Origin of the sequence: Hyalangium gracile, from assembly GCF_020103725.1 — a bacterium.
In the GTDB taxonomy this organism is placed as follows: domain Bacteria; phylum Myxococcota; class Myxococcia; order Myxococcales; family Myxococcaceae; genus Hyalangium; species Hyalangium gracile.
In genome coordinates this window covers 55,860-113,530 of sequence record NZ_JAHXBG010000006.1, presented here as the reverse complement: position 1 = coordinate 113,530, position 57,671 = coordinate 55,860, and the positions used below count along the sequence as shown (strand labels likewise).

Here is a 57,671-nt window from a genome sequence, read left to right as displayed (position 1 = left end):
GCCGCTACTACGTCCTCGTCGAAGCGAAGCACACGCCCATCACCGGCATGCGCATCGGCGTGAACTACACGGACTATTACAACTAGTTCATCCAGAACATGCAGGACGCGGCCTTCGTGAGCATGTAGGTGCCCTCCACGGTCCAGAAGGGGACCTACTTCACGGCCGTGGTGACGATGAAGAACACGGGCGGCTCCACGTGGACGGACACGGCCGGATACAGGCTCGGTTCGCAGAACCCCCAGGACAACACCACCTGGGGCCGCGGGCGCGTCTACCTGGACTCGGCCGACGCCACCGGCCCGGGCGCCACGAAGACCTTCATCGCCACCTTCAAGGCGCCGACCACCACGGGGAACTACGTGTTCCAGTGGAAGATGGTCCAGGATGGCGTCTCCTGGTTCGGCGCGTCCACCCCGGTGACCAGGATCCTGGTCGTGAACTCCCCTTGTTACTGCCCTCCCGGCCAGACGTGCCCGGATAGCTGCACCGACCCGAACCTGTAGGGCGCTCGTCTCGAGACGCCCGCCCGGGCGCTCGAAACGGTTCGAGAACTGCACGGACGCGGCGTACCACATCCTCACGGCCTACGGCTGTGTGCTGCAGCCCCCGTCGAAGAACTGGCTCCCCAAGCTATGACGTGCGAGGGAAGGCTCCTCGCATATGACCGTCTACAGCTCCCGCGCCTGCAGCACTTGCGGTCATGCTCTACCGTCTGGAGCCACGGCGTGTCCCCGTGATGGAACAGCCGCACCTGTGGCGAAGCCTGACCAGCCGACAGAAACCCTCCTGCCCAGGGAGCCCTCCGCGACTCCCCCTCCTGCTCCAGCGTCAAATACCGCCCGTCTCAGCGGATCGACCCAGGGTGACCGAGACACGCCCTCGGCCACAGGCGAACACCTCGAGCGCGAAGCTCCTGCCCAGCCGCCCGCCACACTCCAGCGAGGCCGCCTCCTCAACGCTGAGATGCGAGGTGCGCTTCGAGCCGCGCGAGGGTCTGGATTCCACCCTCGATTGCGTACTTCGCCGCCTGCTCGCGAGCTTCGACGGTCGGCAAGGTGTGCTGGAGCGTGACACGCGTCTTGCCGCCTTCGTCCTTGAAGGTGACGACGGCTTTGAACAACACCTCCCCTTCCTTCGTGCCGTGGTCCCACTCGAGCCGCTCGTCGGGGACCACCTTCGTGTAGAGGATGTGGTTCGAGTAGTCGGTGCCGTCGGGACCGTGCATCGTGAAGCGCCACGCGCCGCCGGGCCGCACGTCCTTGCTGTAGGTCGTCGTCCGAAACCCGTTCGGCCCCCACCAGTTCGAGATCATCTTCGCGTCCGTGAACGCCTGAAAGACCAGCGCGCGTGGCGCGTTGATCAGCCGGGTCAATTCGAGCTGCCGCTTCGCGAGTTCATTTGGATCGAGCGCTGCGTTCATGTCTTCTCTCCTGTTCGGGACTTCTTCGGGGGTGTCACCCTGCGGGTGCGTTTCGGACGCGGCTGCCCCTGCAGGTCAGCGAGGTAGTCCTCGAGCCTGTCGAAGCTGCCTTCCCAGAACTGTCGGTAGTCCTCGAGCCAGTCGTTGGCGGTCTTCAGCGGCGCTGGCGCCAGACGACACGGTCTCCACTGAGCCGTGCGGCTCCGCGTGATCAGCCCGGCGCGCTCGAGCACCTTGAGGTGCTTCGTCACTGCCGGGAGGCTCATCTCGAACGGCTGTGCGAGCTCGGTGACGGAGGTCTCGCCCTTTGCCAGCCGAGCGAGGATCGCCCGCCGAGTGGGGTCTGCAAGGGCCGCGAAGGTGGCGCTGAGGGGATCGATCATGTTCAGGTAATTAACCGATCGGCAAACTAACCATTTGGTTAAATGCCGTCAAGCACTCGATCCATAGGAGATGCCGCGGGTCTTGACTCGCCGCGCATTGACAGTGACGAAATGCCGGTGCTACGCGGCCCCCGAAACCTGAATCAACTTTCAACTTGAAGCGCAGCCGGCGGAGGGCCATCGTCCGCGCCCGAAGCCTACGGAGGGGGTTCTCATGAAGCTCATGACGCAGTGGGTCATAGTCGTCTCGCTATGCCTGGGCGCAGCGGCCTGGGCCCAGGAGGGCGGGACGGTTCGGGGCACGGTCTACGTCGAGGGCAACGAGCCGCTCCCCGAGGCCCAGGTGACGGTGGTGGGCACCGAGCTGACGGCCACCACCAACGCCGAAGGCCAGTTCGAGCTGCGCAACGTCCCTCCCTCCAAGCGCGAGCTGAAGATCTCCTTCCCCGGCTACGCGGACGTCACCCAGTCCGTGGACGTCGTCGCCGGCAAGGTCGTCTCCATCGAGGCGGACCTGAAGCTCGATGAGCAGTTCGGCGAGGAGATCGTCGTCACCGGCTCGAAGTTCGGCGAGAAGCGCCTCGAGTCCCCCGTCACCGTCGAGTCCGTCAACGCCAAGACCATCCAGATGAGCGGCGGCACCTCGTACATGGCCGCCCTCTCGTCGGTGAAGGGCATCGACTACGCGGACACCGGCATCAACGAGAAGCGCATCTCCACCCGCGGCTTCAACACCCAGTTCAACTCGCGGATGATCACCATGATGGACGGCCGGCTGGCCCAGCTCCCCGGCAGCGGCCTGCCGCTGGGCCCCCAGCTGCCCACCCCCAACCTCGACATCAAGTCCGTGGAGGTGGTCGTCGGCCCCGCCTCCGCCCTCTATGGCGCCAACGCCCACGCCGGCGTCATCAACGTCCTCACCAAGACGCCGTGGGATGAGTCCGGCGTCTCCGCGGCGCTGCGCGGCGGCACCCAGCAGCTCATCGACGGCTCCGCGCGCGTGGCGGGCACCGTCAACAAGGACTTCGGCTACAAGTTCAACGGCCAGCTGCTGCGCGGCCGCGACTTCGCTCCCAGCCGCGAGCTGCAGTCCCACTACTACGGCAGCACCGCCCGCCCGCTCGTCTTCGAGGGGGATCTGCTGAAGAACTACGACGTCCTCTCCGCCAAGGCCGAGGGCTTCCTCTACTACCGGCTGGGAGACTGGAACTTCAAGGGAGGCTACGGCTTCTCGCTCACCGACGGCGTGACGCTCACCAACTCCGGCCGCAACCACCTGCGCGGCTGGCAGGTGCACCAGCAGACGGTGTCCGCCAGCCACCCCAACTGGTTCGTCCAGGTGTCCCGCACCTACAGCAACGCGGGCGGCACCTACCAGCTGGACCGGCTCGCCAGCGTGGTGCAGCCCGATGGCGGCCCCCCGGAGGACCCCTCCACCCTGGATCCGGTGAGGGATCAGATCCGCTTCATCGACAAGAGCCAGCTGCTCGACTCGGAGGTGCAGTACCAGAACCAGCTGGGCGGCTTGAAGTTCATCACCGGCCTCCAGCTGCGCCTCTACAACCCCAGCTCCGAGGGCTCCTACCTGGCCGACGTGAACGGCAAGAAGCTCAGCGCCCGGGAGATCGGCGGCTACCTGCAGGGCGACTACTCGCTGCTGCGTGACAAGCTCCGCCTGGTGGCCGCCGCGCGGCTCGACACCCACTCCGACTACTCGGCGCAGTTCAGCCCCAAGGCCGCCGTCGTCTACAGCCCCACCCGCAACCAGCACCTGCGGCTCGGCTACAACCGCGCCTTCAAGAGCCCCACCATCCTGGAGAACTACCTGCTCATCAGCAACGTCCTGCTGGGCAACAAGACCGGCTTCACCATCAAGGACGCGGAGGGCAACGTGCTCTCGGAGATCCCCTCCCTGGTGCCCGAGAGCGTGGACTCGGTCGAGGTCGGCTACAAGGCGACCTTCTCCGAGAAGCTCCTGGTGGACATCGTCGCCTACCACTCGTGGTACGAGAACTTCATCAGCGCGCTGACCTCGCGGGCCAACCCCGCCAACGGCACCTTCGCCTTCTACCCGGATGGCACGCCCGTGGCGGAGGGCACCCCGCAGCAGGGCACCCTCTCCACCTACTCCAACTTCGGCCGCTCCCGCGTGGCCGGAGCCGACCTGGGCGCCGAGTACAAGCTCTCCCCCGAGATCAGCCTCAACGGCAGCATCTCGTACATCAAGCTGCTGCGCTTCCGCAGCGGCGACCCGACCCAGCCTCCGCTCCTGCTGAACGTGCCGGACCTGAAGCTCAAGGCCTCCGTCACCGTGCAGAACCTGCTGGTGCGGAACTCCTTCGTGCGCGTCTTCGGCCGGTACCAGACGCCCTACCAGTTCCGCTCGGGTCGGTGGGACAGCGCGGTGTTCTTCGAGGAAGGCAAGGTCCCCGCTCGCTTCGTGGCGGACGTCGCCCTCGGCTACACCTTCGACAGCGGGCTGGCCCTGAGCGCCAACGTCCTCAACGTCTTCAACAACCGGGGCGTGGACCAGCTCGGCTCCCCGCCGGGCGGCGTCATGGCCTACCTGCAGCTCGCCTACAAGTACGAGGGGCTCGACTTCTAGCGGCGGTCCTTCCCAGAGGGAGCGCCATGCGCCGAGCGTGTGCATGGCGCCCCCCAGGCGGACCGAGGGACACTCAGGCTAGGATCCGCTCCGGCCTGGAGATCCGCGTGAACGAGCCCTCGAGACAGCCCCTCCCCGTCGAACCGCCTTCCCAACCGCCGGTGAAGCTGCACACCTTCCCGGCCAAGGAAGAGCCCAAGTGGTCGACGTTCGGGACGGCCTGCATGTGCCTGTTCGGCATCATCGTGCCCGCGGCGACGCTCACCATCGAGCTGGCCTGGGCATGGTGCGCCAGCGAGTTCTTCGATCCGGTGCCCACCCACGTGCACTCGCTGCTCGTGGCCAGCGTACCGCTGGGCAACGCCGTGGCGCTGATCTACTCGCACACGCGCAACCCCCGCCTGCTGCGCGCCGCCATCCTCCTCAACGGCATGGCGCTGGCGGTGAGCACCATCTACTCCCTCATCTTCCTGCCGTTCGCGCCCCTGGGTTTCATCGGCGTGATCATCTACGGGCTGGGCCTGCTGCCGCTCTCGCCCCACCTGTCCTTCATCACGGCCCTGGTGCTGCGGCGCCGGCTGAAGAAGCTCCATGCGGTACACCACGCCTCTCCCCTGCGCCCGTTGCACGGGGCCTTGGTTGCCCTGCTCGCGCTGTCCACCGTGGAGGTGACGGGCGCGGTGACCCAGGTGGCGCTGCAAGCCGCAACGCACGGCACCCGGCCGGAGACCCGCCGCGCGGGGCTGCAGTGGCTGCGCTCGGTGGGAGACGAGGAGACGCTGCTCGCCTCGAGCTACCTCGGCGTGAAGCGCTCCAGCCTCGTGGCCTTCCTGCTGTCCTTCGATTCGCAGATCAGCGCCGAGGACGCGCGGGACACCTACTACCGGGTGACAGGGCGCACGTTCAATTCCGTCCCCAAGCCGGACAACCTCCGCCGGGGCAAGGGCTTCCGCTCCTCCAGCTGGGACTCGGAGCTGGGCGGTGAGCATGTCGGAGGCCGCGTCCCCGGGCTGTCCCTCGTCAGCTCGGAGATGAAGGGCGCGGTGGATGGCGACGCTGCGCTCGCGTACCTGGAGTGGACGATGAGCTTCGAGATGACGGCCACCGGCCAGGCCGAAGCTCGCACCCAGGTGGCCCTCCCGCCAGGCGCGGTGGTGTCCCGGGTGACGCTCTACATCGACGGCCAGGAGCGCGAGGCCGCCTTCTCCAGCACCAAGCAGGTGCGCGCCGCCTACCAGAAGGTCGTCCATGCCCGGAGGGATCCGCTGCTCATTACCCAGAAGGGCAAGGATCGCATCCAGGTCCAGTGCTTCCCGATCGTCAAGGGGCCGCCGATGAAGATCAAAATCGGCATCACCGCGCCGCTCGCGCCCCGGGACGAGGGCCGCTTCGCCTCCCTGCCGCTGCCCACCCTGGCCGAGCGCAACTTCCACATCGCCGAGGACTTCCGGCACGTGGTGCGCGTCGAGTCCCTGCGTCCCCTCACCACGCCGGCCGGTGGCAACCTGGAGCAGCGCAAGGATGGGGTGAGCGAGTGGCTGGCCGCGCTGAGCGACGAGGCGCTCGTCCCGCCCCAGGCCGTGCTCACCGTCCAGCGCAAGGGCGCCGCGGACATCGCCTGGGCGGAGGACATGTTCGACCCGGCCTATGTGGTGCGCCAGCAGGTGCGCAACACCGTGGCGGAGGTGCCCGAGCGGGTTCTGCTCATCCTGGATGCCTCGGCGGGAATGAAGGACGCCCTGCCGCAGGTCGCCGCCGCCCTGTCCGCCTTCCCCCAGGGCACGGAGCTGGCCGTCCTGGCCGCCTGGGATGGCGTGGAGGAGCTGCTGCCCCTGGGCAAGGCGGATGCAGCGGCGCTCCAGCGCGCGGCGGAGCGGGTGAGGGAGCTGTCCCCCGTCGGCGGGCAGGATGCCAACGCCGCGCTCGCCCGCGCGTGGTCACTGGCGGCTCCCCAGGGGCGCACCGTCGCGGTGTGGGTCCACGGGCCTCAGCCGCTGGGAACCCCGCGCCTCTCGGGCGACACCACCTCGCGCGAGTACGCCGCCAGCAGGTGGCCCACGCCCGCGCCTCTCGCCGAGCTCCTCGACGTGATGGTGGGACAGGGCCCGAACAAGATGGCGGTGGACCTCGCGCCCTACGCCTCGTTCCGCACCGTGCCGCGACTGGGCACGCTGGAGGAGGACCTGAAGAACCTGTTCTCCTCCTGGGGCCACGCCACTCCCCAGGTCCACCGCGAGCGCATGCTCCGCGCGGGGCTGGAGCTTCCGGAGTCCGCGTGGAAGACGTCTCCGCACCTGGCGCGCCTGTGGGCCCGCGAGGAGGTCTCCCGGCTGATTGCCACGAATGAGCCGGAGCCGCGCGCCCAGGCCGTCCAGCTGGCCTCCCGCCATCAGCTCGTCACGGAGGTGACGGGGGCCGTCGTCCTCGAGCGCCAGGAGCAGTATGACGAGGCGGGCCTGAAGCCCGTGGATCCGGACTCCGTGCCCAGCGTGCCGGAGCCGGAGACGTGGATGCTCCTGGGTGTCGCCTGCGCGCTGGTGATCGCCTTCCGCCTGCGCCGCCGGCAGGCTTGATGGGGCCGTCGCACCTCATCCTCCTGCTGCAATTGCTCGCCGGCTGGCACGCCTGGAGCTGGTATGTCCAGCGCGTGCTGGACGGCTCGCAGGAGCCGTGGGGCCTGCTCGCCCTGCTCGCGCTGGCGCTGGTGCTGCCTCGAGGGGCACGTCACCCGCTGCGGCCCCTGGATGTCGGCGTGCTGGCGGGCGTCAACCTCGCGCTCGTGCTGACCTGGGCCTGGGTGCCGCCCCTGGTCCGCGCGGCGGTGTGCCTGCTGTGCGTCACCGCCATCGTCTCGCGGATGGCCTCCGGCCATGCCTTCCACCTGGGCACCTGGCTGCTGGCGCTGCTGTCCATGCCCGTGCTCGCCACGGTGCAGTTCTACCTGGGCTACCCGCTGCGCCTGGTGTCCGCCGTGCTGGCCACGCCCATGCTTCGCGGCATCGGGCTACCCGCCGTCCGCGAGGGCCTCCACCTGGTCATCGGCTCCAAGGTCACCCTCGTGGATGCGCCGTGCAGCGGCGCGCGCATGCTCTGGGTGGGGCTGTTCCTGGCTGTCACCCTGGCGTGCCTGATGAAGCTCGGCGCGCTGAGGACGATGGTGGCCTGCGTGCTGGCCACGGGCGCCATCCTCCTCGGCAACGCGGTGCGGGTGAGCTCGCTCACCCTCCTCGATCAGCAGGGCGGATGGGACATCTCCTGGCTCCATGATGCCGTGGGAGTGAGCGCCTTCATTCCGGTCAGCCTATGCATCACCGCCATCTGTCTGTGGCAGCGCTCGCGACAGCGGGCAGCGGAGGCGCGCGCATGAGCCGGGGTGCATGGGTGGCGTTCGCGCTCTCGAGCGCGCTGCTGGCGACCGCTCCCCTGTGGCGCGTGCCTCGCGAGCCCGAGCCCGTGGCGACGGCGTTCCCAGGCTGGCCGTCGACCTTCGAGGGACGGGCGCTGATGGCGCTGCCCCTGACGGAGCTGGAAGAGCGGTTCAACGCGGGCTTCCCCGGGCGCATCGCTCGCTTCACGGATGGACAGCGCGTGCTGGTCATCCGGTGGGTGGCGGTCCCCACGCGCCAGCTCCACTCCACGGAGGACTGCTTCCGGGGGCTCGGGTACTCCATTACTCCAGCCACGCTCTGGCGTCGGGAGGATGGCCAGCCCTGGCAGCGGTTCATCGCCGCCCGAGGCGACTCGCGCCTCGTGGTGCGCGAGGCCATCACCGCCGAGCCGGGCGGGCGGTGGACGGATGTGACGGAGTGGTACTGGAGCGCGCTCTTCGGCCAATCCCAGGGGCCCTGGTGGGCCATCACCGTGGCGGAGCACGCGGCGCGCTGAAGCCGCCGCGTCACGGCCGGTATTCCCAGTGCCACGCCTCGCTCGCCAACGGCTGGAAGTGGTATTGCGAGGCGTGCGCCACGAGCCAGGCGTGGAACCAGGAGGCCCTCCATAGCTCGTTCTGGGACGTGTTCGCCCCCAGCGCGGCCCCTCCCTGGGTGGTGGTGAAGTCCACCGCGATGCCGTTGGTGTGATTGCCGAACCCGGGGGCGGCCTTGCGCGTCGTGTAGTGGGCCACCATGACCCGCACCGCAGCCGCCCCGTGCTCGCCCCCCTCCGCGGTGGCACGGTCCCCCGCCGTGGCCGCGTAGTACTGGGGGAAGAGGTCCTCCCAGATGGTGAGCTCCTGCGTGGCGCTGCGATAGGCCGAGCCCACTCCGATGCTCGTCGCCCCCAGGGCGAGCGCTTCGTTGGCGGTCCGCGCCGCCTGGAGATCGGCCCGCGCCGCCGCGAGCATCTGCGTCAGGAAGGGTGCCGCATCCCGGTGCAGCCGGCCTCCCCCCTCGATGGGCGCGAGCTGATCCTCCGCGAGGTCCATGTTGAACACGCGTCCCCGCGCGCGAGCCGCCGCGACGTGGGCGTTGTACACCTGTCGCTTGAAGGCTGTCTGTTCGGCGGTGCCGAAGGCCCGAAGCTGGGTATCGGGGAAGGGCGTGCCTCCCGTCCCTCCCGAGGGCGTGGGGAGGCCGAACGTGGGCGCCTCCCGCGCCACGATGCCGGAGACGAGCCCGAGCATGGTCTGGGCTCGCGACAGGCTCTCCTGCTGCCGCGGCGAGAGCTCCGCGGGTGGGGAGGAGAGCGCGGTGTTGATCGCGCCGAGCACGGCCGCGCCGTCCCGCTGGGAGGCCAGCAGCGAGATGCGCGTGTTGACCGAGGCATCCATGAACGCCAGCGCGACGTCGAACCTTCCGGCCCCGAGCTGGTTGAAGACCTCGAGCACGAAGGGGCGCGCCTCGACCGGGTTGGTGACGGTGCGCGAGGCGAGTGCCATCCCCCGGCTGTCGGTGTCCGGGGTGGCGGTCAGGAACTCCGTGACGGAGCGCTGGAGGTCTGCCGCTGGTGGCGTGGCGACCGCCGCGGCGGGCCGCTCGATCAGCGGAGCCCAGGCCGCATCGAACCCCGAGGCCATCTGCTGGAGCAGGTCCTTGTTCACGGTGGCCACACCGGTGTCGTCGATCTCGACGGGCAGCGGGAAGCGCAGCCCGCCCGTCCATCCGGTCATCGACGGCGTCGGCTCCGAGAGCACACGAAGGTAGTAGCGGTTGTAGACCAGCAGCCCGCGCGCGAGCTCCTCGGCGGTGATAGGCCCGGTGACGAGGGGGGCGGTGGCGCCTGGCGGCGTGAACGGCTCCGCGGAGTTCCACAGCGGCAGGAGGAGCGTGGCGATGCTCTTCAGCGTCATCGTCGGAGCGACGATGACCGACAGCCGGTTGCGCCTGTCATTGAGCAGGCCCCCCTGGCCCGAGACGGGACCGATCCGCGTGCTGGTCACCTGGAGCGGCCAGAACTGCAGGCCAGAGCCCCGCACCGTGCCGGTGCGCATGACGGCCGTCGTCTCGCGGGTGTTGTCGCGTCCGATGAAGGGAGCAGCCGAATGCCGCCGGATGGCCACCGAGGCATCCGACGAAGCCGGCCGTGCTGCGGGCTGCTCCGGAGCTCCGCCCTGCTGCACCACGTGAGTGAGCTCGTGCGCCAGGAGCCGACGTCCCCCCTCGGTGTCCGGCTGGTACTGGCCAGAGCCGAAGACGATGTCGCGGCCGACCGTATACGCGCGAGCCTGCACCGCGCGCGCCGCCTCCGCCGCCTGGCTGCCGACATGCACTCGCACCTGGCTGAAGTCCTGCCCGAAGCGCGGCTCGAACTGGGACCGCACCGTGCCCGGCAGCGGCGCTCCGCCGTGCTCCGCCGCGCGGACGGCGGTCTCCACGTTCCGCGCCGTCTCGACTCCCGGCGTGCCCTCCCGCTTGGGGTGAATCATATGCTCCTCGTCATCCGCCTCCGAGCAGAGGCGCTGGATGGCCAGTGGCGCCGATCCGATGGGCGCCGGCTCCGCCATCCGCATCACCTGCTCGGCCACCTCGTCCGCCTCGCGCTCGAGCGGGCTCCCGGGAGAGCTGACGGTCGGCTTGCGTTGGACCACAGGTGCGGCCGTCCCGCCCGGAGCGTCGGCCCTGGAGCGGCTCAGCAGGGCGAGCTGGAGCGACACCGGATCCACGAGGGGAGCCTTCGCGGGACTCGGCGAAGCGGCCTTCGGTGAAGGAGGAGCCGAGTTCGACGCGGGTGGCTTTCGATCCGAAGAGAACATGCAGGGCCTCCACCGAAGGTGGAGCCCTAGCGTACCTCTCAGGGGTGACGCGAACACCTCTGTGGGACTCGAGCTTCCAGTGGAGGATGACCGCCGACGTGGGATGGGACCGTCGCTCTTCAGTCAGACCCGAGCGAAGGAAAACCCGCGCGTGCGCGCACGGCGTACGACTGGAGGAGCCGCTTCTCGCCGCGCCGCAGCAGGATGCAGTTGCGTGCGTTGGGCGAGAGCGCCTCTTCCCGGAGGAGTCGCTCATCCTCCTCCAGCGAGGTGGCGTAGCCGGCCAGCCGCTTCTCGCAGCCGGCGGCGAAGGCGGCGTGGAGCTTCTCCTCGTTGCGCGGGCTCAGCGGCGCCCGGGCGAGGGCGAGCGCATCGGGTGCGGCCTCGAGCACGGAGAGCTCCCCGGCCTCCGCCTGGGCTATCCGCAGGAAGGCGAACAGCTCGGCCATCGCCTCGGCGTCATAGGTGCGCGACAGCTTGAAGGAGCGCTGCTCGTCCGGCGAGGAGAGCCCCAGCAGCCGCTGCTTCTCCGCGGTGAAGGCATCGCCCGGAGGAATGCCCAGCAGCAGCAGCACCTCGTCGTGCGCGTTGTCCTCGTGCACGTAGCCGTACTGGAGCAGGAGGCTCAGGTTGCTCTTGTTGCCGTAGGTGGTGTGCAGCTCCTGGCCCGCCGCCACGGCGCCCAGGCTCTTCACCTGGAAGCACTGCTCCTCCTCCAGCCAGGCCCAGGGGCTGTCCCACGGCCTGCCGTCGTTGATCATGTCCACCAGCGGCACCAGGCACGAGGCGTGGGAGCCGCTCCGCGTCATGGTGAAGGTGCGCGTCACCACCGCGAAGTGCGCCCAGACGAACGCGTCGAAGGTGAACCGGTTGAACCCGGGGACGTGCTGGCTCAGGTGCACGTACCGCTCCGCGACGATCCGCTGCTGAATCCCGACCATCCCCGCCAGGAAGGAGCCCTGCAGCAGCGCCAGCTCGTGCTCCTCGAAGAAGAACGGGTGCGAGGGGAAGGCCTTCGGCAGCATGTCCAGGAAGGGCTTCCAGAAGGAGTCCTCCCCCCGCTCCCGCTCCTGGAGGAGGAAGGCGGACAGGTAGGTCCGCTCCTCGTCGAGCTGGGCGTGGGCATCGAGGAGCTGGCCCATCTCGGAGGCTCGGACGTCCTCCACCGTCAGCACGTGCCGGCGGGGAATGCGCAGGAGCGTCTCTCCCGGAGCGATGTCGTCCAGGGCCAGAACGCCCCGCTCGCCTCCCTCCGGGGTGACGATGTGGACCTTGGAGATCTGGGATCCGCCCTGCTCGAGCCAGCGGAGGAACCTGGCGACCGCCGGGTCCACTTCTGGATGCGCGCCCATGGGAGCACCTCATTCTAGCCCGCGCCGGACGGCCCTGGGTGTCCTATGGTTCGCGCCGTTCAACCCCTCTCCTGGAGGAGCGCCCATGGCACAGATGCATGAAGTGGACTTCGAGATCCACGGCGACGACATGCAGTTCGTCGAGGTGGAGCTGGACCCGAATGAGGCCGCCGTCGGCGAGGCCGGCGCGATGATGTACATGGACGACGGCATCGAGATGGAGACGCTCTTCGGCGATGGCTCGGAGAAGAAGAGCGGCTTCCTGGGCTCGCTGCTGGGCGCGGGCAAGCGGCTGCTGACCGGCGAGTCGCTCTTCACCACCGTGTTCCTCAACCGAGCCTCCGGCAAGCGCAAGGTGGCCTTCGCCGCGCCGTACCCGGGGCGCATCATCCCGGTGAACCTGGGGAAGATGGGAGGCGAGCTGATCGCGCAGAAGGACAGCTTCCTGGCGGCGGCCAAGGGCGTCTCGCTGGGCATCGCCTTCCAGAAGAAGCTGGGCGCGGGCCTGTTTGGCGGCGAGGGCTTCATCATGCAGCGGCTGCAGGGAGACGGGCTGGCGTTCATCCACGCGGGCGGCACGCTGCTGGAGCGCACACTGGCGCCCGGCCAGGTGCTGCGCGTGGACACCGGCTGCATCGTCGCCTTCCAGCCCAGCGTGGACTACGACATCCAGATGGTGGGCGGCATCAAGACGGCCTTCTTCGGCGGCGAGGGCCTCTTCTTCGCCACCCTGCGCGGCCCGGGCACGGTGTGGCTGCAGTCGCTGCCGCTGAGCCGGCTGGCTGGCCGCATCCTCGCGTCCGCGGGCCCGGCCGGTGGCCGGGATGAGGGCAGTGTGCTCGGCGGCGTGGGGCTCGGCGGGCTGCTGGGGGACAACGAGTAGCGGCCGCACCCATAGAAGTTCTCTAGGTTCTCGGCTCTATCACGCGGAGTATGTTCCCACGCATGCGCCTGCCTGCGTGGGGAATGAGAGTCGGTCTGGCCGTGCTCGGCCTGTGGCTCACGGCCTGTGGGGACTCCGAGCCACCTCCCGATGGCAAGGACTGCGTCCCTGGACGCTCCGTGGCTTGCGTGGGCCCCGGCGGCTGCGTGGGAGGGCAGGTGTGCCGCGAGGATGGCAAGGGTTACGAGCCCTGCATCTGCGGCACGCCCCCCGTGGATGATGGCGGGACGAATCCGGGCGGACCGGATGGCGGTGGCTCGGATGGCGGTCAGACCTTGCCGGATGGAGGCTCCGCGGATGGAGGCCTCCCGGGCCCCGACGGAGGGAGCACCACCGACGGGGGCATGACGCCCGACGCGGGAGAGACTCAAGACGGCGGCAGCGGGCTGGACGGCGGCAGCGGGCTGGACGGCGGCACCTCCTCGGACGGTGGCTCGCTGAGCGTGGGACCTGGCGGCTTCCAGCTCGACGGCGGGAGCCTCTCGGGTGGCTCCAACGTCCAGCTCAACCCGGACGGCTCCTTGGGCCTGGGCACCGCGAACGCGGAACTGCCCTTCGCGTGGCTCGCCAACAATGATCAGAGCACCGTCTCCAAGTTCGACACCCGGACAGGCAGGGAGGTGGCCCGCTATCACGCCGTCATCCCCGTGGATGGGCTCCCCGCCTCGGACGGCGGCGTGGGCAACCCCAACGGCCTGCGCGGCAACGAGGGCAACAACCCGAGCCGCACCGCGGTGGACCTCTTCGGGAACGTCTGGATTGCCAACCGCGCCATCAGCGTCCAGGGCTCGGTGACGAAGATCGCCAGCGTCCTGACCGACTGCCGTGAGCGCAATGGCCTGCCCGGCATCCAGACCAGTCAGGACCTCAATGGCGACGGCGCGATCAGCACGAACCCCGCCGACGGGGAGATGATCTTCCCCACCGACTGGAGCGACCCGACCCAGTATGACGAATGCATCCTCTTCAGCACCCCGCTTGGCGTCGCCGCCGAGGACACCGTCAAGGCACGCGCCCTGGCCATCTCCCGTGGCGCCGAGGGCACCGCGGGCGACGTCTGGGTGGGCCTGCACAACACCAACTCCATCTTCAAGCTGAACGCCCAGAGCGGCCAGCAGGAGCAGCTCAACGGCTCCGCGTCCCTCACCCTGCCCTTCGGGCCCTACGGCGCGGCGGCGGACCGCCAGCAGCGGCTGTGGGTGATGGCGTCCACCCTGAGCCCGGCGCGGCTGGCGCTCGTCGACACGGCCACGGGCACGCTCGTGCGAGCCGACATCGTTCCGCCCTCGCCCTCCGGCTCCTACGGCATCGCGGTGGATGCCAAGGACCGCGTGTGGCTGGCCGGGTGGAGCGCGGGCGCCAAGGCCTTCCGTTACACGCACCCCGATGGAGTGGGGAGCACCCTGGGCACGTGGACGGTGTTCGACTTCACCACCGCCGTCAGCCAGCTGAACACGCGGATGAGGCGAGCCCGAGGAATCGCCACAGATGACCAGGGCTTCGTGTGGTTGACCTCGGACCTGAACGACACCAACGCCAGCGCCTCCCAGCTCCTCGCCTTCAACGGCGACACCGGCGCGCTCAAGCGCTTCAACGTCCCCAACATCGGGATGGTGGACTTCATCGACGCGACGGACAGCCGGACGCGCGAGGCGGTGGGCGTGGCGCTCGACACGAACAACCACGCGTGGGTGAACAACCGCTCCGGCAACGCCATGCGCGTCCACCGCGACACGGGAGAGGTGCTGCGCACGGCCCAGCAAATGGCCGGGCTCTACACGTACTCGGACTTCACCGGCTACCAGCTGCGCCGGTTCACGGCGGCACGAGGCAGCTACTTCCATCAGCTCAGCGGCTGCGGGCCGGGCACTCAGTGGCGTCAGCTCGTCTGGGACGCGGTGGTGCCCGCGAGCACGGGCCTGCAGGCGTACGTGACGTCCGCCAATCAGGTGGGAGACCTGGGCAACCCGGCGCTGCGCAAGGGGCCATTCACCTCCCAGCCCGCGAACCTGTCCGCGGCGGGCGTGCCCGCCGGCCAGTACCTGCACGTCGAGTTCGTGCTCTCGTCGAGCAGCCAGCAGGCCACGCCGGCGCTGAAGTCCTTCGATGTGAGCTATCTCTGTCCGTAGCTCTCGACTACTCGCGAGCCAATCAAGAGGCGTTGGCATCGTCTGGCGGCGGCTTCGATTCCCGCCGCCTCCGTCCCCAGAGAGCCCCTCCTCGTTCTGACAGGCGGATTCATGAGGCTGACAGCCATCGGGTTGGGATGCATCACTGCATTGCTCACCAGCTGTGCGACGGGCGAGGGACGTACCGGACTTCCCTCTGGGGTAGCCACCACCTATCGGCAGGAGATGGGACCTGCGCTCCGTTCGTTTTCCACCAGGGAGCCGTCGCCTCCCACGACTTCAGCGGCTGGGCGTCAGCTCGTCACCCAGACCCGGCAAGCCATCCTTGGTGTCCTCAATGACGTGGAGCGCTCCACGGCTGGCATCGCCGACTCGCTCCGCCAGCTCGAGGATGGCAGCAGCCTCGGCGGCCGGGCCAATGGTGTGTTCAGCCGCCACGTCGGTTATGGCTCGGACCAGTTGCACTGGCTTTACGGTCATCTGCGGAGCGTCTCCACGCTGGCTGACGCTGCGTGGCAGGTAGAAGACCCAGAGATGGGCCACGCTCTCTTGCGTCTCACCGGCCCCCGGCTCGAGTCGGCCATGTTCGGCTCCATGCTGCTCGCCACATGGCTCGACTTCCTACGACTCGCCGACATCGTGCTTCGAGAGTGCCCTGCCTACAGCACCGAGAGGCTGTTCATGGACATGCACCGTGTGCAACAGCTGATAGAGCCCACCCTTTGGGCGCTCGCGTCACAGGATCCGGAGAAGGTCGAGGCCGCGGCCACGGAGATGCCCGAGTTGATGGGCAAGCTTACCCGCGAGTTCGGTTCCATCCGTGACGGCGCACGCATAGCAATGGAGAACAGCGGAAGGATCATGGCGGCGGCGCAACTCGTGGAGATGCTCACGCTGGCCTCGGCACTGAGGATGTCGCTGCCACGACTGCCGCCCGCCGTTCCTGCCTCGCTCGGCGTGGGCCTCGTGATGGGCTCGGGCGGCGTGATGGCGGGCTCGCAGATTGTCGTCTCCGCTGAGTGGGTGGAGATGATCCGCCGGCTCGTTCAGGCGGGTGTCCTCTCCCTCCCAGCCATCAGCGCCGCCGTCCGCATCCACGGCGGTCAGGTGATGATGGCGCAGGCGAACGGGGACCTGCCGAAGGGTGTACGTGACGCGCTGGGTGAAAGTCCCGAAGTGCGCGGCATGCGGGTGACTGACGGAGCAGGGGCGGGAATGTCCAAGGCACCGAAGCACCACGTCCTGCCGAAAGAGTTCCGCGCGTGGTTCGAGCAGCGTGGATTCAGGGGCGACATGGACATCGACAAGTTCTGCGTCCGGCTGGAGCAGGCACACCATCAGGCGATTCACGGTGGGGGCAACTGGCGCCTGGGACGCACTTGGCCCAACGAATGGAACCGGATGCTCATGGAGGCGCTGGGTGAGGCTGAAGTTGAAGCCGGGCGGCAGTTGACCCGGAATGAGATCCTGAACATTGTCGCAGCTCGCATGAAGCGCTACGACATCCCGATGAAGTTCATTCAAGGGGGACGGGGATGACCGATGGGCGTTCATGGCAGGGCAACTGGAAGGCCCGCCTTTATGAGCGCGTGCGCGAGCGCGGTTACGATTCGCTCACCGCCTTTGCCGAGGCACGCCCTGCTGTCCCCCTGAATCAGCTCGCCGCGGAACTCGGCAAGGACGACATTGCCGGGGTGCAGGTGTTGGGCGGATTGCATGCCGAGGCTGAGCAGCGCAAGCAGGTCACGCGTTTCGTGCGCGACGTGCTCGTGCGCGAACTGTCCGAGAGTCTTCCCAATGGCTGGCCGGCGGTGATGGACGACGAGTCCCGTTTCCAGGTGGCCAAGGCGCTTGGTTGCTGGTCTGCCGACACCCCTGATACTCATAAGGAGCGAGTCAAGCAGGCCAGAGCAGCGCTCCGCGCCACTCCGCCGCCGCCAGGTTGGCGCCCGCTCGGACCCGACGACGAGTTGCTCCGCACGCTCTTGCCCGACGAGGAAGTTTGAACAGCGGGTTCGATTTCTGCCGCCTCCATCCCGGCGGCCCATCTCAGCGCAGTGCAAGCTCCCGGAAGACGATGCCTCCCAAGTCCAACCGACGCACAGCCTCCACGAATCGCTCGCTGGCAACGAGCAGGTCGGCTGAGTGCTTGCCAACCACATGTTTCGCAAGGCGGTGGCAGATCTCCCGGGAGACAACTGGGGTGCAGTCTGCCGTGAGGATGGATCTCCAATTCCAACAAGTCGGGGGCTTCTTCTGGCGGAAGCGCAACTGCGTTCGGCACCCCTTCAAGCCGCGGATGCCTTCCGATTGGAGCCGCTTCAAGGCCTCGCGCCGAGCGAGCAGTGTCCATGGGTTCTGGAAGCAGAATGGTCCGAAGGTGCCGGAGGCCGTGATGGGCAGCATTGATATGAGCCGTGCGGCGCGACAACTCTTCGGGACTTAGCCAGTAGAATCTCATCTTGACGCCACCAGGACACACGCTATCGCAGGCGTCGCGTCCTGACCGCTTTGAGCGTGCGGCATCCACCGGGCACAATCCCCGGCGCGCCCCAGTCGTCGTGGGGCCCATCATCTCGAGGGTGTCCATGCAACGAAGCAGCAACAGGAGTTCATCGCGCCTGCTCGTCGTGTTCTCGCTGCTGCTGCCGGCGCTGGGAGCGGCGGAGCCCTTCTCCGCACTGGCAACTCCCGGTGCGGTCATCGGCCAGTTGGAAGGCGTGGTGCTCGAGGGAGACCAGTACTTCGTGACCGGGTGGACCTGCCAGCAGGGCGTCGCTGCCTCGCTGGGCATCCACGTGTACGCCGGAGCCTCGGCATATGACGAGCCCCGGGGCCAGTTCATGTTCTCCGGCGTGTCCCGCTTCATGGCCGAGCCGGCCGTGAGCGAGCGCTGTGGCGCGGGCAGCGGACGCTACCGCTTCCACGTAGCCATACCGGAGCACGTGCTCGCGGCGGTGGGAGGACAGACGCTCTACGTGCATGGCCTGCGCGCCATTGACGGCGTGCAGAACTCGGCCCTCGTGAACTCCGGGAAGATTCGCTTCCCCCGGCCGCTCTCGGACGCTCCTCGCGGCTGTATGTCCTCGCTCTGGGCCGACACAGCGGAGCGCAATGCCTATCCCTCGGGGAATGCGCAGGGCCAGGGGCAGCCCTGGGTCTACATGGCCTGGGTGTGGCGGGAGACGCCCGCGGTGGAGACCAACCACAGCGTCTCGGTCGCCCGGAGCCAGGACCTGGTCAACTGGTACAACACCTGCGGAGAGAAGCTCCCGCTGCCCCTGACGACCGCGTCCCGCGCCGTCGTCGATCCGCTCCAGACCCACCAGGGCGTGCTCAACAACGTGAACGTCGGCTTCGATGGCGAGGGACGCCCCGTCGTGACGTATCAGAAGTACAAGGCCGTCTATTCCGAGAACCAGCCCCCTGTCTGGACCACGCAGGTCTACAACGCCCGGCTCGAGGGCTCCCAGTGGACGATCCACGAGATGACCGCCTGGAGGACCCAGCACGTGCTCCTGGGAGGCGGTTCACTCCCGAGGACACCCTTCTCGGTGTCCTACTCCGTGCCCCGGGTGACGAACACCGGCGCGGTCGTCCAGTCCTTCTCCCGGGCGGACGCCGACACCACCGGTACGCCCACCTCGGGGAACTGGACCCTCTCGGCCGCGGGGACGCAGCTCGTGGTGACCACGGCACCGGGGGCCAGCATCGACTACGACACCTTCACGCAGCCGGTGCCCGGGCTGCCAGCCGAGGCTCGCGAGAAGGAGACGCGCGAGACCGGCTGGGCGACTCCCTTCACCCTGCGCCTCATGCGCCCTCGAGTGCAGAAGGACGCCATCGTCATCCGCGGCAACTGGGATGGTGATGGCAATCGCGCGGGGCTCTTCCTGACCAAGACACGAACCTTCGTCATCCAGCGCCGCGATGGCACCTCGCGCTTCAACTTCGGCCCAGCCACCACGCCCTTCCTGCCGCTCGTCGGGGACTGGGACCAGGACGGCCTGTCCACCATCGGCATCGTCGATCCAGTCACCGAGCGCTACTACCTGAGAAATCTCCTGGCGGGCGGGACCGCCGACGCCTCCGGGACGGGCGGGATTGCCTCCCTCGGCGCCACGGATGGCCCCCTGCGCTGGGACTCGCAGGATCCGGCGCTCACGTATTACCTGCGCTGGGAGTCCATGCCCACGAACCGGGATCTGCCCTACGACTGCTCGGGACACGCGCTCTCCGCGTACCAGCCGACGGAGACCACCTGCCCGGAGAAGTTCCTCACGGAGCTCGTCGTCTGGCGTTACGACCCCACCGCCCAGGCGTGGCGAAGCAGCCGGGTCGATCGCGCCTGGGGCGGGAGCTCCGCCTCGTTCGACTTCGTGGTCTTCAAGCGGCACCAGATCGTCGCGTACTACGACGCCAACCGGCGCGTGAAGGTCGCCATCCGCAATGGAGAAGGGCCGTGGACCTACGTGGTCCTCGATGACCAGTTCAGGGGCTGGGACAGCCACAACTACCTGACGCTGGAGGTCGACGACAACCACGACATCCACCTATCGGGAGACCTGCACGGCCATCCCCTGACGTACTGGCGGTCACGGGGGCTCGTCACGTCGACGTTTGCCCGGCAGCCCATGGTGGGCACCCTGGAGACGCGGGCGACCTACCCCCGCTTCTACCGAAGCCCTCAAGGGGACTTCCTCTTCAAGTACCGGCAGGGCTCCAGCGGAGATGGGGAGTGGATCATCAACCGCTACGACGTCAGGACGTACCGCTGGTCGCGGCTCCTCGATCAGCCGCTCTTCGGTCGGTGACTCTCTCGGGATCAGGCACCCACACACTTCGTCAGGGGTGGAGAGCGCGCTTCAGTGCTAGGTCATGTGGCCATGTCCGGTGACTCACCCATCCCTCCCCCCGGCGGCTTGCCCACCCTGCACTTCCCCCCCGAGCTCCCCATCTCGAGCCGGGTGGAGGACATCACCGCGGCCATCACCCCCCATCAGGTGGTCATTGTCGCGGGGGCCACCGGCTCGGGGAAGACGACGCAGCTGCCGAAAGTCCTGCTCGCCATGGGGCGTGGCCGCCCGCGCCAGATTGGCGTCACCCAGCCCCGGCGCATCGCCGCGACGAGCGTGGCGGCGCGCGTGGCACGCGAGCTGGGCACGGAGCTGGGCACGGACGTCGGCTACCAGATTCGCTTCGAGGACCGCTCGTCCCGGCGGACGGCCGTGAAGTTCATGACCGACGGAGTCCTTCTCGCGCAGATTCACAGCGACCCGCTCCTGAGCCGCTACGATACGATCGTGCTCGACGAGGCCCACGAGCGCAGCCTCACCATCGACTTCCTGCTCGGGTGGCTCAAGCGCATCCTCCCCAGGCGCCCCGACCTCAAGGTGGTGGTGAGCTCGGCCACCATCGAGACCGAGCGCTTCTCGCAGTTCTTCGGGGGGGCTCCGGTCATCCAGGTGGAGGGCCGTACCTTTCCGGTGGATGTGCTCTACGAGCCGCCCTCCGAGGACGCCGAGCTCGCCGACTCCGTCGCCGAAGCGGTGGCGGACGTGCTCTCGCTCGACCCGGACGGGGACGTCCTCGTGTTCCTCCCCGGGGAGCGGGAAATCCGCGAGGCCGAGAATGCCCTGAACGCGCGCGAGCTCCGCGGCACGGTGGTGCAGCCCCTGTATGCGCGCCTGTCGGCCGCCGAGCAGTCGCGTGTCTTCGCTACCATCCCCGAGCGCCGGGTCATCCTCGCCACCAACGTCGCGGAGACGTCGGTCACCATCCCGGGCATCGTGTACGTCGTGGATACGGGGGTAGCGCGCCTGTCGCGCTACGACCCGCGCTCGGGCACCACACGCCTGCACATCGAGCCGATCTCCCAGGCCAGCGCCGACCAGCGCAAAGGGCGCTGCGGCCGCGTGCGCGAGGGGGTCTGCGTGCGCCTCTACGACGAGGCGAGCTTCACCGCTCGGTCCGCCTTCACCGACCCGGAAATCAAGCGCACCGGGCTCGCGGGAGTCATCCTGCGGATGAAGTCCCTCGGCCTCGGTGACGTCGAGGACTTCCCCTTCCTCGACCCGCCCCAGCCGAGGGCCATCGCCGAGGGCTGGCGGGTGCTCGAAGAGCTCGGGGCCATCGAGGGCAAGGAGCGCACCTTGACGCCGCTCGGGCACCAGCTCGCGCGCTTCCCGGTGGACCCGCGCATCGCGCGGATGATTCTCGCCGGCGCCGAGTACGGGTGCCTGGACGATGTGCTCATCATCGCCGCGGCGCTCAACCTGCAGGACCCGCGCGAGCGGCCACGGGAGCTCGCGCAGAAGGCGGACGAGCTGCACCGGCGCTTCCGTGACGAGCACTCGGACTTCACGGGGCTCCTCAAGCTGTGGGCGTTCGTGCGCGAGGCCGAGGGCCGGGGGACATCCCATCTTCGGCGCGTGTGCCGGGACAACTTCCTGTCCTTCCTGCGGGTGCGCGAGTGGCGGGACGTCCAGCGCCAGCTCGAGGAGACCGTCCGCGAGCTGCGCCTGCCGCGCAAGGGCCGGGGCGCCCCGTCGCGAGGGGACGCCCTGCACCAGGCTCTCCTCACCGGGCTCCTGTCCCGCCTCGGCCAGTGGAATCCGGAGCAGCGCCACTATACGGGCGCGAAGCAGACGCGCTTCATGGTTCACCCCTCGTCGGCGCTCGCGAAAAAGCCCCCTGCCTGGGTGATGGCGTTCGAGCTCGTGGAGACGTCCCAGCTGTTCGCGCGCACCGTGGCGAAGCTCGACCCGGAGTGGCTCGCGGAGGCGGCCCCCCACCTGCTCAAACGCAGCTACTCCGAACCGCACTGGTCGGAGAAGTCCGCGCGCGCCGTGGTGAAGGAGAGCGCGACCCTCTTCGGGCTTCAGGTCTTCAAGGAGCGCCCCGTGGCCCTGGCCAACATGGACCCCGCCCGGGCACGGCTGATGTTCATCGAGCATGCCCTGGTGCGCGGCGAGTACCGCGCCCGGGGGGCGTTCCAGGAGAAGAACCGCCAGGTGCTCGAGCGCGTGGCGCGCCTGATGGACAAGGCCCGGCGCAGCGAGCTGCTCGACAGCGAGGCGCTGCTGACGTTCTTCGACCAGCGCCTCCCGGCGGACGTGACGGACGGAGCGAGCTTCGAGGCCTGGCGCCGCAAGGCCGAGGCGGCCGACCCCGACGTGCTCGTCCTCTCGATGGAGGATGCCCTCTCGCACGACCCGGACCTGTCTCCGGCGCACTACCCGGACGCCATCACCCTGCACGGCGCGTCCGTGCCGGTGACGTACACCTTCGACCCCTCGGCCGAGGACGACGGCATCACCCTGAGCGTGCCGCTGCTGCTGCTCGCACAGCTGGTCCCGGGTGAGCTCGACTGGACCATCCCCGGGTGGCAGCGGGAGAAACTCACCGCCCTGCTCGAGCAGGTCCCCCGCGCCCAGCGCAAGCAGCTGGGGCCGGTGCCGAACCTGGTCGACCGTCTCGAGGAGGAACTTGTGCCCTTCCACGGGCCGATGATTCCAGCGCTCGCGCGTGCGGTGTCCCGGCTGTGCGGCGTGGACGTGCCCGAGGAATCCTTCCGGGCGGATGCCGTGGTGCCGTACCTGCGCATCACGCTCCGGGTGCTCGATGAGCGGGGAAAGGAGCTCGCGCGGAGCCGCGACGCCGACGCGCTGCTCGAGCAGTACGGGGGACGTGCACGGGCAGCGCTGCGCAGCGTGGCACCGACTTCGGACTGGGAGCGCAAGGGGCTGACGGCCTGGACCTTCGGCGAGCTGCCCCCCGTAGTCATCCGGCGGGTCGGCGGGCTCGAGGTCCGCAGCTACCCCGCGCTCGTCGACCGTGGCGCGGCCGTAGACCTGGTGCTGCTCGAGACCTCCGCCGCCGCCGACGCGGCCATGCGCACGGGAGTCCGCCGGCTCCTGATGCTCGCCGCGCGCGGACACGTGGCTGTCAGCGCCGCGCGCATGCCGCTGCCCTTCCCGTCCCTGGACGGCGCGCCGCCCGCGCGGGGCCAGGCCGAGGCCTTCCGGGCGCTCCTCCTCGCACGCAGCGTCGACGATGCGTTCAAGCTCGCACCGGGTGCGCCGCTGCCCCGCACGAAGGCGGCCTTCGAGGCGCTGGTTTCTGATGGCTCACCGCGCATCGAGAGTGCGGCCCGGGACTGGGTGGAGGCCGTCGTTGCCACCTCCTCGGAGCTCGCTGCGACGCTCGCCGCACTCAAGGCGGCATCAAAGGGGCCGAGCGGCGCGGCGGCCGTGCGGGACATCCGCTCGCAGCTCGGGCACCTGTTCCCCGCGAACCTCATCGAGTGGATTCCCATCGTGCGCCTGCTGAACTACCCACGCTACCTCCGCGCGGCCCAGGCACGGCTGTCGCGTGCGGTGGCAAACCCCGGCAAGGATGCAGGGAAGACCGCGCCCTTCACCCCCCTGTGGGAGACCTTCCTCGCCAGGCGCGCCACCGTGCGTGACCAGGAGGCGGCGCAGGAGCTGAGGTGGGCCTTCGAGGAGCTCCGCGTGGCCATCTTCGCTCCGGAGGTGACGACGCCTGTGTCGGTGACGGTGGCGAAGGTCGGCGCAGCCCTCGCGGCGCTGCGCTAGAAGGATGTCCCCACGCAGCTGGGGGCCCTCGTAGCACCAGGCAGTACGTCACCCACGGTCTTCACTTGTGGTTCACGCGCGCCTGCGCTCGGGCCTCGGCGACGAAGCGGCTTCGGCCCAGGCGCCGGGCCTCCTCTCTCAGTACGTCCCTCTCCGCTTCCTTGAGCAACCCCTCGGCGAGGCGATGCGCAGTTCCGCGTCGAGCTCCTCGGGCATCAGGACAGTTCCTTCTGGCGATGAGGGGCAGCGTGTCTCCGCGTGTCGAGCATGAAGCGGAGCTCGACCGAACTGGTATGACAGCCATACCAGTTGTCTCAGGCCGCGCCCGGAGTGGTCCTTCCTTCGGTTACCGGTTGAAGGCCACGAACGTCATCAGGATGAGCACCGCCGCCGTCGCCAGCTGGAGCACTCCATGGCCGAGCATGAGCGTGATCCGCGGGACTGCCCCCTGAAGACTCGAGGACAGCCCGCGCCAGAGCACGAGGCTCCCCGCCAGCGCGAACGCCACGTCCATCGCCATGACCAGGAACATCACTCCGCCGACCCGCGAGGCGGACCAGCTCGAGGTCGCCGCCGCCGCGATGCCCGTGCAGAGCACGGACACGGCCAGCGAGCCGAGCCATGTGCCTCCGAACAGCAGCGCGACCTTGAGCCCCATGGGACCATGTTCCCAGCGCGCCCGGTGGCGGTCAACGTTGGGAGCCCGAACACGCCCCAACGCTCGCTCGAGCACGCAGGGAGTGCGGCTCAGCTGCGCGGCGCCGCCGGCTTGAAGACCGTGGCGTCGATGGGCGCGTCGTAGCGGGCGCTCTGGACGACCTTCTCGCCCTGCTTGCCGTCGGCCTCCCACTGCGCGCGGTGGCTCAGCATGATGCCGTCCACGGCGCGGTAGTCGGAGAAGGTGATGGCCTTGTTGTACGCCTTCCCCTCATGGGTGCCAGCGTAGGTGCGGCGCACCTCCAGGAAGGACCCCTGGTCGATGAAGCGGACCTCCGTGGTGGTGCCCCGGGTGAGGACCAGCTTGAAGGCGGGAGCACCATTCACCTCCGCGATGCCGTCCAGCTTCAGCGCGACGCCCCGGGCCTTCGGATCCATCAGGGCGTCATCGAAGGAAGCGCCCTCGGCCATCATCGCGCTCTTCTCCTGGTCCAAGCGCTGAGGAGCAGCCGAGCCCTCCACCATCCAGCCCTGCTGGCCGTCGAACATCTTGCTGACCCGGGTGCCGTTCTTGTCCATGTCGTAGCGCACGAGGTTGGGGCGCAGGCGCTGCATGGTGGTGGTAGTGACGGTGTCACCCTCCCGCACGAGGGTGGTGATCTGCAGGGTCTTCACGGCCTTGAGCCGCTCCTTGCCGCCCACGGCGTTCAGGTGCTTGTCGACGACGGTCTGGAGCGACAGCTTGCCCTGGACACACTCGGCGCCCTCGCCAGCGGCCGAGATGGCGGGAGCGAACGTCAGACCGAGGGCCAGAAACGAGGAAACGAGAGACTTGCGCAGCATGGGGTGCCTCCGTGGAGAGTAGGTTACGGAAGGCACAGTGCCCGCTCGAGCGCCGCGCTGCTGGAGTGTTCAGCCGGTGGGGACGGGCGTGCGGCGAACGGGCACTCCCGTGCGGCGAACGGGCTCCCTCTCATCGCCGCGGTCTCGGGTGCTCAGCGCAGGTGCTGGAACTTTTCGCGGTGGCTGCGAGCGACGCGCAGCTCGGCGCCCCCCGTCAGCACCACGATGAGCTCCCTGCGGCCCTCGCTGCGCAGCTCGCGGATGCGGCGCGAGTTCACGATGGCCGAGCGGTGGATGCGCATGAAGCGCTCCGGGTCCAGGCGCGCCTCCAGGCTCTGCATCGTCTCGCGGTGGAGGTACCCCTTCCCGCCCGCATGAATCTGCACGTAGTAGTCGGCGGCCTCGATGTATTCGATCTCATCCACGTCGAGGAACACCACGCGCCCCGTGTCGCGAATGGCGAGCCGGCGCACCCACGGCTCGGGAGCGGCGATGGGCGCGGGCGCCGAGGCAGGCGCGGGAGTGACGTCACGCTCGCCATAGGTGGCGAGCACGGACATCAGCCGCTGGCTCAGGTCGGACATGCGCGCCAGGCGAATCTGCGCCTTCGCGCGGCCCACGGCCTCGTGGAAGCGATCGTCGCGGAAGGGCTTGAGGAGGTAGTCGAGCGCGTGGATGTCGAAGGCGCGCAGAGCGTAGTGGTCGTACGCGGTGACGAAGATGACGGCGGGCACCTCGCCAGGGCCCAGGTGGGCGAGCACCTCGAAGCCATTGAGCTCCGGCATCTGCACGTCGAGCAGGACGAGGTCCGGCCGCTGCTCACGGATGAGGCGCACGGCCTCCGGCCCGTTGCCGGCCTCGCCCACCACGCTGACCTCCGGGTCCGAGGCGAGCAGCAGGCGCAGCCCCTCGCGAGCCAGGGGCTCGTCATCCACGACGAGCGTGCGGATGCAGGCGGGCGCGTTCATGACACGGGCACCTCCGGTGAGGCGGACTGGAAGGGCAGCTCCAGGCGGGCGCGCACTCCACCCTCGGCTCGGTTCTCCAGCGTGAAGGCGTGGCGGTCTCCGTAGAGCTGGCGCAGGCGGGCGCGCACGTTGGCCACGCCAATGCAGCCGCCCTGGGTGTCCCAGCCGGGCGCGAGCCCAGGGCCGTCATCGAGCACCTCGAGCACCAGCCGGCCACCCTCACGCGAGGCGCGCAGCTCCACGCGCCCGGCTCCGGAGCGGGTGCCGAGACCGTGCTTGATGGCGTTCTCCACCAGGGGCTGGAGGATGAGGCTGGGCACGAGCGCGCCGAGCGTCGCGGAGTCGATGGCCCGGACCACCTGGAGCCGATCCTGGAAGCGGGTCTGCTCGATGTCCAGGTAGCGGTCCAGGAAGTCGAGGTCCTCGTGGAGGGGAACCTGCTGGCGGCCGGTGGTGTTGAGGGCCATGCGCAGCAGCTCGCTGACGCCGGTGAGCATGCGGATGGAGCCGGCGGTGTCCTGCTTGCGCACGAGGACGGAGATGGCGTTGAGCGTGTTGAAGAGGAAGTGCGGGTGGAGCTGGGCGCGCAGGGCGTCGAGCTGCGCATGGGCCAGGCGCGTCTCGAGCTGCGACTGGGCCAGCTCTCCCTCGCGATAGCGGCGGTGATAGTCCATGGCGTAGCCGACGGAGAGGATGCCGCTGTAGATGATGACGTCGGTGACGCCGTACTTGGCCAGCATCAAGGGCATGATGAAGGCCAACGAGTTGTCCAGGAACCACTTCTCCCCCGCGAGGCGGGAGATGAAGACGATGAGGAGCAGGTGGGGGAGCGTGAGCCCGATGAGGGCGGGCACATGGACCCTGAGGCTGCGGAGCCACACGCCGCGCTCCAGGCGAAAGCGCCAGCCGAGCGCGAGGACGAGCGGCGTGGCGAGCGCCCAGTACCACCAGGGCGGCAGCTGCACCAGCAGCGCCCTCCCGAAGGGGTAGGTGGGGTCCTTGGCCTGGGCGTAGAAGTAGGTCTGGCTCGAGGTGATGACGCCTGGCACGGCATACGCCAGCAGGAGCAGCGGCAGGCGGCGCGCCAGCCGTAGCAGCGCGGACAGCGCTGACGTGGGGAGCCCCGGCCGGAGTGCCCCAGCGGAGGACGGCAGGACGGGGCTCGCGGCGGGAGAGGCGGATTCCATGGACAAAGGAGTCTACGCCCAGGCAACGGCGCCTTTCGAAGCGGTGCAGCCAAAGGGCTCCCGGCTGCAGCGAACGGGCCGACCGGCCGGAGCCCCAGCACGAGCGGCGTTACTACCTCCGCCCTCTCCTCCTCTGAGGCCGCTTCTTGCGGGACTGGACCTTCCGGACCGGACCTTCCGTGCGCTGGCGCTTCCGAGGCACCTCGGAGGAGGGATTGAGCGTGGCGTGGAGGAACACCGGCGCGTGATCGATCTTCCTGTCCACCCACTCCTTCAGCTGCGCCTCCGAGACGTCCTGGGTGAGGTGGTCCTCGAGCGCGGAGAAGTCGTCGCTCGGCGGCGGAATCGCCGTGGCGGAGTGGGTGTCGAACGCGGCATTGTCCAAAAGGAAGTGGTCCGCGGTCTGCCCCTTCTTCCTCCCGCCAGGGAAGCTGGTGGACTGCTCCGGAGCAGCGAGGTTCCAGTCCTCGCTCTGCTCCAGCTGCTTCCACTGTGTCTTCGCCCCGCGCTGGGCATACCAGTCACCCGAGGCCAGGGTGCTGTGCCCCAGCTCCTTGAGCACCTCGACGGACTCGCGGATGTCCTTCACCTGCTTGTTGATCGTCGTGATCGATGGCGAGGTGTGCACGTTCACGACGGACATGGGCTGGTACGGAATGTCCCTGCGCCGGAGGTTCTTGTGCGTCCGCGCGTACTGGGGATCCGGCTTGCCCGTGCTGGGGTCATCCTTGGATGGCGGGCGGAAGTTGTAGCCTCCCGTCGGAAGCTGGAACTCCCAGACCGTGGTGGGGCGGGGCTGCTGGCGCTGCTTGCCGAACTTCAGCGTCCCTGAGTACGACTCGATCCCCGAGTTGTCATCGCTCATCACCGACAGCCGCGGCGTCTGGTGGATCATCGAGGTGTCGTACAGGAAGGGATAGGACTCGTGGTACGGGCCCGACTCGTATGCAGGGCCGGGCAACATCGCGTACTCGGCCGTCCCGTGCTCCTGGAACACGCTGGAGCCGACGAGCCCCTGCTGGAAGGCGGTGGGATTGGTCACCTCCTGGAACGTGACGAACGTGGGATGGAGCTTGTCGACCGTCTCCGCCAGCGCACCGCTCTTCTTCTGCTTGACCGTGTCGTTGGAGGACTCGGCGTACTTCGCGACGTTCGAGGTGAGCGCGGTGAAGTCCGTGGTACCCATCCGCAGGCTCGCTCCCACGCGGTTCATCTCGCGCTCTTCCGCCGTCAGCTCCATCTCATCGTTGCTGTTCGAAGGCTCGAAGTCCTCGTCCTCCGAGTCCTCCGCCGGCAGATCGAGGTCCAGCCATGACTTCGGGGCGTCGCTCCCCTTCCGCTTCTTGGCCCGCTGCACCACCCCGGGCGTGGTGCCGTTGCCCAGCCGCGGAGCGCGAACGGGGATGCGGTTGAGGTCAGGCCCCGGACGGGCTGACGGCCCCAGGCTTCGCTCCCCCGGCGCCGGCTCCACTCCCGTGTGCTGGGGTGGTTCCTCGACAGCGCGGCGCTTCGCGGAGCTCGACTGGGACTTGGGGCTGATCGCCTGCTTGCGTGGCAATGGAGGGCACCTCCCACCGGGAAGACTACTACGCTGGGTTCCCTGTCCGCACGAGGGCCCCCTCTCAGAGCGCGACCGATTCGATGCCCAGCAGGAACTGATGCAGCAGCCCCTGGTCCCCATCGAAGCGGTGGGCGAGCTGGTACGAGAGGGAGACGGGCATGCGCGCATCCGAGTACCTCCCCCGTCCAGCACCTTCTGGGTGGAGGGCCGCGTGCGCTCCACGTGCCGCGCCTGGAGGTGCGTGCTGTACTCATCCACCAGCGCCCCGAGGCTCCTCACCCGAACCTGCACGCGGATGCTCGGGTACACGCCTCGCATGCTCGCGGAGCTGCACAGGGCCCAGGAGCTCGCGATTCCGTAGGCCTCACTCCACGTGCCGCCGAATCGCGCGAACCAACTTGGCAACCCCTCCTCGTGGGTTCCGGATTCCTACCCCTCGGGTAGGGTAGTTCCTTCCGGTAGGACCCGACTTTCCCCCGGCCTTGCTCCCCGCTACGGTGCCGCCCCGCAAGGTCCACACATGCCTCACGCCTCACGAAGCCACCGCCGAGCGCCTCCCTCCGGCGCTCCGATCGGCCACCGCTCCCCGAGCGCCCTCACGGCCATGCTGCTCGTCAGCCTGCTCGCGGTCGTGCCTCCCGCCGAGGCCCTGGCACCGGACAAGTCCCTGCTCCAGTTCCCCCACCGCGTCTGGCAGACCACCGACGGGCTGCCAGAGAACGCCATCGAGGCCCTGGCCCAGACGCCCGACGGCTACCTCTGGTCGGGCACCTGGGAAGGGCTGGTGCGCTTCGATGGGGCGCGCTTCACCGTCTTCGACTTCATCACCACCCCGGCGCTCCAGGGGCGCACCGTCCGCTGCCTCGCCACGGACGCCGCCGGCACCCTGTGGATCGGCACCGACGAGGGGCTCACCCGGATGAGCGGAGGCGCCTTCTCCGCCATCCCCGCGCCTCCCGGCGTCACGCTGCGCCACCTCCACTCCCTGCTCCCCACGAAGGATGGCTCGCTGTGGATCGCCACCTCGGGCCATGGGGTGCTGCGCTACTTCCAGGGCCGCTTCCAGGCGTGGACCGCCGACAGCGGGCTGGCCAGCAACCGCGTCACGGCGCTCGCCGAGGACTCGACGGGCAAGCTCTGGGTGGGCACCCCGAAGGGGCTCCAGTTCTGGGACGGCACCACCCTGCTCGCGGGGCCCGCGCTGGAGGGGACGGGCACCGCCGTCATGTCCCTCGTGGTGGACCACGAGGACACGCTCTGGGCCGGCTCCGAGGACGGCACCGTGTACCGGCTCCAGCAGGGGCGCATGCGGCCCGCGCCCGAGGCGAGCCTGCCCGGCGCTCCCATCGAGGAGCTCTTCGTGGACCGGCTCAACACCCTGTGGGTGGGGAGCACGGGCCGAGGCATGCTGCGCCTGGCCCGCGGCAGGCGCTTCACCCTGGATGCCAGCCAGGGCCTGGTGAGCAACACCGTCATCGCCTTCCTGGAGGACCTCGAGGGCAACCTGTGGATCGGCGCCTCCGAGGGCGGGCTGCACCGCCTCAAGGACGCTCCCTTCACCTCCGTGGGCGTGCCCGAGGGGCTGCCCCAGGTCGTCGTCAGCGCCCTGCTCGAGGCCCGCGACGGCAGCCTCTGGATCTCCGGCCTGGGCACCGGCGTCACCCGCTGGCACGAGGGGAAGATGAGCACGTGGACGACGCGCGAGGGGCTGCTCCACGACCGCGTCCGCTCCATCACCGAGGCCCCGGATGGCGGCATCTGGTTCGCCACCCAGACGGGCCTCAACCGCTGGGAGGGCGGGAAGATCACCACCTCGCTCGGCCGGGACCTGGGCCTGCCCTCGGGGCCGGTGCGCGTGGCGTACTTCCACTCGGACGGCACGCTCTGGGCCGGCACCCAGGAGGGCCTGGCGCGGTGGACCGGCGAGCGCTTCGAGCTGCTCACCCGCGCCCAGGGCCTGCCCGGCACCTCCATCACCCTGCTGACGAAGCGCCAGGCGGGCGGCTTCTGGGTGGGCACCTCCGAGGGGGGCCTGGCCTACATGCTCCAGGGGCGCCTGGTGCCCGTGGCCGCCGAGGGCCACCCCATGTTCAGCGAAGTCCAGGCGCTCTACGAGGCGCCCCAGGGCGTGCTGTGGATCGGCACCGACGAGGGGCTCTACCGGTGGAAGGACGGAGGCTTCCGGCGCTTCTCCCGCGCCGAGGGCCTCTTCAATGATCGCATCTTCGCCATCCTCCCCGACGGGCACGGCAACCTGTGGATGAGCTGCAACAAGGGCATCTTCCGCGTGTCCCTGGAGGAGCTGGAGGCGGTGAACGCCGGACAGCGCGTGCGCGTCACCTCCGAGCCCTACGGCATGGATGACGGCATGCGCGCCGAGGAGTGCAACGGCGTGGGCGCCCCCGCGGGCGTCGTCAGCCGCGACGGGCGGCTCTGGTTCCCCACCATCCGCGGCATCGTCTCCTATGCGCCGAACCGGCCCTGGCAGACGCAGGCGCTGCCCGAGCCGAAGGTGCTCTTCGAGGAGCTGCAGGTGGACTCGAAGCTCGTGCGGCTCTCCGACACGAGCGCCATCCCCGTGGGCGAGGGCCGGGTGGAGATCCACTACACCGCCACGAGCCTGCGCGCGCCCCAGCTGCTGCACTTCCGCTACCGGCTGGAGGGCGTGGACACGGACTGGGTGGAGGCGGGCACCCGGCGCGTGGCCTACTACACGCACCTGCCGCCCGGGCACTACCGGTTCCAGGTGAAGGTGTCCGCCCCGCATGACAGCCAGGCCGTCTCCGAGGGCACCCTGCGCTTCGCCCTGCGGCCCCGCTTCCACCAGACGTGGCTGTTCCGCGTGGCGAGCGGGCTGCTCGCCGCGCTGGCGGTGGCAGGCGTGGTGTGGCTGCGCATCCTCCGCGTGCGCCGGCGCGAGCGCCAGCTGCAGGCCCGCGTGGACGAGCGCACCGCGCAGCTGGCCACCGTCAACGCGGACCTGCAGGCCCGGCTCCAGGAGCTGCAGGCCACGCGCGAGCGGCTCATCCACGCCGAGAAGATGGCGGCGGTGGGCACGCTGGCCGCTGGCGTGGGGCATGAGATCAACAACCCCCTGGCCTACATCATCTCCAACATCCACTACGCCACGTCCGAGGTGCGCGAGGCCGCCCAGCGCGAGGGCCCCGACACGCGCTGGGGCGAGGTGGGGCAGGCGCTGGACGATGCGCTGCAGGGCGCCGATCGGGTGCGCCGCATCGTGCAGGACTTGAAGACGTTCTCCCGGATGCAGCCGGAGCGGCTGCGGCGGGTGGACCTGCATGCGGTGCTGGAGCTGGCGCTGTCCATCGCGGATGCGGAGATCCGCCACCGGGCCCGGGTGGTGAAGGACTACCACGGGTCGCTCGAGGTGCTGGGAGACGAGACGCGCCTGGGCCAGGTGTTCCTCAACCTGCTGGTGAACGCCGCCCAGGCCATCCCCGAGGGCCGGGCGGATCAGCACGAGATTCGCGTCAGCCTGCGCCGAAACGAGCGGGACCACATCGTGGCCACGGTGAGCGACACCGGCTCGGGCATTCCCCCCGAGGTGCTGCCCCGCATCTTCGAGCCCTTCTTCACCACCAAGCCGGTGGGCGTGGGCACCGGGCTGGGCCTGTCCATCTGCCACTCCTACATCCAGAACATGGGCGGGGAGATTCGCGTGCGCAGCGAGGTGGGAAAGGGCACCACCTTCGAGGTGGAGCTGCCTCCGGCCCCGAAGGATCCCTCCGGGGCGCACCCCGTCATCCCCGCCGCGGACCTGGCCGCCACGGCGCGCGGCCGGCTGATGATCATCGACGACGAGCCCCTGCTCATCTCCGCCCTGTCGCGCACGCTGGCGCCCGAGCACGAGGTGGTGTCCTTCACCAGCGCCCGGCAAGCCCTGGAGCGGCTGCGCGCGGGGGAGCGCTACGCGCTCATCCTGTGTGACTTGATGATGCCGGAGATGACGGGCATGGAGCTGCACGATGTGCTGCGCGAGGAGGCGCCCTCGCAGGCCGAGCGCATGGTGTTCCTCACCGGCGGCGCCTTCACCGAGGCGGCGCGGACGTTCCTGGACAGCACGCACCTGCCCTGGCTGGAGAAGCCCTTCGAGCCGGAGGCCCTGCGCGCCCGCGTCCGCGCCCTGCTCGCCGAGCGGGGCCACCCCACCTCGGTTCCCGCCGCCTGAGCAGGGCCGTGTGAACCGCTTCACGCTTCTTCATATGCAGTTCGGGTTGCGGCGCGGGCGGACGGGGTAAGTATTGGGGGCCATGCCCGCCCCCGTGCGCCTCCTCATCTTCTTCGGCATCCTCGCCTTGCTCTCCGTGCTGACGCACGTCTACCTGTACCGGCGCATCTTCCGGGACACCTCCGGCCACCCGGGCTGGCGCAAGGCGGGCGTGGTGACGCTGGGGGTGCTGGCCCTGCTCATGCTGGGCTCGCGGGCGCTGGCGTTCGTGCTGCCCGAGCGCCTCATGTTCGTCCTGGCCACCGTGGGGTGGACCTGGATGGGCGTGGCCATCTACCTCATCCTGGCCCTCTTCGTGGTGGGCAGCGCGCGCTCCCTCTTCAGCCTGGTGCGCAACCGGGGCGCCCCGCCCGCCCACGCTCCCGAGGCTCCCGCCCCGGCCGCTCCCACGCCCGCAGCGGCGCACACGCTCGCCTCCCCGGAGCGGCGCCAGTTCCTCGCGCGGGCCACCGCCAGCGGGGCCCTGCTCGCCACGGGCGGCATGGTGGGGTACGGCACCTGGCGCGCGTTCCACCCTCCCGTCGTCAACCGGGTGGCCGTCCGCCTGCCGGGGCTGCCCAAGGCGCTGGACGGCTTCACCCTGGTCCAGGTGAGCGACATCCACGTGGGCCCCGTCATCCAGCGCCGCTTCATGGACGCCATGGTGGCGCAGTGCAACGCGCTCAAGCCGGACCTGGTGTGCATCACCGGAGACCTGGTCGACGGCAGCGTGGACGAGCTGGGCCACGCGGTGAGCGCCCTGACGAACCTGCGCAGCCGGCATGGCTCCTACTTCGTCACCGGCAACCACGAGTACTACTCCGGAGACGAGGAGTGGACGCAGGCCCTGGAGCGCATGGGCATCCCCGTGCTGCGCAACCGGCACGTGCGCATCGGCGAGCCGAACGCCTCGTTTGATCTGGTGGGAGTGGATGACTGGGCCGCGGCTCGCTCCGGGTTCAGCCAAGGGTATGACTTGAAGCAGGCCCTGGTGGGGAGGGATCCGGAGCGCGCGGCGGTGCTCCTGGCGCACCAGCCGGCCAACTGGCGCGAAGCGTCAAAGGCGGGCATCGGCCTGCAGCTGTCCGGACACACGCACGGGGGCCAGTTCTTTCCATTCAACCTGGCCGTGGCCGCCATCTGGGAGTACGACGCTGGACACTTCGAGGAGAACGGGCGCCACCTGTATGTGAGCCGGGGCACGGGCTTCTGGGGGCCTCCGGTGCGCATCGCCGCCCCCCCGGAGATTGTCCATGTGACACTGCTCTCATGAGGTAGGTAGGATGGCCCTCACATGGGCAAGGAACCGGCGAAGCGGGAGATCAAACAGGAGCGCGCAGCACGCACCCGGGTCGAGATCCTCGAGGCGGCCATCACGCTGTTCGCCCGGCGCGGCTTCCTGGCGACGACGATGGCGGAGCTGGCCAAGGCCATCCGGATGACGCCCGGAGCGCTGTACTGGCACTTCCCCACCAAGGAGGATCTGCTGCTGGCGGCCATCGACGAGCTGCACCAGCGCTACCTCAACGAGTTCGTGGATCTGCTGTCCGAGCACCGCAAGCTGAGCGCGCGCGAGCAGCTGGTGTCGTTCATGAACCGCACCGGGCAGTTCCTGCGCTACCACCGCGAGTACGGCATCTTCTTCGGCATGGTGGCGGCCGAGTCCGCCGAGTCCAACGAGCGCGTGGCCGAGGCCCTCCGCGAGAAGCTGTCCGTCTACGTCCAGGTGCTGGCGGGCATCATCCGCTACGGGCAGAAGAAGCAGGAGTTCCGCGCGGACATCGATCCGGTGCAGACGGCGCACGGGATGATGGGCGCGTACATCGGCGTGCTGGTGCACCAGAACCTGTTCCGCGCCACGGTGACGTACGATCCGGTGCTGGCCGCGCTGGACACCCTGCTGGTCAACGGCTTCCGGCCGCCGAAGGAGTAGCGGCCCGCCAGGCCGAGCCGTGCTGGCTCGGCGGGTGACGGCGGGACTGCTCCCGGCGCCCCCTGTGACGGCTGGGAGCGCCGGGAGGTACGGCGGATGCCCGCTCAGGGCGTGTGGACGTTCTCGGCGCCCGGAGTGGAAGTCTTCGTGAACTTGAAGTCCGCCACGTTGTCGTTGGTGTCCGTGCCGTTGGGCTGGCGCGACAGCGAGCCGTCCGCTGCGTCCGCGAAGGAGCTCGCCGACGCCGCCCCCTCCTGGAGGTTGAACGTCGTCGTCGTGCCATTGAGGATCGCGTTGGACACCGCCCCCTCGTACGAGAGCGAGTCCACCAGGCTGTCCGTCCCCGTGTTGTAGATGGCCACCGCGTCCGGCGGGCCGTTCTGGATGAGATCTCTCGGCGCGCTGTCCTGGCTGTTGTCGAGCCGCAGCTCCTTCACGTTCGTGTTCGACACCGTGTCGAGCACCAGCGGGACACTCACGAGCAGGTACTGTCCCGGCGCCAGCTCGCCAGCGGCTCCGAGGTCCACGCGACGGTACTCCTTCAGCGACGTCGACGCGCCGTTGACGAAGACCAGCACCAGCCCGGAGAGCGGGAGCGTCTTGGAGGAGGTGTTGAGAATCTCCACGAACTCCGTCGAGTCCGGATTCACCGTCTGGTCGTAGTCCACCTCATTGATGACGAGGCCCGCCACCGAGACGATGATCTTCAGGTTGGAGGTGAGCGTCACGCCGTTCAGGTTGGCCGTCAGCGTCGCCGCCGTGACCGAGGGAGCCTCCGCGGCGGTGAAGGTGAACGTGGCCGACGTCGCGCCCGCGGGCACCGTGACGGATGCGGGCACCGAGCCCGCCCCCGTCTCCGGCGTGAGCGCGAGCGTCACGGCGGTGTTCCCCAAGGCCTGCCGATCCAGCGTCACCGTGAAGGTCTGCGTTCCGCCGGAGGGGATGGTGGGGGTGGCGGGCGTGAGGCTCGCCAGGCGAGGCAGCGTCGCCCCCACCTGCACCTGCGTGGAGAACTCCACGCCGTCCAGCATGGCCTTCACCATGCCGTTCACGTTCGGCTGGTTGCCCGCCGTGAAGGTGAAGGTGGCCGAGCTCTGCCCCGTGCGCACCACCACCACCGCCGGCACCGTGCCGTACGTGTCCCCCGCGGTGTCGGGCGTCGCCGACAGCTCCACGGGCGTATCGTACAGCGCCGCCGAGTCCAACGTGACGGTGAACGTCTGGGTGGCGTTCGGCTCCACCAGCACCGCCGTGCTGGGCGTGAGGCTCGCCAGCTTGGGAACCGCTGCGGCGATGCTCACCGTGGCGCTCGCGCTGCTGGCGGTCCCCAGCGCCGCCGTCACCGTGCCCTGCATGGCGGCCGGGGCCGCGTCCGCGGTGAAGCGGAACACGCCCTCCATGCTGTTGAGCGGGATGCTCAGCGAGGCGGGCGTGACGGTGCCGAAGCCCGCAGGCCCCGCCGTGATGTCCAGCGTGGTCCCCGCGGGAGCAGGGATGTCCAGCTGAACGGAGAAGCGTACCTGCCCGCCCGCCGTCGTCACGGCGGAGCTCGGCGTCAGCGCCACCACCGTGGGCTGCTCCATCTCGCCCAGCACGCGCACCGTCGTCGTCCGCGAGGAGTCATCCACCCGCGCCGTGAGGGTGACGCTGGCCGCCTGGGCCAGCGCCTGCAGGGGAACCACCGCCGAGGTCTGCCCGGCGGGGATGGTGACGGTGCCGTTGGTGCCCGCGCGCAGCGCGCCCGAGCTGGACTCGAGCGTCACCACCACATCCTCGAAGTAGGTGCCGCCCATCGTCACCGTGAGCGCCCTCGGGAAGGCATCCGTCCCCATCTGCCCCACGCGCACGTACTGGCCGGAGGGGCCGAACGCCGTGAGCGCCGGAGGCGGCGCCACGAAGTCCTGCGTCCCGCGCGGCTCCAGCTTGGAGTTGCCGTTGCGGAAGTCCAGCACGCCGCGCACCACGCGGAACTTCGTGCCCACCGCCGGCAGCGGCGAGGACAGGTAGAAGTAGTCATTCACCCGCAGACCCACCGTCTCCCCGTCCGTGCCCGCCGTGGTGTCCACGACGAACTCGTTGGTGGGCGCCCGGTCGCCCGCGCCCACCGTGGGCTCGTGCTTCGTCACGTAGACGTTGTTGAGCTCCACCAGCACGCCCTCCAGCGCCGCGGCGCGCGGGCCCGCGGTGCGCACATCCCCCGGGCTCACCGTCACCGGCACCGGCAGCGGGTGGCCGCTGGAGTTCTTCGTGATGGAGGCGTCCGTGAGCTCGATCTGCCCGAAGAAGTCCGCCACCGTCGCGGCGGTGATGGTGATGCGGTCTCCCGCCGCCACCGTGGGCTTGGAGCTGGTGAAGACGAACATGCCCGAGTAGTCCGGGCCCTGGTAGCGCGCGCCCTCGGAGGGGTGCGCCTGGATGAAGAAGCCGTTGGTGCCCACCGCCGTCACCAGCACGTCCGCCAGGGACACCGGCTCGTTCACCAGCAGGTGCGTGCCATTCACCGGCTTCTTCACGTCATAGATGCCCACCGGGCAGGGCCGAGCGCCCGGGTTGGCCGCGGCGCACGCGTCGCACGCGTTGCCGCGCCCGTCCGCATCCGCGTCCGCCTGGTCCGCGTTGGCCACGTACGGGCAGTTGTCCTGCCAGTCCTTGATGCCGTCCCCGTCCTCGTCCTCCGCCGGAGGCCGCACGCAGGTGGTGCTGTTGGCGGCCAGCGGGCACACGTCGCACGCGTCTCCCACGCCGTCCTTGTCCGTGTCCGCCTGGGCTCCGTTGTCCATGGGGCGGATGGGGTTGAAGAGGATGGGGCAGTTGTCCTCGCCGTCGGCCACGCCGTCGCCGTCCTTGTCGCTCTCGGCGCGCGCGCCGCTGTACGCCGTGGACTTGTTCACGCTGGCGGGGAACGAGGCGTTGGTGGAGTTACGCTGGGGCACGCAGGTCGGCTCGTCCCTGGGGGCCTGGCCGCAGAAGAAGAGCGGGTAGAGGTCCTTGTTGGTCGTGCTGAGCGCTGCGTACGTCTGCTTGATGTCGTCGTTGATGCACACCACCCTCTGCGCCCCGCACACGTCCAGGGACTCGCAGCCGCCCTGGCCCAGCGTGGCCACCAACGACTGATCTCCGTAGAGCGGCCGGCCCCCGCGCATGGTGAGCACCACGTCCTCCGGGTTGGCGGTGATGACGGCGCGGTAGGGCGAGGCGGCGAAGGTGCGCAGCCGGAAGATGGCCAGGTCCGCCACCTTGCCCGGCTCGAGCCGGCCCAGCTTCTCGTGCGTGTCGGTGATGTCCGCCGCGCTGGCCGTCACCATCCGCCACAGCTCCTCGTCCGTGAAGGAGCGCGAGTAGAAGGTGGAGTTCAGGTAGTCGGCGCACTGCAGCTCGCGCAGCACGTTCATGGAGCCAGAGGCCACCCAGTCGGTGCCCAGGGCGATGGTGACGCCCATCTGCTTGTACGCCGTCACCATGGCCGTGTCGCCGTACAACGAGACGTTGGAGCGCGGAGACCAGATGAGGTCCGTCCCCCGGGTGGCCATGTGGCCGATCTCCTCGGCCGTCACGGAGATGCCGTGGATGATGGCCGTCTGGCGCTGGAACAAGTCCTTGCCGCCGTTGGCGGTGGTGGAGGTGCAGCGGAACTCGTTGCGCGCGGACTCCTCGATGCCCTCGCCGATGTGGGGGAAGTAGGCGGAGTGGCGCGGAATGACGGAGGGAGAGTCGATGGCGGAGGCCGGGTAGTCGCAGCTGTTCGTCAGCTCCTTGCCCCCCGAGTCCCCCAGCGGGAACGTCTGGTACAGGAGCGCCGGCTCATCCAGCCCCGCCTGGTTGCCGCCGCTGGTGGTGACGCTGTCCTTGTCCAGGTTGCGCAGCAGGCCGGGCTGACCGCCGCTGCCCGCCACCGAGGTGGTGCCCGCCAGCACCTGCCGCAGCTCGCCCCAGAGGATGGGGTTGTTGCCGCTGGTGCTGGGGTTGGTCAGCTTCGTGTGGCCGTCGTTGCCCTCGCGCCAGTCGTGGCGGTGCTCGTAGCGCTCGGCCGTGCGCGGCTTGGGCGCGCCCTGGAAGGTGATGTGGTCGTGCGTGTTGATGAGGCCCGGGGAGATGACGCCCTGCGGGCAGGAGACGACGGTGGCCTCCGAGGCCCCCGTGGCGGTGGAGCAGTCACACGCCGAGCACTGGATGACGCCGTTGCCGTCCACCAGCACCTGGCCGCCGTTGAGCACCCCGCTGTCCTTGAGCACCACGCCCTGGAACAGCCGCGCGCCGTTGGTGCCCGGCCTCGTCACCTCGCAGGTGGCGCCGCTGCTCAGCGGCGGCAGGGTGGCGCACTGGGTGATGGGCCTGGGCGTGACGGTGCAGTCGTTCTCGCACCCGTCGCCACCCTGGCCATTGCCGTCGTCACACGCCTCGTCGATGTCGCGTACGCCGTTGCCGCACGCCTCTGTCGTCGTCTCCTCGGTGCAGGTGCTGCTACAGCCATCCCCCTCCGCGGTGTTGCCGTCGTCACATTGTTCCGAGCCCTCCTTCTGTCCGTCCCCACAGACGGACTTGTCGTCACCGGAGCAGCCGGTGAGAGCGAGGAGGCCCGTGGCGAGCACGGCCAGAAACAGGCGTGTTGCTTGACGCATGCGGATGTCCTGGGAAGAGCGAGGAAAAAGGCCTCCGTACCTGCCATGGCGCGGATGACCCGGTGCAACATTTCAGCGACACTTTACCCCGGACCATACCTGTGAGGGAAGCGAGCGGGGTTCACGCAGAGAGGACCTGGTGGGTCTCTCCGTGGCCCTCTGCCAGCCAAACCCCTGTTCGCACTATGGTTCGGCTCTCCCCATGACCACGCGTGCCTCCGCCGTCTCCCGCTTCCTCGAGAACCACATGCGCCGGGATGCCCAGGCGCGAGAGACGTCCGTGGCCGGCTACATGGCGGGGCTGGCCGCCGCCTGCCTGGTGGCGGTGGGGGCGCTCGGGCCATACCTGGGGTGGGGGCTGACGCGCGCGCTGCTGTCGCTGGTGGGGGTGCTGTGCGTCTACTACACCATCCTCTGGCGAGCCCTGCGCGCCGGGTGGTTCCACCCCGCCATCCACTGGCTCAACGTGGCCATCGAGGTGAGCATCCCCTCGGTGGTGCTGGCGTTCGACCTGCGCTTCCAGGGCCCGGCGTACGCGCTCACCGCGCCCACGCTCGTCATCTGGGGCACGCTGGTGGTGCTGGCGGCGCTGCGCACCCAGCCGCGGCTGGCGCTGGTGGCCGGGGCGCTGGCGGGCGGCGAGTACCTGCTGCTGTACTTCTTCTTCGTCCGGCCGCTGCTGCCCGAGCAGCCGCTGCTCACGCTCACCCCGCCCTTCATCATCATGCGCTCGGTGTTCCTGCTCAGCTCGGGGGTGGCCACGGCCATCCTCGCGCGGCACTTCCTGCGCAAGACGGAGCAGGCGCTGGCGGCGCTGCGCGAGCAGGAGGTGATGGGCAAGTACATGTTGCACGAGCGGATTGGCTCGGGCGGCATGGCCGAGGTGTACCGCGCCACGTACAGCCCGGAGGGTGGCTTCGAGAAGCAGGTGGCGCTCAAGCGGATCCTGCCCTCGTACGCGGACGACGCGGAGTTCGTCTCGCTGTTCCGCCGCGAGGCGGAGCTGTGCTCCACGCTGCACCACCCGAACATCGTCCAGGTGTTCGACCTGGGCCGGCACGGCAACACGTACTTCCTGGCGATGGAGTTCGTGGACGGGCTGCCGCTGAGCACGCTGCTGCGAGGGCTGGGCTGGCAGGGCATTCCGGTGAGCGCGGCGGCGTACCTGGGGGCGGAGCTGGCCTCGGCGCTGGACTACCTGCACCGGCGCACCGGGCGCACGGGCGAGCCGCTGCACCTGATCCACCGGGACGTGAACCCGCCCAACGTGCTGGTGTCGCGGATTGGCGAGGTGAAGCTGTCGGACTTCGGGATTGCGCGGGACACGGCGCGCGCGCAGCTCACCGTGGCAGGCAACGTGCGCGGCAAGCTGGGGTACATGGCGCCGGAGCAGGCCTACGGCAAGCCGATTGACGGGCGCATCGACCTGTACGCGCTGGGGCTCACGCTGCACGAGGCGCTCACGGGCCAGCGCGTGCTGCTGGGGCAGAACGAGGGCGAGCTGATGCACGCGGCGGTGACGCAGGAGATCCTCCCGCCGTCGGCGACGCGCCCGGACGTGCCGCCCGAGCTGGATGCGGTGGTGATGGGGCTGCTGGAGCGCAACGTGAGCAAGCGCACGGCCACGGGCGCCGAGGTGCGGCAGCAGCTGCTGGCGCTCACTGGAGAGGCGGCGCCCTATCCGCAGGGACAGGCGGCACTGGCGCGCGCGGCGCAGGAAGCCCTGGCCCACGTGCAGCAGGGCACCGAGCCGGTGTCGGGCTCGCGCTCCGGCCCGAGCGCCTCCGGGCAGATCCTCGTGCGCTCGGGGTGAGGCTCTGGCACGCCGTCAGGGCTCCGGGGCATGCTGGAGCCTCTCGACAGCCCGGAGACTCCCTTGCCCGCTCCCGTCGTTGGATTCGCCGACCTGCACTGCCACACGATGGCGCACCTCGGCTTCGGTGGGCACCTGCTCGCGGGCTTCCCGGATGGGAAGATGGAACAGGCGCTCGCCCGCTGCGACGTTCATCTCCACGGGCCCTGGGGTCTGGGTCAGTTCGGCAAGAACTGGTCCCTGCTCCAGGTCTTCATCGAGGACAGCCTCGGCCACGGGCCGTGTGGCCATGGCTCGTACGCCCACTGGCCCCGCTTCACCACCATGGTCCACCAGCAGGTGTTCGTGGACTGGCTCAAGCGCGCCCATGACGGAGGGCTGCGGCTGCTGTGCTCCGTGGCCGTCAACAACGAGCTGCTCGCGGACCAGACGCGCCACCCCGACACGGACGAGAGCTCCATCGAGAAGCAGATCCGCGAGCTGCGCCGCTTCACCGAGCGGCACTCGGAGTGGATGGGGCTCGCCCTCAGCGCCTCGCACGCCCGCCAGCTCATTCTGGCCGGCAAGCTCGCCGTCGTGGCCGGCGTGGAGGTGGACTCGCTGGACAGCATCCTCGGGGACCGCCAGGAGCTCAACCAGCAGCCCCTCACCGAGGCGCAGCTGCCTCGCATCCTCCAGTGGCTGAGGGACCAGGGCTTCCGGATGATGACGCCGCTGCACCTGGCCAACAACAGCTTCGGCGGCGCCGCCGTCTATGACGACAAGTTCAACCTGGTGAACCACTTCCTCCGAGGGGACTTCCTCCAGGTGGAAGGCAACACCAGCGTGGCCTTCCGGCTCGGGCAGGACCTGGACACGCAGACCAAGGCCTCCATCATGTTCTACGAGCTGACGCAGCGGGCCCACTACCCGCGCGGCTACTCGCTGAACGCTCCGGGCCAGGGCCACGTCAACCGGCTGGGACTCACGAACACGGGGAAGGCCTTCCTGCGCGCCGCCATGCGCCAGGGCTTCATCCTCGACGTGGAGCACATGTCCCAGCACTGCACCAACGAGGTGCTCTCCCTGGCCGAGCAGGCCCGCTACCCCGTCGTCGCCTCGCACTGCTCCTTCCGCGAGCAGGCCCTGGACCCCAATGAGACGAGCGTCAAGGCCAAGCGCGCCAACGAGTACATGAAGACGCGCGAGCAGGCGCGGCGCATCCTCGCGCTGGGCGGGCTGCTGGCCCCCATCACCAACCAGCACGAGGTGAAGGACTTCCCGGGCAGCACCGTGGCCAATGACTGCGCGCGCTCGTCCAAGACGTGGGCGCAGTCCTACCAGTACGCCCTCTCGCTGCTGCGCGAGGTGGGCGCTGGCGGCGTCGCGGTGGGCACCGACTTCAACGGACTCAACCAGCAACCCGGGCCGCGCTACGGTGCCGACGCCGCGTACGGGCTCAAGGACGACGAGCGCCGCCACAAGCGGCGTGCCGTCCAGAAGATGCTGCAGACCCAGAAGCCGCCCCTGAAGTACGAGGGGAACATGTATGGGACGAGCCTGCCCTTCGTGCCCTCGCGCGCCGGCTCCCGCGTGTTCGACTTCAACACCGAGGGGCTGGCCCACATCGGCATGCTGCCGGACTTCATTCGCGATCTCGTCCACGTGGGCATGACGGATGCGCAGATGAACCCGCTGTTCTCCTCGGCCGAGGCCTTCCTCCGCATGTGGGAGAACTGCGAGGCCCGAGGCCAGGCTCTCACCGCCGGCGAGCCGGTGAGCTGAGCCGTCCGGGCTCGGCGGAGGGGTAGACACATCCCAATGCGGGTGCTTTAGAAGCGCTCCCCGCTCGCCGCGGGCCTTCGGGAGCTCCCACCGTGGACGTCGCCGTCGTCACCTACGCTGCCCTGCCACAGCTCGACGAGAAGGAGGCACCGCTCCTTCCCGCGCTCGCGGCGCTGGGACTGGATGCGCGCCCTGTCGTCTGGGATGACCCGAGGATGGACTGGCGCACCACCAAGGTGGCGGTCATCCGCTCCACCTGGGACAGCCACCTGCGGCGCAATGCGTTCGTGGCCTGGGCCTCCAAGGTGGGCAAGCTCACCTGCCTCCACAACCCGCCTGAGGTGATTCGCTGGAACACCCACAAGGCGTACCTGCGCCGGCTCGAAGCCCAGGGCATTGCCTGCACCCCCACCGTCTGGGTCCCTCAGGGAGGCACCGTGGACCTCGCCGCGCTGATGCGCGAGCGCGACTGGGAGTCCGTGGTGCTCAAACCCGTGGTGTCTGCCGACGCGCTGAAGACGTACCGCTTCCCGCGCGCGGAGCTGGAGGCCGCTCAGTCGTGCCTCCAGACGCTGTCCGCCGCGGACGAGGTGATGGTGCAGCCCTACCTCACCGCCTTCGAGACGGAGGGCGAGCGCGCCTACATCTTCTTCGACGGAGCCTTCAGCCACGCCGTACGCAGGCCTCCGGGCATGAAGGACACTCCTCGCGGCTTCCAGCAGCCCCACCTCTTCGAGCCCATCTCCGAGGAGCTGCGCCTCTGCGAGCAGGTGCTCGCCGCCGTGGGGCAGCCCCTGCTCTATGCCCGCGTGGATGTGGCCACCGACAACGAGGGCCGCACCCGCCTGCAAGAGCTGGAGGCGACCGAGCCCGGCCTCTTCCTCAACCTGGACCCGGCCGCTCCAACCCGGCTCGCCCAGGCGATCGCTCGCAAGCTGTAGCGCTGTGAACTTCCCCATGCCCACATGCCGCAAGGTGGACGTCGGTGGGCCCTCCGCAGCCGAACTTCGCCCATTCGTTGACATCTGATCGCCGGAACACCTGCGACATCATGGGAGCCGGTGCTTACCATGGAGTCATGGCGCGCTCCCTGCTCCTCTCCCTTCTGGTCCGTCAGCATCTGGTGCTCAAAGAGAAGTTCCGGGCCCGTTACCCCCACCCCTGGCTCGTCTGGGAGGCCGGCGCGTGGAACGTACCGGAGACCGGACGCCAGAACGTCGCCGCCACCCAGATGCCGGTGTCGGACCTTCGCGACTGTCTGCCCGCCGGCGACGCGCTCTGCTTCGAGCTCGTGCCCATGGGTGACAACGACACCGTGCTGCCCCTGGGCCGTGCCTCGCACAACGCCTTCGTCATCAACGATGCCACCGTGTCGCGTGAGCACCTGGTCCTGCGCACCGGGCCGTACGGGCAGTGGATGGTGGAGGCCGTGCCCAAGTCGAGCCCCGTGAAGCTCGATGGCGTGGAGCTGGAGCCGGGCCGACCGACACCGCTCGTGCCCGGAGCGAGGCTCGAGCTGGGAGACGTGCGCCTCACCTTCCATGATCCGGCGGGCTTCTACGTCCGCCTGGACAGGCTCGCGGCCAGCCTCAGCCTCCAGGCTGGGGCCTCTCGAGCCATCTGAGCGGCTCCGTCACCCGCCCACAGCCGTTCGTGCACCGCGCCTCGCTGCTCTCGCCGAGGCGCACACCCTCTCCAGAACCCCCGACGTTTCCGAACAGGGCTCAGCGCGCGGGTAAGGAACCCAGCGTCGTCGGGCGCGGGTCGGACGAGGTGGCGGCGTAGACGATGCCTCCCGTCAGGAGCACCGCCGCCCCCGCTCCCGCCCACACCCACCACTTGCGCGTCAGCGACTCGCGCGGCGGCTCGGACGCCGGCACCCCCGGCACCGCCTCCGACGGCAGGGGCTTCCGCGTCCCCGAGAGCGACTGGGAGGTGCGCTGATCCACGGCCTTGCGCGAGGCCTCCTTCAGCGCGCTGTGCTCCCGCTGCTCGGAAGCCCTGGCGTGGATGGCCTCGGGACGATCCTTCTCCACTCCCTTCGCCTGCACCACCGGCTTCTGTCGCGCGGAGCGGCTCGCGGCCTGCTGCTTCGCCTTGGACTCCATCTCCGCGATCAGCTCCCTCACCATGGGCGCGTTGGCCGGCTCCTTCGCGGACAGGCTCAGGTAGCGCCGGTAGAAGTGAGCGGCCCGCTCGTAGGCGCCGAGCTGGCGGTGGCACTGGGCCACGTTGAAGAGGAACCCCGGCAGCGGGGCCAGCTGGTACGCCGCGTTGAAGGAGGCCAGCGCCTTGCGGAAGTCTCCCTGCTCGTAGGCGACGTTGCCGTCGTTGTACTTCACGCGCGCCTGCGCCTTGGCCTCGTCGGTGAGCTGCGCTCCTGCCGCGGGCAGCGGCGCGAGCAGCCCCCACAGCACGAGCAACAGCACGGACAGCCACCAGCGCTCACTGCGCGAACGGATCGATGAGGGCATCGCGCTTCACCTCCTTGCGCGGAGCCGCCTTCGCCGGCGCGGGCGGAGGCGGGGCCGGCTTCTCCTTGGCCAGGGGAACTTCGATGACGGCGTGCGAGTCCAGCCGCACCTGGCGCTCCAGGGGAACGTAGCCCGCAAGCTCCACGCGCAGCCCCAGCGCGGCATCCGCGCGCGGCAGCTCCTTCACCAGCGGCGTGACGCCGAGCGCCTCGCCCGTGTCCGCGCGAATGACACGCGCGCCCTCCGGGAAGGTCCGCACGGTGAGGGTGACGGGAGCGGGAGCCTCCACCGGCGCGGGAGCAGGAGACTCCAGCAGCTTCTCCATCCCGTGCCACGTGAGCGCGCCCGCCAGCATCGCGATGGCCATGCCGCCCACCAGCATCGGCAGGCGCGGGTTCAGCCACCACGCGTCCGGCCGCATCCGCGTGCGCCGGGTGGGAATCTCCTCGTCATCCACGGGCAGGGAGACGGCGGGCTTGCTGCCCAGCGTCAGCAGCGCCGTGGTGACTTCCTCGAGCCGCTGGGGCCGGGCCTCCGGCTCCTTGGCGAGGCAGCGCAGCACCAGCTCCGCCAGCGCGGGCGGCATCGGCTCTCCCGAGGCCAGCCGGTCAGGCAGCGGCGGAGGCGGCTGGGTGATGATCTGCACCACGAGCTGGCCGAAGGCGGGCGCCTGGAACGGCGGGTGCCCCGCCAGCATCTCGTACAGCAGGTTGCCCACCGCGTAGATGTCCGCGCGCTGATCCACCGGCAGCCCGGCGGCCTGCTCGGGCGCCATGTACGTGGGCGTTCCGATGATGGTGCCGTCCAGCGTGTTGCCCGTCCCCTCGGAGGTGAGAATCTTCGCCACCCCGAAGTCGAGCACCTTCACGAAGTCCATCTGGCCACCGCGGTGGACCAGGAAGAGGTTGTCGGGCTTGACGTCCCGGTGCACCACGCCCACCGCGTGGGCCGCGCCGAGCGCCGCGCACACCTGCACGCCGATGCGCTGGATGCGCTCGAGCGACAGCTTCTCCTCCTTCAGCAGCGAGGCGAGGCTCTGCCCGCGCAACAGCTCCATCACGCAGTAGACCTGGCCCCGCTGTGGCTCCTCGACGAAGTCGAAGATCTCCACGATGTGCTCGTGGTTGATCTGGTTGACGGAGCGCGCCTCCTGGAAGAAGCGGCGGACGAAGCTGACATCCTGCGCGTGCTGGGGGCGGAGCACCTTGAGGGCCACCTGCCGCCCCAGGCGCACGTGGCGAGCCTGGAAGACACGACCCATGGAGCCTTCGCCCAGGAGTCGCTCGAGCTGGTAGTTGCCCAGGACATCTCCATCCTGGGCTTCCTGAACGCTCCGCATCGCGTCACCTGGGGAGGCCACACTCGACAGCACGGTCTGTGCGATAAGGTCGTCGCCACCCATGGGAGGGAAAGCTTTTCACGGGGTGGCGATCCAGCAACCCGATCAGCTCCCACTTTCTCCACTGCGGAGAGTTCTGACTTTCCTCTCCGTCGGACAGCCGACACCTACATGCACTACCAGGCGGACATGATCCCGAGGTTCAACACCCGGGAGAAGCCCGCCTCGCGCAGCATGGAGGTGGCACGCGTACTGCGCACCCCACTTGCGCAGTAGACGACGACGGGGCGCCCCTTGTCGCCCAACGTCCCAACCTGTGCGGCAAGCTGGGAGACGGGGACGTTCACCGCGCCGGGCAGGTGTCCGGCAGCGAACTCCTGAGCGGAGCGGACATCCAGCAGCAGCGCGCCCTCCTGCGCCACCCACCGCCGCGCCTCTCCCGCCCGGGAGCGGAAGAGGAGCTGGCTGGCGAGGAGCACGGCCCCCAGGAGGGCAAGCAGGGCCAGGAAGAGCTTCATGGCGCCCAAGGGCTCACTGGCAGGTGCTGTTGGTGCACGTGCGGTTTCCACCGCAGGCCACGCCGTTGCAGTCCGGGTCCGCGCAGTTCAGCAGGCCATCCCCGTCGTTATCGAGGGTGTCGGCGCATTGGGTCTCCTTCTTCACGCCGCTTACGCAAGTGCAGCCCGGACCGCAGGTGGAGCAGTCCATCGTGTCCGCGCAGTCCACCAGCCCATCCCCGTCGTTATCGAGGGTGTCGGCGCAGTTGATCTCCGCACAGGCCGAGTTGGTGCATCTGGCTCCGCCGCCGACGGCACACACCTCCCCGTTGCAGTCCGAGTCCTGGCAGTCCGTCCTCGGGGTGGCCATGGTCCCGTCACCGTCATTGTCCAGCTTGTCCGAGCACACCACTTCCTTCTTGGTGTTGACGGCCACGCACAGGCAGCCCACGCCGCAGGGCTTGGAGACGCAGTCATTGTCCTGGCAGTCCGTCTTCGGGGCGGCCATGGTCCCGTCACCGTCGTTGTCCAGGTTGTCGTCGCACAGGTCCTCGGCCTTCACATTGTTCCGGCAGAAGCACCCTTCGCCGCACGACTTCTCGTTGCAGTCCGAGTCCGCGCAGTCCGTCTGGGCGTCCCCGTCATCATTGACGGTGTTGATGCAGTCGGCCTCGCCTCGCGTGAGGTTCAGGCACTGGCAGCCGGGGCCACAGGAGCGCGAGTCGCAGTCCGGATCCAGGCAGTCGATGAGGCCGTCTCCTTCGTCATCCGCCTGGTTGTTGCAGTCCGTCTCCGCCTTCTTGCGCGCAATGCAGGTGCAGCCGGGGCCACACGGCAGGCTGTTGCAGTCCGTGTCCACGCAGTCGATGTCCCCGTCCGTGTCGTCATCCTGCGTGTTGTCGCATGCCACCTCCCTGCGCCGCGCGCACTGGCCGCTCACGCAGTCCTCGAGCGTGCCGCAGGCCTGATCGCAGCGGCCGCACGTCTCCCGGCTCGTCTGGAAGTCGAAGCCCTCGTCCACGGTGCCGTCGCAGTCGTCATCCCTGCCGTTGCACAGCTCGGTGGAGGGGAGCACCTCGCCCAGGCAGCGGATGTTGCCCTCTCCGCACACGGGCTTGCCCGGGCGGCACGAGCCCACGTTGAGCGTCTCCTGGCTGCCCGTGTAGCAGCTCTCCCCCGTCAGATCGTCCACCTGGCCGTTGCAGTCGTCGTCGAGCTTGTTGCACTGCTCGGCCTCGGGCAGGCAGCAGTAACGCCGCGTGTCCGGCAGGGCGGTACAGAGGTAGCCCTTGCCGCCACAGTCCGCGTCCGTCTCGCAGGTGTAGGGCAGCTCGTCCGGGAAGTCGACGACGCAGCCCGAGGCGGCCCCGAAGAGGACGCTACACAGCAGCAAGCTCAAGGAGAGATAAAGCGCCTTCATGTTCAGAAGCTCCCGCCAAACAAGAGATGGAGTGCGGTGGAGGAGGTAGTCCCCCCGCTGGCTGCTCCGGGGGCCACGCTCGGCGCCGCCTTCGGGGCCTCACTCCGCGTGGGCATGATGACGAGCCACAGCACGCTGCCGCCCACCACCGCGGCGCCTCCCGTCAGCAGCGCCGTGGAGAGGTTGGCCTGGTTCTGGCCGTCAATGCGCTCCTTGCGGGTGATGTCCGAGATGCCGTTGCCATCCCCATCCGGAGCCCGGTCCGCGATGTTCTTGGCCTGCATGCCGACCACCACGCCCGCGCCCATGGCGAGCGCCCCCACCACCGCCGTGTACAGCGCCGGCCGGCTGAACACCGCCGGCATCGAGGACTCCTTGCGCGTCTCCAGCGCCTCCGCCGCCACCTCCGAGGGGCCGTCCGCCGACGTGCCCGTCAGCTCCAGGTACACCGCCACCTCGGTCTTCTCTCCCGACTTGAGGGTGACGGGCTTGTTGTACGAGGTGAAGCCGTCCGCCTCGACGATGAGCTCGGGCTCGCCCGGCGCCACGTTCCGCTCCAGGCTGCCCACGCCCAGCGTCTTCTCTCCCAGGCGCACCACCGCCTGCGGCACGTTCACCTTCACCGCCAGGGTGGCTCGCTGCCGGGCCAGCCTCGGCAGCCGCTGCTCCAGCAGCTCCGCGGCGGCCTTCTGGAACTTCGCGTCCTTCGGGTTGCGGCCCGTCACGAAGTCCATCTCCACCCGGTTGCGGTCGCGATCGAAGATCCACAGGCGGAAGGTCCACCCCTCGTCCTCGAGCGCCAGGCGCGAGGTGACGAGCAGGTCCGCATCGAGCGTCTCCGCGGGCTCCGCCATGCACGCGGACTCCGCGCACTGCAGCGCCGCCGTGTAGCCATCGCCCAGCTTCTCGCGCACCTCCTTGAGCGGCGAGCTCAGCACCCACTTCTCGTTGCTCCGAGCGGAGACGTAGAGCCCCTTCAGCCAGCGGGAGGCCACCGCCGCACCGGCTCGCTCCGGCGTGTCCAGCCCGAGGATGACCACACGCGGCAGCAGGTCCGAGTTGGCCACCTCGCCACTCAGGTCCAGGCCGATGGAGCCGGGCTGCTCGTCTCCCCCAGCGGGGGCCTCCTGATTCTCATCGGAACCGGAGAGATCCAACCCCATGCCACCCTCCTCCTGCTGGGCTCCGGCGGACGGGGCGAGCAGCATGAGCGAGAGCGTGAGCAGGCCGGTAAGCGGAAGGCCAAAGGTACGCATGGCCCCGTTCTACCCCGCCGCCCTGCGACAAGGAATTACCCAGAGAACAGATCATGCGCCTGGCGAGGCAAGCAGCCGCCTCCGGCCCCCGGCCTCGGCCCTGTCACAGGCCCGCCCGGCTGTCCTTGCCTACATCCGAAACCGCTGGACCCGGGCCCTCAGCGGTTGCAGGGCCCGCTCGACACATCGTCCACCACGCCGTCGCAGTCGTCATCGACGCCGTTGCACGTCTCGTCCGCGGGCAGGCAGCAGTAGCGGCGCGCATCCGGCAGCACCGTGCAGACGTAGCCGTCCCCGCCGCAGTCGTCCGCCGTCTCGCAGCCATAGGGCAGCTCGTCCGGCAGGTCCCCGACACAGCCCAGGGCGGCACCCGCCAGAGCGCACCACAGGGAAAGGTAGAGCGCCTTCATGGTCAGAAGCTCCCGCCCAGGAGGAGGTGGAACGCGGTGGAGGAGGTGGTGCCGCTGGCCGCGCCCGGCGCCGCCTTCGGGGCCTCGGTCCGGGTGGGCATGAGCACCAGCCACAGCACGCTGCCGCCAGCCACCGCGGCGCCTCCCGCCAGCAGCGCCGTGGAGAGGTTGGCCTGGCCCTTCAAGTCGATGCGCTCCTGACGGGTGATGTTGGCAACGCCGTCACCATCCGTGTCCTGGGCCCGGTCCGCGACCTTCCTGGCCTGCATGCCCATCACCACGCCCGCGCCCATGGCGAGCGCCCCCACCACCGCCGTGTACAGCGCCGGCCGCTTGAGGATGGCGGGAGCCGGAGCCCCCTGCTTCTTCTGCGTCGCCTCCGCCGCCACCTCCGAGGGAGCATCCTGCGACGGGCCCGCCAGCTGCAGCAGCACCTCCACGGAGCTCTTCTCCCCCGGCTTGAGGGCCACGGGCTTGTTGTACGAGGTGAAGCCGTCCGCCTCGACGATGAGGGCAGCCTCGACCGGCGGCACGTTCCGCTCCAGGTTGCCTACCCCCAGCGTCTTGTCCCCCAGGCGAACCACCGCCTGCGGCACATTCACCTTCACCGCGAGGATGGCCCGGGGCTTCGCCAGCCCCTGGAGCCGCTGGGCCAGCAGGTCCGCGGCGGCCTTCTGGAACTTCACGTCGCGTGGATTGCGGCCCGACACGGAGTCCGTCTCCACCCGGTTGCGGTCACGGTTGTAGGTCCACAGGCGAAAGGTCCACCCGTCGTCCTCCAGCGCCAGGCGCGAGGTGACGACGAGGTCCGCATCGAGCGTCTCCGCGGACTCGGCCATGCACGAGGCCTCCGTGCAGCGCAGCGTCGCGGCGTAGCCGCTCCCCAGCTTCGAGCGCACCTCCTTGAGCGCGGACCCCAGCACCCACTTGTCGTTGCTCCGAGCCGCGGCGTAGAGCCCCTTCAGCCAGCGGGAGGCCACCGCCGCACCGGCTCGCTCCGGCGTGTCCAGCCCGAGCAGCGCCACGCGGGGCCTCAGCCCGGGATTGGAGACGTCTCCACTCAGGTCCAGACCAATGGAGCCGGGCTGCTCATCTCCCCCGGCGGGAGCCTCCTGATTTTCATCGGAGGAGAGATCCAAGCCCATTCCACCCTGATCCTGCTGGGCCCCGACAGCGGGGGCACCCAGCACGAGCCAGAGCGTCAGCAAACTGGTGAGAGGGAGACCAGAGCGGCGCATGCCCTGGTTTTAACCCGCCCTTCCCCTCCAAGGAACAACTCAGCGGGCAGGTTCTTCGGCGCGCGAGGCCAGGAATCGCACCAGGGCCTGGGCCTTGGGGATCAACGTGTCCACCTCGATGTACTCCTCCACGGTGTGGAACCCCTTGCCGCGGGGCCCCAGCCCATCAATGGAGGGAATGCCCATACCGGACGAGGTACTGGCGTCCGAGCCACCGCCGATCAGCGGCGCCTCGGAGTGCCCCAGCCCGGAGGCGTGGGCACAGGCGCCATAGGCCCCCATCAGCGCCACCGAGGCCTCGGAGCGCTCGAGCGGCTCACGGGACACCCCGCCCCGCAGCTCGATGCGCGTGCCGGGGATGCCCGAGGCCGCCTGCGAGGCCGCGTCGTGACAGCGCTGGAACAGCTCCTCGCCCTCCCGGCGCGTACAGAAGCGCAGGTCCACATCCGCCTCGGCAAGGTCCGGCACCGTGTTCTTGCCCTGCCCTCCCACCACCCGTCCCACATTCACCGTCAGCCCGCGCGGATAGTCCGTGAGCTGCTGCACCGCATCCACGAAGCGCGCGAGCGCCCACAGGGCATTGGCGCCCTCCTGGTGCGCGTTGCCGGCGTGGGCGGCCTTGCCATGGGCCACGGCCTTCACCGCCCCGGTGCCCTTGCGACGGGTGATGATGGCGTCCCCCATGCGGCCGGACTCGAAGACGAGGCAGGCCTGCGAGCCGGCGATGGCGCCGCGGATGACGCCCTGGCCCTCGGGCGAGCCCACCTCCTCGTCGGCCACCACCACCAGCCGCAGGGGCGGGAGCAGATCCAACCCTCCCGAGGCCGCCAGCGCCCTGAGCGCCCACGCGATGACGACGAGCCCTCCCTTCATGTCCAGCACGCCGGGCCCTCGGCGCAGCGCCCCGTCCTTGCGGTAGCCCTCGAACCTGCCCGGGGGGAAGACGGTGTCCAGGTGCCCCACCAGCGCCAGGGGCGGCACCCCGGCACGGCCTCGGGAGCGGAACACCAGGTGATCCGCGAACCGCGTGCTGACCACCACCTCGGCGAAGAGCCCTGGCACCATGAACTGCTCGCGCAGGAGCGCTCCCACCCGCCGGCCGCCGTCCGGGTTCTCCGTGAAGGAATTCACCTCCACCAAAGCGGCCAGCGCCTCCTCCATCTCCCCCAGCCTGCCGACCAGCCAACCGGCCGCCGCCTCTCCGAGCTCGCTCATGAGGTCTCCACCGCGAAGCCTTGCCCTCGCCCCCCTGGGCATACGCCAGGCAGCCAGCGGGGGAAAAGGCCCCGTGTGGTCGCTCCCCCGGCACACGACACAAGCGTCGCCGCCGCCCGGAAGCTTGCCGGGGGCGAGGGCGGTCCGCATCCCTCCTGGAAAGGGAGGATGAAGATGGCGGACAAGCTCTGGATTCTGGTGGGCAATGCGAGCCGGGTGCGGCTGTTCTCCGCGGACGAGAAGGGTGAGGATTGGAGGCTCGTGGAGGAGTTCCGCCACGACGAGAGCCGGGCGCACAATGGGGACCTGGCGGAGCAGCGGGACAACCCCAACGCGGGCACGCTGCATGGCCCCCCTGTCGAGACGGAGCCGGACGCGCGCAAGGAGCTGGAGCACGATCGTTTCGCCCGCGAGCTGTCCGGGCACCTGGACCGCGGCGTGGACGATCACCGCTTCGAGCGGCTCATCATCGCCGCCCCGCCCGAGTTCCTCGGCAGGCTGCGCAAGGCGCTCAGCAAGAGGGTGCTCCACCGGCTGATGATGGACCTGGACGCGGACTACTCCAACGTGCCGGCCCGGGACTTGCCCAACCGCGTGCCGGTCATCTAGTCGACGACAGGAGGCCCGGGGCGCCAACGCGCTCGGGGCGCGGGAGACACGCGGCGAGCGGCAACCCGGTATAAGAGCGGGCCATGCCGTCGCCGCGTGCCGTCATCCTCGACCTGGGTAATGTCCTCGTCTTCCACGACAACGCCCTGCTCTTCCACCGGCTGGGGCAGCGCGCGGGGCTGCCGCCTCAAGAGGTGGCGCAGCGGCTGACGGGCGCGGGCTGGACGGCGGCCAACCGGGGCCTGCTGGACGCGGAGGGCATCCGCAAGGACGTGTGCGGGGCGCTGGGCCTCGAGCTGCCCATGGAGGAGTTCGCCCCGATTTGGAGCAGCCACTTCACCGTGCACGAGGCGGTGCTGCCGCGCGTGGAGGGGCTGGTGGGGCGGGTGAAGCTGGTGCTGCTGTCCAACACCAACGCCCTGCACGTGGCCTACGTGCGGCCTCGGCTGCCGCTGCTCCAGCGCTTCGACGCCGTGCTGATGAGCTGCGAGGTGGGCCACGTGAAGCCCGAGCCCGCCTTCTACCAGCTCGCCCTGGAGCGCGCGGGCTGCGCGCCCCACGAGGCCGCCTTCTTCGATGATCTGCCCGAGTTCGTCGAGGCGGCCAACGCGCTCGGCATCCGCGGCCACGTCTTCACCGACGCGCCAGCCTTCGACGCGCAGCTGAAGGCGCTCGGCCTCTAGAAGAGGCGTGGGGCTTCGGCGGACTACAGGTAGCGCTTCACGGGGGGCTCGCTCCGAGCCGCCTCCGTACAGGCCTTCAGCGCCGGCAGCGCCAGCACCGCGTCGCGGTAGGCCTGGCCCACCGCATCCAGCTCCACGTCATAGGTAACGAACCGGGTGACGACGGGGGCGTAGAAGGCGTCCGCGATGGAGAAGGCACCGAAGAGGAAGGGCCCGCCCTGCCCGAAGCGGGACCGGCAGTCGTTCCACAGGGCCTGGATGCGGGCGATGTCCTCGGCCACGCCCGGCGCGCGCCCCTGGCCCGGCTTCCGAGCGAGGATGTTCATCGGCATGTTCTGCCGCAGCGCGGAGAAGCTCGAGTGCATCTCCGCCGTCACCGAGCGCGCCACCGCGCGCGCCTCCTTGTCCCAGGGCCACAGCTGCGCCAGGGGGAACGTCTCCGCCAGGTACTCGCAGATGGCCAGCGAGTCCCAGAGGGTGAGCGCCCCATGGCGCAGCGCGGGCACGCGGCCGCTCGGCGAGTGCTGGGCGATCTTCGCCGAGGTATCCGGCTCGTCCAGCTGCACCACGACTTCGCGGAAGGGCTGCCCCGTGTGGGCCAGCGCGAGGTACGGCCGGAGCGACCAGGAGGAGTGGTTCTTCGAGCCGACGATGAGCGTGAGTTCGGACATGCGCCGCACCTTACCGCCCGGGTGCGTGCGTTCAACTGCCTGGGCGGAGCTGGGTGATGATGGAGCGGACCCGGGCCAGGAAGGCCGGACGAGAGCCCTGCCGCCGCGGCTCGACGCGGAACACCCCGACGGGCAGTCGGATGTTCTTGAGCTCGGCGCGCCCCAACCGCACGGCGTGAGGCAGCGGGTGGCCTTCCACCTCGCGGGCCAGCGGCTCGCTGACGTAGAGGGTGCCGGGCCGGGCCAGCGACTCGATGCGCGCCGCCAGGTTCACACCCTCGCCGAAGACTTCTCCGTCCCGGTGCACCACCGGGCCCAGGTGGGCGCCGATGCGCAGCGACAGGCGCTGCTCCGGAGGGGCCAGCCGATTGCGCTCAGCCACCGCCTCCTGGAGCGCGAGCCCGAAGCGCACCGCGGACAGCCCGCGCTCGAACTCGAGCAGGAAGCCATCCTCCAGCACCTTCACTTCGTGCCCCCCCTGACGGGGCAGCAGCTGCCGGACGAGCCGGCCATGCTCTTCGCGCAACGCCAGCTCCAGGGCCTCACCTCGCAGCGCCTGGGAGCCGGACACGGCCATCGCCGTGAACATGATGGCCCTGACCTCGGGGCCTTGGGGTTCCGGTGCCTCCACCATGTACAAACCTCTCTCCCCCCCGGGACCGGTGGGAATGTTAGCGCATGAACAGATCCTGATCCCAGTCGAGGCGCTTTCCGGCGAGAACGACCGCCGGCAGCCTCGTGGGAGGAGCACTGCCTACCTGGAGAGGGAATCGCTGCTGTTGGACTCCATGAGACATGATCATCGCTGACGCGACGCGCAAGCCTCGTGTCTCGAGGCGCACACCCTGCCCTCGCGTCCCACCCGCCTGCGTCGGATCCAGGACCTAGGCTCCGCCGAGGCCGTAACGGGCTCCGGGGCCTGAAATCCGAGGCCGGCGCAGCATGGCGCTTGAGTCAGGAGCCAAGAGGCCGGAAGGTTCGCTGGAATGCCCGTGAAGCACCACATCTACCTGGTTCCCGGCTTCTTTGGCTTCACCAACCTGGGGGAGCTGGTCTACTTCGGCCACGTCCGAGACTTCCTCCAGGCGGAGTTCGCCCGGCGGGGCATCGAGGCCGAGGTGGTGGCCATCCGCTCCCACCCCACCGCCTCCATCCGGCAACGGTCGGTGGATCTACTCAAAGGTGTGCAGGAGACGGCCAGCGCGGATGACGGGCCGCTCCACCTGATTGGCCACTCCACCGGAGGGCTGGACTCGCGGCTGTTCATCAGCCCGAGCGCCGCGCTGCGCGAGGGGATGGAGCTGGAGCCCTTTGCCAGCCGGGTGCGCTCGGTGGTGACCGTGTCCACCCCCCACGCGGGCACGCCGCTGGCGTCCTTCTTCATGGGGCTGTTCGGGCAGCAGATCCTCAAGCTGCTCTCGCTGTTCACCGTGTACGTGCTGCGCTTCGGTCGGCTGCCGCTGAAGGTGGCCTTTCGGCTGGGGCACCTGCTGTCACGGGCGGACAACCAGCTCGGCTGGAAGCAGACGCTGCTGGATCAGCTCTTCGATCAGCTCCTGGGGGACTTCTCGGCGGACCGGCGCGAGGCCGTCTCGCGCTTCCTGGGAGATGTGGGCAAGGACACCTCCTTGATTCCCCAGCTCACCCCCGAGGGAATCGACCTGTTCAACGCCGGGTGCGAGGACCGGCCCGGGGTGCGGTACGGCTCGGTGGTGACGCAGTCGCGGCCGCCCTCGTTGCGCACCCGCCTGTCCGCGGGGTTGGATCCGTACGCTCAGATTACCCACACCGTCTACGCGTTCCTCTACGGCCAGACGCTGCGGATGCCGCTGAACCAGATTCCGCTCCACACCGCCGAGCAGACGGCGGCGCTGGTGCAGGCCTACGGCGCGCTGCCGGGGCCGCAGGCGTGTGATGGCATCGTCCCGACGCGCTCCCAGGTCTACGGGAAGGTGATTGGCGCGGTGCGAGCGGACCACCTGGATGCCATCGGGCACTTCGATCAGCCGTCCCACCAGCCGGCACATGTGGACTGGCTCATCTCGGGCTCTGGCTTCCGTCGTCCCCAGTTCGAGAAGCTGTGGAAGGACGTGGCGGACTTCCTGCTGGAAGAGCCCGTGAGCACCCACCCCAAGGACAGGCCCGTCCTGTAGCGGCTCAAGCGCCGGAGCGGCCCACGGTGACGCCGCGCACGGTGTGCACCGCGGCGTCCACCTCCGCGAGGATGCGGCGCGCATGGAGCAGGAACACCTCGCCGGCGGGCAGCAGACGCATGCCGCGCGGCGTGCGCTCGAAGAGCGGGGTGCCGAGCTCGTCCTCGAGCGCCAAGATGTGACGGCTGAGCGGAGGCTGGGTGATGTGGAGCCGGCGCGCGGCGCGACCCACATGGCCCTCTTCTGCTACCGCGACAAAGGACTGGATGTGCGTGAGGCTCACGGCTGCCAAGGGTAGCGCGGGTGCGGGGCCGTTGCCACGGGCTGCCCCGGGGTGTTCCCCCCCGAGCACCGACTCCATACCGATACAGCATTGGACGGTGCGACGAGGCGGGTGCCACCTTGCCGCGCATGGGAATTCCATTGTTCAAGGGGACCGAGGTGGAGCGCCTGCGCCTGGCCGGGCAGGCAGCGGCCGGGACGCTGGCCTGGGTGGCCGCGCGGCTGGCGC

General features: G+C 69.5%; 44 protein-coding genes and 2 pseudogenes (2 of these 46 cut by a window edge). 23 read left to right on the top strand and 23 right to left on the bottom strand.

The window, feature by feature from the left end; genetic code table 11:
• Together KY572_RS13485 and KY572_RS13480 are read left to right on the top strand one after the other, a co-directional pair.
• Positions 1-86: the final stretch of a PPC domain-containing protein gene (locus KY572_RS13485; protein ID WP_224243000.1), read on the top strand. 1,024 nt of this gene lie to the left of the window's left edge; 86 of the gene's 1,110 nt are visible here — the last part of the coding sequence; its start codon lies off the left edge, out of view; its stop codon occupies positions 84-86.
• Positions 87-128: 42 nt separating this feature from the next.
• Positions 129-506 (top strand): NBR1-Ig-like domain-containing protein, encoded by a 378-nt coding sequence (locus KY572_RS13480; RefSeq protein ID WP_224242999.1) that lies wholly within the window; start codon positions 129-131, stop codon positions 504-506.
• A 449-nt stretch (positions 507-955) separates the two neighbouring features.
• On the opposite strand, the gene KY572_RS13475 is transcribed toward KY572_RS13480, so the two are convergent.
• Positions 956-1,423 carry an SRPBCC family protein gene (locus KY572_RS13475; protein WP_224242998.1) on the bottom strand — a complete coding sequence of 156 codons (468 nt, stop codon included), beginning with the start codon at positions 1,421-1,423 and terminating at the stop codon, positions 956-958.
• Positions 1,420-1,806 carry an ArsR/SmtB family transcription factor gene (locus KY572_RS13470; protein ID WP_224242997.1) on the bottom strand — a complete coding sequence of 129 codons (387 nt, stop codon included), beginning with the start codon at positions 1,804-1,806 and terminating at the stop codon, positions 1,420-1,422. Before KY572_RS13470 ends, KY572_RS13475 begins: the two co-directional genes overlap by 4 nt.
• Before the next feature lie 214 nt (positions 1,807-2,020).
• On the opposite strand from KY572_RS13470, the gene KY572_RS13465 reads away from it, so the two are divergent.
• The 4 genes from KY572_RS13465 to KY572_RS13450 all read left to right on the top strand — a co-directional run bounded on the left by KY572_RS13465 (position 2,021) and on the right by KY572_RS13450 (position 8,296).
• Positions 2,021-4,411: a TonB-dependent receptor gene (locus KY572_RS13465; RefSeq protein WP_224242996.1), complete on the top strand. Its 2,391-nt coding sequence runs from the start codon at positions 2,021-2,023 to the stop codon at positions 4,409-4,411.
• A 107-nt stretch (positions 4,412-4,518) separates the two neighbouring features.
• Positions 4,519-6,984: a VIT domain-containing protein gene (locus tag KY572_RS13460; RefSeq protein WP_224242995.1), complete on the top strand. Its 2,466-nt coding sequence runs from the start codon at positions 4,519-4,521 to the stop codon at positions 6,982-6,984.
• Positions 6,984-7,778 carry an archaeosortase/exosortase family protein gene (locus KY572_RS13455; protein WP_224242994.1) on the top strand — a complete coding sequence of 265 codons (795 nt, stop codon included), beginning with the start codon at positions 6,984-6,986 and terminating at the stop codon, positions 7,776-7,778. Before KY572_RS13460 ends, KY572_RS13455 begins: the two co-directional genes overlap by 1 nt.
• Positions 7,775-8,296 (top strand): hypothetical protein, encoded by a 522-nt coding sequence (locus KY572_RS13450; RefSeq protein ID WP_224242993.1) that lies wholly within the window; start codon positions 7,775-7,777, stop codon positions 8,294-8,296. The genes KY572_RS13455 and KY572_RS13450 overlap by 4 nt, the downstream gene beginning before the upstream one ends.
• Positions 8,297-8,306: 10 nt before the next feature.
• Here the strand turns inward: KY572_RS13450 and KY572_RS13445 are convergent, their stop codons facing one another.
• Together KY572_RS13445 and KY572_RS13440 are read right to left on the bottom strand one after the other, a co-directional pair.
• Positions 8,307-10,601, bottom strand: coding sequence for an eCIS core domain-containing protein (locus KY572_RS13445; RefSeq protein WP_224242992.1), 2,295 nt, complete (start codon positions 10,599-10,601; stop codon positions 8,307-8,309).
• A 119-nt stretch (positions 10,602-10,720) separates the two neighbouring features.
• On the bottom strand, positions 10,721-11,953 hold the full coding sequence (locus KY572_RS13440) for an SET domain-containing histone-lysine N-methyltransferase (protein WP_224242991.1): 1,233 nt from the start codon (positions 11,951-11,953) through the stop codon (positions 10,721-10,723).
• An 85-nt stretch (positions 11,954-12,038) separates the two neighbouring features.
• Between KY572_RS13440 and KY572_RS13435 the strand changes: the two genes are divergently transcribed.
• The 4 genes from KY572_RS13435 (at position 12,039) to KY572_RS13420 (ending at position 17,031) form a co-directional block, all read left to right on the top strand.
• Positions 12,039-12,836, top strand: coding sequence for a TIGR00266 family protein (locus tag KY572_RS13435; RefSeq protein WP_224242990.1), 798 nt, complete (start codon positions 12,039-12,041; stop codon positions 12,834-12,836).
• Between the two features lie 62 nt (positions 12,837-12,898).
• Complete coding sequence (locus tag KY572_RS13430) at positions 12,899-15,025, top strand: NHL repeat-containing protein (protein ID WP_224243343.1); 2,127 nt, start codon at positions 12,899-12,901, stop codon at positions 15,023-15,025.
• 342 nt (positions 15,026-15,367) lie between these two features.
• A complete protein-coding gene (locus KY572_RS13425) occupies positions 15,368-16,564 on the top strand; it encodes a DUF2380 domain-containing protein (protein WP_224242989.1) in 1,197 nt (398 codons plus the stop codon).
• Positions 16,561-17,031, top strand: coding sequence for an NUDIX hydrolase (locus KY572_RS13420; protein WP_224242988.1), 471 nt, complete (start codon positions 16,561-16,563; stop codon positions 17,029-17,031). The genes KY572_RS13425 and KY572_RS13420 overlap by 4 nt, the downstream gene beginning before the upstream one ends.
• Positions 17,032-17,213: 182 nt before the next feature.
• Here KY572_RS13420 and KY572_RS47155 read toward each other — a convergent pair.
• Positions 17,214-17,378: pseudogene (locus tag KY572_RS47155) on the bottom strand (hypothetical protein); the annotation flags it as partial.
• A pseudogene (locus KY572_RS47150) lies at positions 17,348-17,431 on the bottom strand (hypothetical protein); the annotation flags it as partial. The pseudogenes KY572_RS47155 and KY572_RS47150, both read right to left, overlap by 31 nt.
• Before the next feature lie 182 nt (positions 17,432-17,613).
• Between KY572_RS47150 and KY572_RS13410 the strand changes: the two are divergent.
• Both KY572_RS13410 and hrpA read left to right on the top strand, forming a co-directional pair.
• On the top strand, positions 17,614-19,839 hold the full coding sequence (locus KY572_RS13410; protein WP_224242987.1) for a BNR-4 repeat-containing protein: 2,226 nt from the start codon (positions 17,614-17,616) through the stop codon (positions 19,837-19,839).
• Between the two features lie 72 nt (positions 19,840-19,911).
• Positions 19,912-23,622 carry an ATP-dependent RNA helicase HrpA gene (gene hrpA, locus KY572_RS13405; RefSeq protein ID WP_224242986.1) on the top strand — a complete coding sequence of 1,237 codons (3,711 nt, stop codon included), beginning with the start codon at positions 19,912-19,914 and terminating at the stop codon, positions 23,620-23,622.
• A 346-nt stretch (positions 23,623-23,968) separates the two neighbouring features.
• Here the strand turns inward: hrpA and KY572_RS13400 are convergent, their stop codons facing one another.
• The 5 genes from KY572_RS13400 to KY572_RS13380 all read right to left on the bottom strand — a co-directional run bounded on the left by KY572_RS13400 (position 23,969) and on the right by KY572_RS13380 (position 28,835).
• The gene (locus tag KY572_RS13400; protein ID WP_224242985.1) at positions 23,969-24,280 is read right to left on the bottom strand and encodes a hypothetical protein; all 312 of its coding nucleotides are present in this window, start codon (positions 24,278-24,280) and stop codon (positions 23,969-23,971) included.
• A gap of 89 nt (positions 24,281-24,369) precedes the next feature.
• Positions 24,370-25,122 (bottom strand): outer membrane lipoprotein-sorting protein, encoded by a 753-nt coding sequence (locus KY572_RS13395; protein WP_224242984.1) that lies wholly within the window; start codon positions 25,120-25,122, stop codon positions 24,370-24,372.
• Positions 25,123-25,274: 152 nt separating this feature from the next.
• Entirely contained in the window at positions 25,275-26,090 is an 816-nt protein-coding gene (locus KY572_RS13390; RefSeq protein WP_224242983.1) for a LytR/AlgR family response regulator transcription factor, read from the bottom strand.
• Positions 26,087-27,277 carry a sensor histidine kinase gene (locus KY572_RS13385; protein ID WP_224242982.1) on the bottom strand — a complete coding sequence of 397 codons (1,191 nt, stop codon included), beginning with the start codon at positions 27,275-27,277 and terminating at the stop codon, positions 26,087-26,089. The genes KY572_RS13390 and KY572_RS13385 overlap by 4 nt, the downstream gene beginning before the upstream one ends.
• A gap of 112 nt (positions 27,278-27,389) precedes the next feature.
• Positions 27,390-28,835, bottom strand: coding sequence for a hypothetical protein (locus KY572_RS13380; protein ID WP_224242981.1), 1,446 nt, complete (start codon positions 28,833-28,835; stop codon positions 27,390-27,392).
• Positions 28,836-29,442: 607 nt separating this feature from the next.
• On the opposite strand from KY572_RS13380, the gene KY572_RS13375 reads away from it, so the two are divergent.
• The 3 genes from KY572_RS13375 to KY572_RS13365 all read left to right on the top strand — a co-directional run bounded on the left by KY572_RS13375 (position 29,443) and on the right by KY572_RS13365 (position 34,999).
• The gene (locus KY572_RS13375) at positions 29,443-33,027 is read left to right on the top strand and encodes a two-component regulator propeller domain-containing protein (protein ID WP_224242980.1); all 3,585 of its coding nucleotides are present in this window, start codon (positions 29,443-29,445) and stop codon (positions 33,025-33,027) included.
• Between the two features lie 82 nt (positions 33,028-33,109).
• Entirely contained in the window at positions 33,110-34,339 is a 1,230-nt protein-coding gene (locus KY572_RS13370) for a metallophosphoesterase (protein WP_224242979.1), read from the top strand.
• A 21-nt stretch (positions 34,340-34,360) separates the two neighbouring features.
• Positions 34,361-34,999: a TetR/AcrR family transcriptional regulator gene (locus tag KY572_RS13365; RefSeq protein ID WP_224242978.1), complete on the top strand. Its 639-nt coding sequence runs from the start codon at positions 34,361-34,363 to the stop codon at positions 34,997-34,999.
• A gap of 104 nt (positions 35,000-35,103) precedes the next feature.
• On the opposite strand, the gene KY572_RS13360 is transcribed toward KY572_RS13365, so the two are convergent.
• Entirely contained in the window at positions 35,104-39,618 is a 4,515-nt protein-coding gene (locus tag KY572_RS13360) for an amidohydrolase family protein (protein ID WP_224242977.1), read from the bottom strand.
• Positions 39,619-39,820: 202 nt separating this feature from the next.
• On the opposite strand from KY572_RS13360, the gene KY572_RS47145 reads away from it, so the two are divergent.
• The 4 genes from KY572_RS47145 (at position 39,821) to KY572_RS13340 (ending at position 44,819) form a co-directional block, all read left to right on the top strand.
• Positions 39,821-41,431, top strand: coding sequence for a serine/threonine-protein kinase (locus KY572_RS47145; protein ID WP_263451652.1), 1,611 nt, complete (start codon positions 39,821-39,823; stop codon positions 41,429-41,431).
• A 63-nt stretch (positions 41,432-41,494) separates the two neighbouring features.
• A complete protein-coding gene (locus KY572_RS13350; protein WP_224242976.1) occupies positions 41,495-43,195 on the top strand; it encodes a membrane dipeptidase in 1,701 nt (566 codons plus the stop codon).
• Between the two features lie 92 nt (positions 43,196-43,287).
• Positions 43,288-44,136, top strand: coding sequence for an ATP-grasp domain-containing protein (locus KY572_RS13345; RefSeq protein WP_224242975.1), 849 nt, complete (start codon positions 43,288-43,290; stop codon positions 44,134-44,136).
• Between the two features lie 137 nt (positions 44,137-44,273).
• Positions 44,274-44,819, top strand: a complete 546-nt coding sequence (locus KY572_RS13340; RefSeq protein WP_224242974.1) for an FHA domain-containing protein — start codon at positions 44,274-44,276, stop codon at positions 44,817-44,819.
• Positions 44,820-44,919: 100 nt separating this feature from the next.
• Here the strand turns inward: KY572_RS13340 and KY572_RS13335 are convergent, their stop codons facing one another.
• From KY572_RS13335 to KY572_RS13300, 8 genes are all read right to left on the bottom strand, one after another.
• Entirely contained in the window at positions 44,920-45,669 is a 750-nt protein-coding gene (locus tag KY572_RS13335) for a tetratricopeptide repeat protein (protein WP_224242973.1), read from the bottom strand.
• Positions 45,641-47,071, bottom strand: coding sequence for a serine/threonine-protein kinase (locus tag KY572_RS13330; RefSeq protein WP_224242972.1), 1,431 nt, complete (start codon positions 47,069-47,071; stop codon positions 45,641-45,643). The genes KY572_RS13335 and KY572_RS13330 overlap by 29 nt, the downstream gene beginning before the upstream one ends.
• A 113-nt stretch (positions 47,072-47,184) precedes the next feature.
• Positions 47,185-47,526: a rhodanese-like domain-containing protein gene (locus KY572_RS13325; protein WP_224242971.1), complete on the bottom strand. Its 342-nt coding sequence runs from the start codon at positions 47,524-47,526 to the stop codon at positions 47,185-47,187.
• 13 nt (positions 47,527-47,539) lie between these two features.
• Positions 47,540-48,925 carry a hypothetical protein gene (locus tag KY572_RS13320; protein ID WP_224242970.1) on the bottom strand — a complete coding sequence of 462 codons (1,386 nt, stop codon included), beginning with the start codon at positions 48,923-48,925 and terminating at the stop codon, positions 47,540-47,542.
• 2 nt (positions 48,926-48,927) lie between these two features.
• On the bottom strand, positions 48,928-50,181 hold the full coding sequence (locus KY572_RS13315) for a PEGA domain-containing protein (protein WP_224242969.1): 1,254 nt from the start codon (positions 50,179-50,181) through the stop codon (positions 48,928-48,930).
• 158 nt (positions 50,182-50,339) lie between these two features.
• Complete coding sequence (locus tag KY572_RS13310; RefSeq protein ID WP_224242968.1) at positions 50,340-50,591, bottom strand: hypothetical protein; 252 nt, start codon at positions 50,589-50,591, stop codon at positions 50,340-50,342.
• Positions 50,592-50,593: 2 nt separating this feature from the next.
• Entirely contained in the window at positions 50,594-51,736 is a 1,143-nt protein-coding gene (locus tag KY572_RS13305) for a hypothetical protein (protein ID WP_224242967.1), read from the bottom strand.
• A gap of 132 nt (positions 51,737-51,868) precedes the next feature.
• On the bottom strand, positions 51,869-53,044 hold the full coding sequence (locus KY572_RS13300; protein WP_224242966.1) for a M20/M25/M40 family metallo-hydrolase: 1,176 nt from the start codon (positions 53,042-53,044) through the stop codon (positions 51,869-51,871).
• Positions 53,045-53,218: 174 nt separating this feature from the next.
• Between KY572_RS13300 and KY572_RS13295 the strand changes: the two genes are divergently transcribed.
• Together KY572_RS13295 and KY572_RS13290 are read left to right on the top strand one after the other, a co-directional pair.
• The gene (locus KY572_RS13295; protein ID WP_224242965.1) at positions 53,219-53,653 is read left to right on the top strand and encodes a host attachment protein; all 435 of its coding nucleotides are present in this window, start codon (positions 53,219-53,221) and stop codon (positions 53,651-53,653) included.
• An 83-nt stretch (positions 53,654-53,736) separates the two neighbouring features.
• Positions 53,737-54,336: an HAD family hydrolase gene (locus KY572_RS13290; RefSeq protein ID WP_224242964.1), complete on the top strand. Its 600-nt coding sequence runs from the start codon at positions 53,737-53,739 to the stop codon at positions 54,334-54,336.
• Positions 54,337-54,359: 23 nt separating this feature from the next.
• On the opposite strand, the gene KY572_RS13285 is transcribed toward KY572_RS13290, so the two are convergent.
• Both KY572_RS13285 and KY572_RS13280 read right to left on the bottom strand, forming a co-directional pair.
• The gene (locus tag KY572_RS13285; RefSeq protein WP_224242963.1) at positions 54,360-55,007 is read right to left on the bottom strand and encodes a glutathione S-transferase family protein; all 648 of its coding nucleotides are present in this window, start codon (positions 55,005-55,007) and stop codon (positions 54,360-54,362) included.
• A 31-nt stretch (positions 55,008-55,038) separates the two neighbouring features.
• A complete protein-coding gene (locus tag KY572_RS13280; RefSeq protein WP_224242962.1) occupies positions 55,039-55,596 on the bottom strand; it encodes an adenylate/guanylate cyclase domain-containing protein in 558 nt (185 codons plus the stop codon).
• Between the two features lie 397 nt (positions 55,597-55,993).
• On the opposite strand from KY572_RS13280, the gene KY572_RS13275 reads away from it, so the two are divergent.
• Positions 55,994-57,160, top strand: a complete 1,167-nt coding sequence (locus KY572_RS13275; protein WP_224242961.1) for an esterase/lipase family protein — start codon at positions 55,994-55,996, stop codon at positions 57,158-57,160.
• Between the two features lie 4 nt (positions 57,161-57,164).
• Here the strand turns inward: KY572_RS13275 and KY572_RS13270 are convergent, their stop codons facing one another.
• Complete coding sequence (locus tag KY572_RS13270; protein ID WP_224242960.1) at positions 57,165-57,443, bottom strand: LysR family transcriptional regulator; 279 nt, start codon at positions 57,441-57,443, stop codon at positions 57,165-57,167.
• A gap of 128 nt (positions 57,444-57,571) precedes the next feature.
• On the opposite strand from KY572_RS13270, the gene map reads away from it, so the two are divergent.
• A protein-coding gene (gene map / locus KY572_RS13265; protein ID WP_224242959.1) for a type I methionyl aminopeptidase crosses the window boundary here: on the top strand, positions 57,572-57,671 show its beginning. It continues 704 nt past the right edge of the window; only the first 100 of its 804 coding nucleotides appear in the window; its start codon is at positions 57,572-57,574; the stop codon falls past the right edge of the window.

Excerpts from the sequence above, each read along its gene's own strand:
- KY572_RS13475 (WP_224242998.1), bottom strand. The coding sequence starts at position 1,423 with ATGAACGCAGCGCTCGATCCAAATGAACTCGCGAAGCGGCAGCTCGAA.
- KY572_RS13470 (WP_224242997.1), bottom strand. The coding sequence starts at position 1,806 with ATGATCGATCCCCTCAGCGCCACCTTCGCGGCCCTTGCAGACCCCACT.
- KY572_RS13465 (WP_224242996.1), top strand. The coding sequence starts at position 2,021 with ATGAAGCTCATGACGCAGTGGGTCATAGTCGTCTCGCTATGCCTGGGC.
- KY572_RS13455 (WP_224242994.1), top strand. The coding sequence starts at position 6,984 with ATGGGGCCGTCGCACCTCATCCTCCTGCTGCAATTGCTCGCCGGCTGG.
- KY572_RS13450 (WP_224242993.1), top strand. The coding sequence starts at position 7,775 with ATGAGCCGGGGTGCATGGGTGGCGTTCGCGCTCTCGAGCGCGCTGCTG.
- KY572_RS13445 (WP_224242992.1), bottom strand. The coding sequence starts at position 10,601 with ATGTTCTCTTCGGATCGAAAGCCACCCGCGTCGAACTCGGCTCCTCCT.
- KY572_RS13440 (WP_224242991.1), bottom strand. The coding sequence starts at position 11,953 with ATGGGCGCGCATCCAGAAGTGGACCCGGCGGTCGCCAGGTTCCTCCGC.
- KY572_RS13435 (WP_224242990.1), top strand. The coding sequence starts at position 12,039 with ATGGCACAGATGCATGAAGTGGACTTCGAGATCCACGGCGACGACATG.
- KY572_RS13430 (WP_224243343.1), top strand. The coding sequence starts at position 12,899 with ATGCGCCTGCCTGCGTGGGGAATGAGAGTCGGTCTGGCCGTGCTCGGC.
- KY572_RS13420 (WP_224242988.1), top strand. The coding sequence starts at position 16,561 with ATGACCGATGGGCGTTCATGGCAGGGCAACTGGAAGGCCCGCCTTTAT.
- KY572_RS13410 (WP_224242987.1), top strand. The coding sequence starts at position 17,614 with ATGCAACGAAGCAGCAACAGGAGTTCATCGCGCCTGCTCGTCGTGTTC.
- hrpA (WP_224242986.1), top strand. The coding sequence starts at position 19,912 with ATGTCCGGTGACTCACCCATCCCTCCCCCCGGCGGCTTGCCCACCCTG.
- KY572_RS13400 (WP_224242985.1), bottom strand. The coding sequence starts at position 24,280 with ATGGGGCTCAAGGTCGCGCTGCTGTTCGGAGGCACATGGCTCGGCTCG.
- KY572_RS13395 (WP_224242984.1), bottom strand. The coding sequence starts at position 25,122 with ATGCTGCGCAAGTCTCTCGTTTCCTCGTTTCTGGCCCTCGGTCTGACG.
- KY572_RS13390 (WP_224242983.1), bottom strand. The coding sequence starts at position 26,090 with ATGAACGCGCCCGCCTGCATCCGCACGCTCGTCGTGGATGACGAGCCC.
- KY572_RS13385 (WP_224242982.1), bottom strand. The coding sequence starts at position 27,277 with ATGGAATCCGCCTCTCCCGCCGCGAGCCCCGTCCTGCCGTCCTCCGCT.
- KY572_RS13375 (WP_224242980.1), top strand. The coding sequence starts at position 29,443 with ATGCTGCTCGTCAGCCTGCTCGCGGTCGTGCCTCCCGCCGAGGCCCTG.
- KY572_RS13370 (WP_224242979.1), top strand. The coding sequence starts at position 33,110 with ATGCCCGCCCCCGTGCGCCTCCTCATCTTCTTCGGCATCCTCGCCTTG.
- KY572_RS13365 (WP_224242978.1), top strand. The coding sequence starts at position 34,361 with ATGGGCAAGGAACCGGCGAAGCGGGAGATCAAACAGGAGCGCGCAGCA.
- KY572_RS13360 (WP_224242977.1), bottom strand. The coding sequence starts at position 39,618 with ATGCGTCAAGCAACACGCCTGTTTCTGGCCGTGCTCGCCACGGGCCTC.
- KY572_RS47145 (WP_263451652.1), top strand. The coding sequence starts at position 39,821 with ATGACCACGCGTGCCTCCGCCGTCTCCCGCTTCCTCGAGAACCACATG.
- KY572_RS13340 (WP_224242974.1), top strand. The coding sequence starts at position 44,274 with ATGGCGCGCTCCCTGCTCCTCTCCCTTCTGGTCCGTCAGCATCTGGTG.
- KY572_RS13335 (WP_224242973.1), bottom strand. The coding sequence starts at position 45,669 with ATGCCCTCATCGATCCGTTCGCGCAGTGAGCGCTGGTGGCTGTCCGTG.
- KY572_RS13330 (WP_224242972.1), bottom strand. The coding sequence starts at position 47,071 with ATGGGTGGCGACGACCTTATCGCACAGACCGTGCTGTCGAGTGTGGCC.
- KY572_RS13325 (WP_224242971.1), bottom strand. The coding sequence starts at position 47,526 with ATGAAGCTCTTCCTGGCCCTGCTTGCCCTCCTGGGGGCCGTGCTCCTC.
- KY572_RS13320 (WP_224242970.1), bottom strand. The coding sequence starts at position 48,925 with ATGAAGGCGCTTTATCTCTCCTTGAGCTTGCTGCTGTGTAGCGTCCTC.
- KY572_RS13315 (WP_224242969.1), bottom strand. The coding sequence starts at position 50,181 with ATGCGTACCTTTGGCCTTCCGCTTACCGGCCTGCTCACGCTCTCGCTC.
- KY572_RS13310 (WP_224242968.1), bottom strand. The coding sequence starts at position 50,591 with ATGAAGGCGCTCTACCTTTCCCTGTGGTGCGCTCTGGCGGGTGCCGCC.
- KY572_RS13305 (WP_224242967.1), bottom strand. The coding sequence starts at position 51,736 with ATGGGCTTGGATCTCTCCTCCGATGAAAATCAGGAGGCTCCCGCCGGG.
- KY572_RS13300 (WP_224242966.1), bottom strand. The coding sequence starts at position 53,044 with ATGAGCGAGCTCGGAGAGGCGGCGGCCGGTTGGCTGGTCGGCAGGCTG.
- KY572_RS13295 (WP_224242965.1), top strand. The coding sequence starts at position 53,219 with ATGGCGGACAAGCTCTGGATTCTGGTGGGCAATGCGAGCCGGGTGCGG.
- KY572_RS13290 (WP_224242964.1), top strand. The coding sequence starts at position 53,737 with ATGCCGTCGCCGCGTGCCGTCATCCTCGACCTGGGTAATGTCCTCGTC.
- KY572_RS13285 (WP_224242963.1), bottom strand. The coding sequence starts at position 55,007 with ATGTCCGAACTCACGCTCATCGTCGGCTCGAAGAACCACTCCTCCTGG.
- KY572_RS13280 (WP_224242962.1), bottom strand. The coding sequence starts at position 55,596 with ATGTTCACGGCGATGGCCGTGTCCGGCTCCCAGGCGCTGCGAGGTGAG.
- KY572_RS13275 (WP_224242961.1), top strand. The coding sequence starts at position 55,994 with ATGCCCGTGAAGCACCACATCTACCTGGTTCCCGGCTTCTTTGGCTTC.